Origin of the sequence: Pseudomonas sp. UBA5706 (assembly GCF_002419965.1) — a bacterium.
GTDB lineage: Bacteria > Pseudomonadota > Gammaproteobacteria > Pseudomonadales > Pseudomonadaceae > Aquipseudomonas.
On sequence record NZ_DIHC01000004.1, the window covers coordinates 1 to 54,379 of the forward strand.

General features: G+C 59.1%; 56 protein-coding genes and 3 pseudogenes. 37 read left to right on the forward strand and 22 right to left on the reverse strand.

What is annotated here, in order from left to right; all coding sequences use genetic code 11:
• Positions 1–110: 110 nt before the first annotated feature.
• The 3 genes from B3I26_RS02220 to B3I26_RS02230 all read right to left on the reverse strand — a co-directional run bounded on the left by B3I26_RS02220 (position 111) and on the right by B3I26_RS02230 (position 3,328).
• Positions 111–764: a TetR/AcrR family transcriptional regulator gene (locus tag B3I26_RS02220; RefSeq protein WP_296254683.1), complete on the reverse strand. Its 654-nt coding sequence runs from the start codon at positions 762–764 to the stop codon at positions 111–113.
• Between the two features lie 5 nt (positions 765–769).
• Positions 770–2,113: a CDP-diacylglycerol--serine O-phosphatidyltransferase gene (gene pssA, locus B3I26_RS02225; protein ID WP_296254685.1), complete on the reverse strand. Its 1,344-nt coding sequence runs from the start codon at positions 2,111–2,113 to the stop codon at positions 770–772.
• Between the two features lie 210 nt (positions 2,114–2,323).
• A complete protein-coding gene (locus tag B3I26_RS02230; RefSeq protein WP_296254686.1) occupies positions 2,324–3,328 on the reverse strand; it encodes an NADP-dependent oxidoreductase in 1,005 nt (334 codons plus the stop codon).
• A 243-nt stretch (positions 3,329–3,571) separates the two neighbouring features.
• Between B3I26_RS02230 and B3I26_RS02235 the strand changes: the two genes are divergently transcribed.
• The 4 genes and pseudogenes from B3I26_RS02235 to B3I26_RS28770 all read left to right on the forward strand — a co-directional run bounded on the left by B3I26_RS02235 (position 3,572) and on the right by B3I26_RS28770 (position 7,661).
• Positions 3,572–4,333, forward strand: coding sequence for an SDR family oxidoreductase (locus B3I26_RS02235; protein WP_296254687.1), 762 nt, complete (start codon positions 3,572–3,574; stop codon positions 4,331–4,333).
• A 123-nt stretch (positions 4,334–4,456) separates the two neighbouring features.
• Positions 4,457–5,386, forward strand: coding sequence for a S66 peptidase family protein (locus tag B3I26_RS02240; protein ID WP_296254689.1), 930 nt, complete (start codon positions 4,457–4,459; stop codon positions 5,384–5,386).
• A 1,189-nt stretch (positions 5,387–6,575) separates the two neighbouring features.
• Positions 6,576–6,800 (forward strand): annotated as a pseudogene (locus B3I26_RS28765) (HAMP domain-containing protein); the annotation flags it as partial.
• Positions 6,798–7,661 carry a methyl-accepting chemotaxis protein gene (locus B3I26_RS28770; RefSeq protein WP_409522062.1) on the forward strand — a complete coding sequence of 288 codons (864 nt, stop codon included), beginning with the start codon at positions 6,798–6,800 and terminating at the stop codon, positions 7,659–7,661. The pseudogene B3I26_RS28765 and the gene B3I26_RS28770, both read left to right, overlap by 3 nt.
• A gap of 178 nt (positions 7,662–7,839) precedes the next feature.
• Here B3I26_RS28770 and B3I26_RS02250 read toward each other — a convergent pair whose 3' ends face one another.
• Together B3I26_RS02250 and B3I26_RS02255 are read right to left on the reverse strand one after the other, a co-directional pair.
• Positions 7,840–9,027 (reverse strand): benzoate/H(+) symporter BenE family transporter, encoded by a 1,188-nt coding sequence (locus tag B3I26_RS02250; RefSeq protein ID WP_296254693.1) that lies wholly within the window; start codon positions 9,025–9,027, stop codon positions 7,840–7,842.
• Between the two features lie 223 nt (positions 9,028–9,250).
• Positions 9,251–9,694, reverse strand: coding sequence for a MarR family transcriptional regulator (locus B3I26_RS02255; RefSeq protein WP_296254696.1), 444 nt, complete (start codon positions 9,692–9,694; stop codon positions 9,251–9,253).
• An 81-nt stretch (positions 9,695–9,775) separates the two neighbouring features.
• Here B3I26_RS02255 and B3I26_RS02260 point away from each other — a divergent pair, with 81 nt between their 5' ends.
• The 3 genes from B3I26_RS02260 (at position 9,776) to B3I26_RS02270 (ending at position 12,125) form a co-directional block, all read left to right on the forward strand.
• On the forward strand, positions 9,776–10,942 hold the full coding sequence (locus B3I26_RS02260) for a PLP-dependent aminotransferase family protein (protein WP_296254697.1): 1,167 nt from the start codon (positions 9,776–9,778) through the stop codon (positions 10,940–10,942).
• 46 nt (positions 10,943–10,988) lie between these two features.
• The gene (locus tag B3I26_RS02265) at positions 10,989–11,591 is read left to right on the forward strand and encodes a glutathione S-transferase family protein (RefSeq protein WP_296254699.1); all 603 of its coding nucleotides are present in this window, start codon (positions 10,989–10,991) and stop codon (positions 11,589–11,591) included.
• Positions 11,592–11,738: 147 nt separating this feature from the next.
• Positions 11,739–12,125, forward strand: a complete 387-nt coding sequence (locus tag B3I26_RS02270) for a lysozyme inhibitor LprI family protein (protein WP_296254701.1) — start codon at positions 11,739–11,741, stop codon at positions 12,123–12,125.
• 118 nt (positions 12,126–12,243) lie between these two features.
• On the opposite strand, the gene B3I26_RS02275 is transcribed toward B3I26_RS02270, so the two are convergent.
• The gene (locus B3I26_RS02275; protein WP_296254703.1) at positions 12,244–12,615 is read right to left on the reverse strand and encodes a glutaredoxin domain-containing protein; all 372 of its coding nucleotides are present in this window, start codon (positions 12,613–12,615) and stop codon (positions 12,244–12,246) included.
• Between the two features lie 52 nt (positions 12,616–12,667).
• On the reverse strand, positions 12,668–13,213 hold the full coding sequence (folE, locus tag B3I26_RS02280) for a GTP cyclohydrolase I FolE (protein ID WP_296254705.1): 546 nt from the start codon (positions 13,211–13,213) through the stop codon (positions 12,668–12,670).
• Positions 13,214–13,801: 588 nt separating this feature from the next.
• Between folE and B3I26_RS02285 the strand changes: the two genes are divergently transcribed.
• Positions 13,802–14,119 (forward strand): DUF1654 domain-containing protein, encoded by a 318-nt coding sequence (locus B3I26_RS02285; RefSeq protein WP_296254707.1) that lies wholly within the window; start codon positions 13,802–13,804, stop codon positions 14,117–14,119.
• A gap of 295 nt (positions 14,120–14,414) precedes the next feature.
• Here B3I26_RS02285 and B3I26_RS02290 read toward each other — a convergent pair whose 3' ends face one another.
• Positions 14,415–15,287 (reverse strand): S24 family peptidase, encoded by an 873-nt coding sequence (locus B3I26_RS02290; protein ID WP_296254709.1) that lies wholly within the window; start codon positions 15,285–15,287, stop codon positions 14,415–14,417.
• A 246-nt stretch (positions 15,288–15,533) separates the two neighbouring features.
• Between B3I26_RS02290 and B3I26_RS02295 the strand changes: the two genes are divergently transcribed.
• From B3I26_RS02295 to B3I26_RS02335, 10 genes and pseudogenes are all read left to right on the forward strand, one after another.
• Positions 15,534–16,187 carry a hypothetical protein gene (locus tag B3I26_RS02295; RefSeq protein WP_296254710.1) on the forward strand — a complete coding sequence of 218 codons (654 nt, stop codon included), beginning with the start codon at positions 15,534–15,536 and terminating at the stop codon, positions 16,185–16,187.
• Between the two features lie 338 nt (positions 16,188–16,525).
• The gene (locus B3I26_RS02300; protein ID WP_296254712.1) at positions 16,526–16,732 is read left to right on the forward strand and encodes a Com family DNA-binding transcriptional regulator; all 207 of its coding nucleotides are present in this window, start codon (positions 16,526–16,528) and stop codon (positions 16,730–16,732) included.
• Positions 16,722–17,897: a cellulase family glycosylhydrolase gene (locus tag B3I26_RS02305; RefSeq protein WP_296254714.1), complete on the forward strand. Its 1,176-nt coding sequence runs from the start codon at positions 16,722–16,724 to the stop codon at positions 17,895–17,897. Before B3I26_RS02300 ends, B3I26_RS02305 begins: the two co-directional genes overlap by 11 nt.
• A gap of 191 nt (positions 17,898–18,088) precedes the next feature.
• The gene (locus B3I26_RS02310; RefSeq protein WP_296254716.1) at positions 18,089–18,406 is read left to right on the forward strand and encodes a phage holin, lambda family; all 318 of its coding nucleotides are present in this window, start codon (positions 18,089–18,091) and stop codon (positions 18,404–18,406) included.
• 32 nt (positions 18,407–18,438) lie between these two features.
• Positions 18,439–18,825: a hypothetical protein gene (locus tag B3I26_RS02315; RefSeq protein WP_296254859.1), complete on the forward strand. Its 387-nt coding sequence runs from the start codon at positions 18,439–18,441 to the stop codon at positions 18,823–18,825.
• Positions 18,770–18,973, forward strand: coding sequence for a hypothetical protein (locus B3I26_RS02320; protein ID WP_296254718.1), 204 nt, complete (start codon positions 18,770–18,772; stop codon positions 18,971–18,973). The genes B3I26_RS02315 and B3I26_RS02320 overlap by 56 nt, the downstream gene beginning before the upstream one ends.
• A 127-nt stretch (positions 18,974–19,100) precedes the next feature.
• Positions 19,101–19,559 carry a structural protein P5 gene (locus B3I26_RS02325; protein ID WP_296254720.1) on the forward strand — a complete coding sequence of 153 codons (459 nt, stop codon included), beginning with the start codon at positions 19,101–19,103 and terminating at the stop codon, positions 19,557–19,559.
• A gap of 497 nt (positions 19,560–20,056) precedes the next feature.
• Positions 20,057–20,788 (forward strand): annotated as a pseudogene (locus B3I26_RS28775) (PAS domain-containing protein); the annotation flags it as partial.
• Between the two features lie 69 nt (positions 20,789–20,857).
• Positions 20,858–21,061, forward strand: a pseudogene (locus tag B3I26_RS28780) (methyl-accepting chemotaxis protein); the annotation flags it as partial.
• A gap of 215 nt (positions 21,062–21,276) precedes the next feature.
• Positions 21,277–21,465, forward strand: a complete 189-nt coding sequence (locus tag B3I26_RS02335; protein ID WP_296254724.1) for a hypothetical protein — start codon at positions 21,277–21,279, stop codon at positions 21,463–21,465.
• Positions 21,466–21,648: 183 nt separating this feature from the next.
• Here the strand turns inward: B3I26_RS02335 and B3I26_RS02340 are convergent, their stop codons facing one another.
• The 3 genes from B3I26_RS02340 to B3I26_RS02350 form a co-directional block, all read right to left on the reverse strand.
• Positions 21,649–22,209 (reverse strand): Smr/MutS family protein, encoded by a 561-nt coding sequence (locus B3I26_RS02340; RefSeq protein WP_296254725.1) that lies wholly within the window; start codon positions 22,207–22,209, stop codon positions 21,649–21,651.
• A 93-nt stretch (positions 22,210–22,302) separates the two neighbouring features.
• The gene (locus tag B3I26_RS02345; RefSeq protein ID WP_296254727.1) at positions 22,303–22,623 is read right to left on the reverse strand and encodes a hypothetical protein; all 321 of its coding nucleotides are present in this window, start codon (positions 22,621–22,623) and stop codon (positions 22,303–22,305) included.
• A 234-nt stretch (positions 22,624–22,857) separates the two neighbouring features.
• Positions 22,858–23,481, reverse strand: a complete 624-nt coding sequence (locus B3I26_RS02350) for a cysteine hydrolase family protein (RefSeq protein ID WP_296254728.1) — start codon at positions 23,479–23,481, stop codon at positions 22,858–22,860.
• Positions 23,482–23,721: 240 nt separating this feature from the next.
• On the opposite strand from B3I26_RS02350, the gene prmB reads away from it, so the two are divergent.
• The gene (gene prmB / locus B3I26_RS02355) at positions 23,722–24,630 is read left to right on the forward strand and encodes a 50S ribosomal protein L3 N(5)-glutamine methyltransferase (RefSeq protein ID WP_296254729.1); all 909 of its coding nucleotides are present in this window, start codon (positions 23,722–23,724) and stop codon (positions 24,628–24,630) included.
• Between the two features lie 153 nt (positions 24,631–24,783).
• Here the strand turns inward: prmB and B3I26_RS02360 are convergent, their stop codons facing one another.
• On the reverse strand, positions 24,784–25,584 hold the full coding sequence (locus B3I26_RS02360) for a hypothetical protein (protein WP_296254730.1): 801 nt from the start codon (positions 25,582–25,584) through the stop codon (positions 24,784–24,786).
• 212 nt (positions 25,585–25,796) lie between these two features.
• A complete protein-coding gene (locus B3I26_RS02365; protein WP_296254732.1) occupies positions 25,797–26,792 on the reverse strand; it encodes an alpha/beta hydrolase in 996 nt (331 codons plus the stop codon).
• Between the two features lie 137 nt (positions 26,793–26,929).
• Between B3I26_RS02365 and aroC the strand changes: the two genes are divergently transcribed.
• The 4 genes from aroC to B3I26_RS02385 all read left to right on the forward strand — a co-directional run bounded on the left by aroC (position 26,930) and on the right by B3I26_RS02385 (position 30,925).
• Positions 26,930–28,021, forward strand: a complete 1,092-nt coding sequence (gene aroC, locus B3I26_RS02370) for a chorismate synthase (RefSeq protein WP_296254734.1) — start codon at positions 26,930–26,932, stop codon at positions 28,019–28,021.
• A 37-nt stretch (positions 28,022–28,058) separates the two neighbouring features.
• On the forward strand, positions 28,059–29,207 hold the full coding sequence (locus B3I26_RS02375; RefSeq protein WP_296254736.1) for an MFS transporter: 1,149 nt from the start codon (positions 28,059–28,061) through the stop codon (positions 29,205–29,207).
• A gap of 105 nt (positions 29,208–29,312) precedes the next feature.
• Entirely contained in the window at positions 29,313–29,858 is a 546-nt protein-coding gene (locus B3I26_RS02380) for a 1,2-dihydroxy-3-keto-5-methylthiopentene dioxygenase (protein WP_296254738.1), read from the forward strand.
• A 350-nt stretch (positions 29,859–30,208) separates the two neighbouring features.
• Positions 30,209–30,925 (forward strand): helix-turn-helix transcriptional regulator, encoded by a 717-nt coding sequence (locus B3I26_RS02385; RefSeq protein WP_296254740.1) that lies wholly within the window; start codon positions 30,209–30,211, stop codon positions 30,923–30,925.
• Positions 30,926–31,061: 136 nt separating this feature from the next.
• Here the strand turns inward: B3I26_RS02385 and B3I26_RS02390 are convergent, their stop codons facing one another.
• Positions 31,062–31,340: a DUF3509 domain-containing protein gene (locus tag B3I26_RS02390; protein ID WP_296254741.1), complete on the reverse strand. Its 279-nt coding sequence runs from the start codon at positions 31,338–31,340 to the stop codon at positions 31,062–31,064.
• Between the two features lie 456 nt (positions 31,341–31,796).
• Here B3I26_RS02390 and B3I26_RS02395 point away from each other — a divergent pair, with 456 nt between their 5' ends.
• The 11 genes from B3I26_RS02395 to B3I26_RS02445 all read left to right on the forward strand — a co-directional run bounded on the left by B3I26_RS02395 (position 31,797) and on the right by B3I26_RS02445 (position 42,062).
• On the forward strand, positions 31,797–32,333 hold the full coding sequence (locus tag B3I26_RS02395; protein ID WP_296254744.1) for an ankyrin repeat domain-containing protein: 537 nt from the start codon (positions 31,797–31,799) through the stop codon (positions 32,331–32,333).
• 127 nt (positions 32,334–32,460) lie between these two features.
• A complete protein-coding gene (locus B3I26_RS02400; protein ID WP_296254745.1) occupies positions 32,461–32,985 on the forward strand; it encodes a hypothetical protein in 525 nt (174 codons plus the stop codon).
• 151 nt (positions 32,986–33,136) lie between these two features.
• On the forward strand, positions 33,137–33,328 hold the full coding sequence (locus B3I26_RS02405) for a PLDc N-terminal domain-containing protein (RefSeq protein WP_024688144.1): 192 nt from the start codon (positions 33,137–33,139) through the stop codon (positions 33,326–33,328).
• Between the two features lie 240 nt (positions 33,329–33,568).
• Positions 33,569–33,823 carry a helix-turn-helix transcriptional regulator gene (locus B3I26_RS02410; protein WP_313483866.1) on the forward strand — a complete coding sequence of 85 codons (255 nt, stop codon included), beginning with the start codon at positions 33,569–33,571 and terminating at the stop codon, positions 33,821–33,823.
• Positions 33,820–35,034: a type II toxin-antitoxin system HipA family toxin gene (locus tag B3I26_RS02415; protein WP_296254750.1), complete on the forward strand. Its 1,215-nt coding sequence runs from the start codon at positions 33,820–33,822 to the stop codon at positions 35,032–35,034. The genes B3I26_RS02410 and B3I26_RS02415 overlap by 4 nt, the downstream gene beginning before the upstream one ends.
• Positions 35,035–35,303: 269 nt before the next feature.
• Positions 35,304–37,373, forward strand: coding sequence for an LTA synthase family protein (locus B3I26_RS02420; protein ID WP_296254752.1), 2,070 nt, complete (start codon positions 35,304–35,306; stop codon positions 37,371–37,373).
• Between the two features lie 149 nt (positions 37,374–37,522).
• A complete protein-coding gene (locus B3I26_RS02425) occupies positions 37,523–37,759 on the forward strand; it encodes a hypothetical protein (protein ID WP_296254754.1) in 237 nt (78 codons plus the stop codon).
• A 253-nt stretch (positions 37,760–38,012) separates the two neighbouring features.
• Positions 38,013–38,351, forward strand: a complete 339-nt coding sequence (locus B3I26_RS02430) for a ribonuclease E inhibitor RraB (RefSeq protein WP_296254756.1) — start codon at positions 38,013–38,015, stop codon at positions 38,349–38,351.
• Positions 38,352–38,856: 505 nt separating this feature from the next.
• Positions 38,857–40,266, forward strand: coding sequence for a circularly permuted type 2 ATP-grasp protein (locus B3I26_RS02435; protein ID WP_296254758.1), 1,410 nt, complete (start codon positions 38,857–38,859; stop codon positions 40,264–40,266).
• Between the two features lie 12 nt (positions 40,267–40,278).
• Positions 40,279–41,238, forward strand: coding sequence for an alpha-E domain-containing protein (locus B3I26_RS02440; RefSeq protein WP_296254759.1), 960 nt, complete (start codon positions 40,279–40,281; stop codon positions 41,236–41,238).
• The gene (locus B3I26_RS02445) at positions 41,235–42,062 is read left to right on the forward strand and encodes a transglutaminase family protein (RefSeq protein ID WP_296254760.1); all 828 of its coding nucleotides are present in this window, start codon (positions 41,235–41,237) and stop codon (positions 42,060–42,062) included. Before B3I26_RS02440 ends, B3I26_RS02445 begins: the two co-directional genes overlap by 4 nt.
• 179 nt (positions 42,063–42,241) lie before the next feature.
• On the opposite strand, the gene B3I26_RS02450 is transcribed toward B3I26_RS02445, so the two are convergent.
• Positions 42,242–42,613, reverse strand: a complete 372-nt coding sequence (locus B3I26_RS02450) for a rhodanese-like domain-containing protein (RefSeq protein WP_296254762.1) — start codon at positions 42,611–42,613, stop codon at positions 42,242–42,244.
• A 638-nt stretch (positions 42,614–43,251) separates the two neighbouring features.
• Between B3I26_RS02450 and B3I26_RS02455 the strand changes: the two genes are divergently transcribed.
• The 3 genes from B3I26_RS02455 (at position 43,252) to B3I26_RS02465 (ending at position 47,588) form a co-directional block, all read left to right on the forward strand.
• The gene (locus B3I26_RS02455; RefSeq protein ID WP_296254764.1) at positions 43,252–44,457 is read left to right on the forward strand and encodes an acetyl-CoA C-acetyltransferase; all 1,206 of its coding nucleotides are present in this window, start codon (positions 43,252–43,254) and stop codon (positions 44,455–44,457) included.
• 103 nt (positions 44,458–44,560) lie between these two features.
• Positions 44,561–46,702, forward strand: coding sequence for a 3-hydroxyacyl-CoA dehydrogenase NAD-binding domain-containing protein (locus B3I26_RS02460; RefSeq protein ID WP_296254766.1), 2,142 nt, complete (start codon positions 44,561–44,563; stop codon positions 46,700–46,702).
• Positions 46,703–46,850: 148 nt separating this feature from the next.
• Positions 46,851–47,588, forward strand: coding sequence for an amidotransferase (locus B3I26_RS02465; protein ID WP_296254768.1), 738 nt, complete (start codon positions 46,851–46,853; stop codon positions 47,586–47,588).
• Positions 47,589–47,678: 90 nt separating this feature from the next.
• On the opposite strand, the gene B3I26_RS02470 is transcribed toward B3I26_RS02465, so the two are convergent.
• The 7 genes from B3I26_RS02470 to B3I26_RS02500 all read right to left on the reverse strand — a co-directional run bounded on the left by B3I26_RS02470 (position 47,679) and on the right by B3I26_RS02500 (position 54,118).
• Positions 47,679–48,650 carry a magnesium and cobalt transport protein CorA gene (locus B3I26_RS02470; RefSeq protein WP_296254770.1) on the reverse strand — a complete coding sequence of 324 codons (972 nt, stop codon included), beginning with the start codon at positions 48,648–48,650 and terminating at the stop codon, positions 47,679–47,681.
• Between the two features lie 72 nt (positions 48,651–48,722).
• A complete protein-coding gene (locus B3I26_RS02475; RefSeq protein ID WP_296254772.1) occupies positions 48,723–49,499 on the reverse strand; it encodes a lysophospholipid acyltransferase family protein in 777 nt (258 codons plus the stop codon).
• A gap of 286 nt (positions 49,500–49,785) precedes the next feature.
• Positions 49,786–50,475, reverse strand: a complete 690-nt coding sequence (locus B3I26_RS02480; protein ID WP_296254774.1) for a crotonase/enoyl-CoA hydratase family protein — start codon at positions 50,473–50,475, stop codon at positions 49,786–49,788.
• 147 nt (positions 50,476–50,622) lie between these two features.
• Complete coding sequence (locus B3I26_RS02485; protein ID WP_296254776.1) at positions 50,623–50,916, reverse strand: DUF6388 family protein; 294 nt, start codon at positions 50,914–50,916, stop codon at positions 50,623–50,625.
• Between the two features lie 189 nt (positions 50,917–51,105).
• A complete protein-coding gene (locus B3I26_RS02490; protein ID WP_296254778.1) occupies positions 51,106–52,608 on the reverse strand; it encodes a purine-cytosine permease family protein in 1,503 nt (500 codons plus the stop codon).
• 189 nt (positions 52,609–52,797) lie between these two features.
• Entirely contained in the window at positions 52,798–53,196 is a 399-nt protein-coding gene (locus tag B3I26_RS02495; RefSeq protein ID WP_296254781.1) for a YybH family protein, read from the reverse strand.
• A 442-nt stretch (positions 53,197–53,638) separates the two neighbouring features.
• On the reverse strand, positions 53,639–54,118 hold the full coding sequence (locus B3I26_RS02500) for a helix-turn-helix domain-containing protein (protein ID WP_296254783.1): 480 nt from the start codon (positions 54,116–54,118) through the stop codon (positions 53,639–53,641).
• Positions 54,119–54,379: the final 261 nt, after the last annotated feature.

A 54,379-nucleotide genomic window follows, 5' to 3' on the forward strand; every position in this document is an offset into this window, starting at 1 on the left:
GTGACGCTCTGCGTGGGAATGTCTGCGCTGACGTTCTGCGTCAGGATGGCGGACGCAGAGCGTCCTGCGCGGCGTTACCACGCAGAGCGTGGGAACGATCATCACGATCATCAAACAGGAGGTTGCAGCAACACCATCACCCCCCGCACCACCAGATCCTGAATGAACACCAGCCAGTCCTGCCGCGGCCCCTGGCCGCCCATATCATGTCCGAGAAACGAGGTCAGGGTGTGCAGGTTGGAGTTATAGAAATAGCAGAGCGAAGCGATCATCAAGTAGACGTGCTTGAGGTCGACATCGTGGCGAAACAGGCCCTGTTGCTGACCGGCTTCGATAATCGGGCGAAGCACTCCCACCGCTTCTCCGGACAGCCGCCGCAGCTCGCTGGACTGCTTGGCGTGCTTGCCCTTGTGCAGGTTCTCGATGCTCAGGATCGCGACGAATTCCGGGTGGGTCACGTAGTAGTCCCAAACGAAGGCGACCAGTTGACGCAACGTCGCAACCGGCGTGGATGGGTCCAGTTGCAGCGTGCTTTCGGCCTGGTTGAAGCGCTCGTAGGTGTGCTCCAGCACCTTCACGAACAGCTTCTCCTTGCTGCCAAAGTAGTAGTAGATCATCCGGTCGTTGGACTCGGCTTCGGCCGAGATTTTTTCGATCCGCCCGCCCGAATAGCCGTCGCGGGTAAAGACTTTCGTCGCCGCCTTGAGAATCCGTGCTCGCGTCTCTTCGGCCTGTTGTGCGCGCACACCCGTGTTCTTGCTCATGCTGCTCAGAGAATCCGGTACAGCAAGCGTTCGACGCGCACCCGGCTGACCCGGCGCAGAAAAGTGCGCACGCCAATCGGGTATTCGCTCAGGGTGTCCAGCTCATCGAACTTGCCCACACGCTGGGTGTTGCGCATCAGCAATTCGAGTTCCTCGGCGCGCGGTGTCAGCCAATCGCCTTTGGGGTCATCGATCAACACGGCGTTTTCCAGGTCGAGCTGGAAGGCGCGGGGATTAAGATTGTTGCCGGTGATCAGGGTGTAGCGTTCGTCCGACCACAGGCCCTTGAGGTGAAAGGTGTTATCGCCGTCTTTCCACAGGTGAATGTTCAACGCCTGCTTGGCCACTGCAGTCTGATGCTTTTGCATGAAGCGGCGCAGGCTGATTTCATACAGATAGGGCAGCGCGGAAATGACCTTGAACGGCTCGTCTGGCGGGATGAAGAAGTCGTTGGCGGTCTTGTCGCCGATGATGATGTCGATTTTCACGCCGCGTTTAAGTGCGCGGTTGATCTCGCGTTTGACCACCAGCGGCATGTTGAAATACGGCGTGCACAGCGTCAGTTGATCACGGGTCGCGGCAATCAGATCGCACAGCACCTTGCTCAGGGGGTTCTTGTTGCCGATGCCCAGTAGCGGGATCACCCGCAATTCGCCGTTTTCCCGAACCCCGTCATTCACGTCGTAGCAAGCGCGTTTGAGGCGCTGGCGAAACTGACGGATTTCCCCTCGAATGCTGCGTGAGCTTGGCGGGGAGGGCAGGTCAAGACGATGCACGGCGTCAGAGGGCAGGATTTGCTCCTGCACCAGCCGCTGGAACGAATCGGCCAGCGCCGGGTTTTCCAGCAACTGATAGCGGTCCAGGCGGTATTTGCCGAGCATGTCCAGATACACGTTGTTAATACTGGCGCCGGTGTAGAGCACGCAGTCGTCGATGATGCTGCCTTTAAGGTGCAACACACCGAACAGCTCGCGGGTCTGCACCGGCACGCCGTAGATCGGCACCTCCTGGTCGTGCTCCAGGTTCTGCGCCTGATACCACGCCGAGTTGCCTGCCTGCTTGCCCGCGCCGATCAGCCCGCGCTGGGCGCGGAACCAGTCAACCAGCACCACGACGTCCAGCGCGGGCCGGGCGGCTTTCGCGGCATAGAGGGCGTCAAGGATTTGCTGGCCGGCTTCGTCCTGCTGCAGATACAGCGCGACGATGTAGATGCGCCGGGTCGCCGAAGCGATCTTTTCCAGCAACGCGCGGCGATAATCGGCGGCGCTCGGCAAAATGGTAATCGCTGCACTGGACGATTCGAAACCGCGCAGTGCCGCAAGGGAAGAACGTCGGAAGGGAGCCCGCATAAGCCTCTCAATGGATCGAATCAACAGCGCACGAGCTTACACCAGAGTGCGCTCAGTAGTGCCTTGGGCAGCGTGATCGCAGACTTTGTTCATCAAATTTACAGCGACTCGGCCAGTCGCTGCATGCGCTCCCGGTATCCGTCGGGCTTGCCAATGGTGGCGAAGCCCGAATCGCCGCCGGCAAGTCAGGATGGGCCAGGGCGATGTGCGTTACACCTTCAATAGCAGCTTTCCATGGTTTTCACCCTTGAACAGCATCTGCAAGGTTTCCGGGAACGTCTCAAGGCCCTCGACGATGTGTTCCTTGCTCTTGAGCGTACCTTGAGCGAGCCAGCCAGCCATTTGTGCGCTAGCCCTGGCAAAGTGTTCAGCGTGGTCCATGACCACGAAGCCTTCCATGCGCGCGCGATTGACCAGCAGTGACAGGTAGTTGGCCGGACCTTTGACCGCCTCCTTGTTGTTGTACTGACTTATTGCCCCGCAGATCACCACGCGCGCCTTCGGTGCCAGGCGCGTGAGCACGGCGTCGAGAATATCGCCGCCGACGTTATCGAAAAACACGTCCACGCCTTTTGGGCATTCTCGTTTGAGAGCTGCATGAATGTCTTCGTGCTTGTAATCGATCGCGCCGTCGAAGCCGAATTCGTCGATCAGCGCCTGGCATTTTTCCTTGCCTCCGGCAATGCCGATCACGCGGCAACCCTTGATCCTGGCGATTTGCCCGGCAATGCTGCCCACAGCACCTGCGGCGCCAGAAATGACTACCGTGTCGCCTGCCTTCGGCTGGCCGACCTCCAGCAAGGCGAAATAGGCCGACATGCCGGTCATCCCCAATGCCGCCAGGTACACCGGCAGCGGTAGCAACTTCGGATCGACTGTGTGGAGGCTGTCGGGTTCGCCAACAAAATAGTCCTGGACCCCGAGTACACCTTGAACGTAATCGCCAACGGCGAATGTCGGACTCTGCGATGCGACGACCTTGCCCACCCCGAGTGCACGCATCACCTCGCCCAGTCCTACCGGCGCGATGTAGGACTTGCCTTCGTTCATCCAGCCGCGCATGGCCGGGTCCAGGGACAGGTACTCGCTTTTCACCAGCACTTGCCCGGCTTTGGGCTCGACCACGGGAACGGTCTGAAAGGTAAAGTCATCGCGGCTGGCAGCGCCGTCCGGGCGGCGGGTGAGCAGAAATTGGCGGTTACTCAGAGAGGTCATGGCAGCTTCCTGGTTGACGAGACAAACGCCATTGATAGACGCCCCTTGCGGTTATCGCAAGCAAAGCTGCATGAGCGAATGCGTGTCGATCCATGAGGATGATGCGCGATGTCCAGGGCATCACCACCACCCATGATCTTGTAACCGGGGCCTTGATAATGCTGACTTGCTGACGGCTCGCGTGACTAAACTGCGGCGCAAGGCCACAAGCCTCCCTATAAAAACACAAGACAGGACGACTTCATGAGCATGACTTTTTCCGGGCAGGTTGCCTTGGTGACCGGCGCCGCGGCGGGTATTGGTCGAGCCACCGCGCTGGCGTTTGCCGCGCAGGGCCTGAAAGTGGTGGCAGTGGACCTGGACCGCGACGGCGGGGAAGGGACCGCGCAGTCGATTCGTCAGGCCGGTGGCGAGGCCCTGTTCCTGCGCTGCGACGTCACCAGGGAGGGCGAAGTGCAGCAGATGGTGGGTAAGGCTGTCGAGGCGTTCGGCCGGATCGACTATGCGTTCAACAATGCCGGGATCGAGATCGAGAAGGGCCGTCTGGCCGAGGGCAGCGAGGCCGAATTCGACGCGATCATGGGCGTCAACGTCAAAGGCGTCTGGCTGTGCATGAAGCATCAGTTGCCGGTGATGCTGGCGCAGGGCGGTGGTGCGATCGTCAACACGGCGTCGGTGGCGGGACTGGGCGCCGCGCCGAAAATGAGCATCTATGCGGCCTCCAAGCATGCGGTGATCGGCCTGACCAAGTCGGCCGCCATCGAGTACGCCAAGAAGCACATTCGGGTTAACGCGGTGTGTCCGGCGGTGATCGACACTGATATGTTCCGTCGCGCCCACGAAGCCGATCCGCGCAAGGCCGCGTTCGCCGCGACCCTGCACCCGGTGGGCCGCATCGGCAAGGTCGAGGAGATCGCCAGTGCCGTGCTGTACCTGTGCAGCGATGGCGCAGCGTTCACCACCGGGCACTCGCTGGCGGTGGACGGTGGGGTTACCGCGTTTTGAGCTGACCGGAAGGCTTCATCGACTCAGCGAGCGTGTGTGAAGCACGTGGCTACCGGCCTCTGGCTTCAAAACCGGGACTGCTCTACATTGCGCGTTCATTCGAAAGCCACACGAGTCGTTGAAATGCCTGTGTCCCGACCGACCCTTAACCCTAATGTCCTGTACCCCGGTGACGCCGTGGCGCTGGTATCGCCTGCCAGCCCCGTGGCCCAAGCGCGAGTTGAAGCGGCGGTACGCGAATTGTCGTCCTGGGGGCTGCGGCCCAGGGTCTACCCTCATGCGCTGGACGCTGAGCATTACCTGGCCGGCGGCGACGCTACCCGTGCTGCCGATCTCAACGACGCGCTGGCCGACCCTGACATCCGCGCGGTGCTGTGCACGCGCGGCGGCTACGGCGTTCAGCGAATCCTCGAACACCTGGATTACGATGCGGTGCGCCGCGATCCGAAGCTGGTGGTGGGCTTTTCCGACATCACTGCATTGCACGCGGCACTGTGGTCCCACGCCGGGCTGGTCACGATTCATGGCCCGGTCGCCGCGCAACTGGAGCGCGGTGGTCTGTTCGCCAGCACACTCAAACACGCGCTGATGAGCACGGAACCGTTGGTGGTGGAAGCTGATCGGGAGGAACCGACGTTCCGCGTACGCACCACCGGGGTGGCCCACGGCACTTTGCTCGGCGGCAATCTGAGTATCCTCAGCACATGTGTCGGCACCGCCTTCATGCCCGATTTAAATGGCGCCATATTGTTGATCGAAGAAGTGGGCGAATTGGCCTATCGCGTGGATCGGCTGCTGACCCATCTGGGTAACTGCGGGTTGCTCAAGGGGCTTGCAGGCATTGCCGTCGGACAGTTCATTGAACCGGGGCATGGCAATAATGCCGTCAGGCCCGCCGACGTGTTGAGCGAACGCCTCGGTACGCTGGGTATTCCGGTAGTGGGCGGACTGTCGATCGGGCACGGTGATCGGAACCGGGCGGTGGCGCTGGGCAGTCGCGCCACGCTTGACGCCGACAGTGGGACGCTGACAGTCGCACCTGCCGCGCACTGACTGCCCGAGCGTTACCGGCGCACAAACCTCGCCTCATGCCCTCTTTCGCGCCGTGACGGCGCGTTACCGTTCATCGCATCTTGCGCGCGGTTGAAGCGCGCTTGCCCCCTGCTTTGCTGTTGAAGATCGCGCTCGTGCCGATAACCGTTCTATAAGCGACTTCGGCGTAGCTAATTGCCATTATTGCGGGGTCAAACCCTTGTTTTGCTGCTGACTCATTGCGAACCTGCACGAAAATTGAATGGCCGTGCTGAACACGGCTTCGTCGTGTGCCTTTTAGCCGTGTGGGTCGGGGACTGAATCTATGATTTCGGCCGTGCAATTGCGTGTTGCCAATCTTGGAATGGCAAAGAAACTGGGTATCGGGTTCTTCCTCGTTCTGCTGCTGACGGCCGTGGTTGCCGCGATAGGGGTTTGGTCGCTGCGTTCGATTACGGTGCATTTCGACAGCCTCAAAGAGATGACCGCGCTCAATACCGCCCTTAACCGCGTACGCCTGTTGGAGCAGGACTATGCGCTGCACGGCGACCCCAAGCGGGTCGACGAGCTGCACGCCGGCCTGGACCGGTTGAACGGTCAGGCCGAACAACTCAAGTCAGGTTCGGCAGTCAATCAACAGGTCATGGGCCAGGTCCAACACGCGCTGGCTGCCTACCGCACATCCTTCGATGAGTTCGTCAGTATCAGTCAGAGCAAGGACCTGGCCCTGGAAATGGCCAGTTGGTCGGTGTCCAGCGTGGCCAATAACCTGGATGTATTGCAGGCCGGGCTCGCTGACGACGGGGCGTACACCCTCAAGGATTCGCAAGGGCAACAGGGGGCGGAATTCATCGAGCAGTCCGGTCAGGTCAGTCAGGTCTCAAGGCTGATGATGCAGGCCATGGACGAGGCGCGCGTGCGCCTGGACCAGAGCCGCAAGACCGGCTCGGGCGAGCAGGCCAAGACGGGCAAGATCGAACAGGCCGTGCAGGCCCAGGAACTGGCCGAGCAGATCAAGGGTGTGATCAAGGATCCGGGCTACCTCACCGTGCTGGCCGAAGTTATCGAGCACATCACCAATTTTGGCGACAAGCTCAACGAATACACAGGCCTGCTGGCCGACGAGGCCAGGGTCTCCCAACAACTGGCGGGCAACGCGAAAGCCGTGGTTCAGCAGGTCAACCAGGCCTACGATGCCGAAGACCAATCGATGCTGGCTGAACTGCAGACCAATTCGCTGAAGATCATCGGTTCTTCGATCCTTGCACTGGTCGTCGGCCTGATCGCCGCGTTCGTCATCACCCGTATCATCGTTGCACCGCTGCGCAGCGTGATCGCCATTGCCCAGCGCATCGCTTCCGGCGACCTGAGTGGCCATGTGCTCGTCACCCGCAAGGATGAAATCGGTCAACTGATGCAGGCCATGCAGCAGATGAGTGCGGGATTGAGCAGCATCGTCAGCGGCCTGCAAGCGGGTATTGAGCAATTGGCGACGTCGGCGCATTCGTTGTCGGCGGTCACCGAACAGACCAACCTGGAAGTCAGCACTCAAAAGGAAGAGACCGAGCAGGTGGCCACGGCCATGAACCAGATGACCTCCACCGTGCACGATGTTGCGCGCAATGCCGAAGAAGCGGCGCTGGCCGCGCAGACGGCCGACACCAAGGTCGATAGCGGGCAGGCGGTGGTGCGCCAGAGCATGCAGCGCATTGAGCAACTGGCGACCTCGGCCGGTTCGGCCAGCCACAGCATCGAAAGCCTGAGCGCCGAAATCCAGAACATCGGCAAGGTGCTGAGCGTGATCAACAGCGTCGCCGAGCAGACCAACCTGTTGGCCCTCAATGCGGCCATCGAGGCCGCGCGGGCGGGCGAACAGGGTAGGGGCTTTGCGGTGGTGGCTGACGAAGTACGGGCACTGGCCAAGCGTACTCAACAGTCGACCGAGGAGATCGAACGTTTGGTGACCCGTCTGCAAAGCGGGGCGCAGGCGTCGGTGGCGCAGATTCAAAGCAGCGGCGAGTTGGTCAAGCTGGCGGTCAGTGACGCACTGCAGACAGAAAGCGCACTGGGCAGCATCGCCGCTGCTGTGTCGTTGATTCAGCAGATGAACCAGCAGATCGCCGCCGCCGCCGAGCAACAGAGTTCGGTGGCCGAAGAGATCAACCGCAGCGTCACCAGCATCCGCGCCAGCGCTGATCAGTCAGCCTTGGCCATGCAAGGTAACGCGGCCTCCAGCATCGAGCTGGCCTCGTTGGGAATGGAATTGAAGGGGATGGTAGGGCATTTCAGGCTTTAAGCCATCGCTGGGTTCGGCTGCGCAGCAGGCGTAAAGCCTGATGGGGCGGTGTGCCTATACACCGCGTCTGCTGACGTTGCTGCCGCTTCGCGCCAGATCGCAAGCAAGGTGGAGCACTACCGGTCGCTCCTGTGGCCCTTGGTCAGAAGCGGTTCTCGAGGCGGTCTGTGTTTTGATTTCATTTGCGATAATTCAAAATCAGCAACGTCAGCACCCCGGCCACAATCCCCCAGAACGCCGAGCCGATGGAAAACAGCGTCAGCCCAGAGGCCGTGACCATAAAGGTAATCAACGCCGCTTCACGCTCCCTGGGTTGGCTCATCGCTACCGTCAGGCCGTTGATGATCGAGCCGAACAGCGCCAATGCTGCGATCGACAGCACCAGTTCCTTGGGAAAGGCCGCGAACAGGGCCGCAAGTGTCGCGCCGAACACCCCGGCGATGGCGTAGAAAATGCCGCACCAGAGGGCGGCCGTGTAGCGCTTGTCATGGTCTTCATGGGCGTGTGGGCCGGTACAAATGGCGGCGCTGATCGCGGCCATGGTGATGCCGTGGGCACCGAACGGGGCGGTGATCAGCGAGATCAGTCCCGTGGCGGTAATCAACGGCGAGGCGGGCACCTGATAGTCATCGGCGCGCAAGACGGCGATACCGGGCATGTTCTGCGAGGTCATGGCGACGACGAACAGCGGAATGCCGATACTGACGGTCGCGCCCAGCGAAAACGCCGGCGTGGTCCATACCGGCACCGCGACTTCCAGGTTAAAACCGCTGAAATCGAGCATGCCTAGCGAGGCCGACAGCGCCACGCCCACCAACAGTGTGACGAGCACCGCGTAGCGCGGCGAATAGCGCTTGACGATCAGGTAGGTGAAAAACATGCCCAGTACCAGGCCGGTGCGGTGTTGTGCAGCAACGAAAATCTCGCTGCCGATCTTGAACAGAATGCCCGCCAGCAGCGCTGCCGCCAGCGAGGTAGGAAGACGCTTGACCAGTCTTTCAAAGCTGCCGGTAATGCCGCAGATGAGCACCAGAATTGCGCTGGTGATAAAGGCGCCGATGGCTTCGGGATAGGCCACCTGGCCCAGGCTGGTGATCAGCAACGCTGCTCCCGGCGTCGACCAGGCCACGGTGATGGGTGAGCGATAGCGCAATGACAACCCGATGTTGCAGACCGCCATGCCCATGAACAGCGCCCAGATCCAGGAAGAAATCTGCACCGACGTCAACCCGGCGGCTTGTCCGGCCTGAAAGATCAGGACCAGTGAGCTGGTCACGCCGGTCATCATCGCGATGAACCCGGCGACGATGGCCGAAGGTGCGGAATCGCTCAGCGGGCGCAAGGGCAGGTGAGTCACGTCAGTCATACGGTCGTTCCTTGGAACTGCGGTGTGAAGAGCTGCAAGCCTATACGCAGTCGCGACAGTTCGTTGCGGTACAGCCGCGCGCCCGATAATCGGCACAGTTGCGCATCACGTTTGCTCACGCCCTCAATCGCACAGCTGCCGGCGACGCCGATTTTCGCAGACTCCTGCGCCGGTAAACCGCGCTGCTAGCGCGAATGCGTCAACTCACGCTTGCCATGACCGGTCAACGTGGCCCCAGCGTGTTGCCCAACGCCTGATTCACCGCCAGCCAGCCGTCTACCGCCTCTTGCCCTGCCTCGGTGAACACCCGCTGCAGCAGTTTCACCTGCTCGCGACGCAGCGACTCTTCGAACCTTGCCCCCTCATCCGTCAACTGCAGCAAGCGTTTGCGTTTGTCATCCGCGGGCGCGACGCTGAGCACCAACTCCATCTCCACCAGCTGACGCAACGGCGTATTGAGCGCCTGCTTGCTCACGCCGAGCACGCCAAGCAATTGCTTCACGCTTAGGCCTGGGTACCGAGCGATGAAAAAGGCGATGCGCTGATGCACTCGGCTCAAACCCCGACGGTCGAGCATCTCGTCGGCCTTGGCCGTGAACGCCTGATAGCCGAAAAAGAACGCTTCCATGGCGATTTGCTGGGTCGAAGAATTTTTAAGGTCAAGCATATTGACGTATCCGGCTGCGGCATCGTAATTTCGGTCAAGCAGTTTGACGTATTTCCATTTATTTCCGCCACTGGTGATCTCATGGCTTTTTCTGAACGCGTCACCCGTTTGAAGAGTTCTCTGATTCGCGAAATCCTCGCCGCCGCCCAGCGGCCCGAGATGATGTCCTTCGCCGGTGGCCTGCCCGCCGAGGCCATGTTGCCGCAAAGCGAATGGACCGGCATGCCGCGCAGCATCGGCCAGTACGGCATGAGCGAGGGCGAGCCGCTGTTGCGTGAAGCGCTTGCCGCGCAGGCGCGGGAGCTGGGGATTGCCTGCGACGCGAGTCAGGTCATGATCGTCAGCGGCTCGCAACAGACGCTGGACCTGGCTGCCAAGTTATACCTCGACAAAGGCACCGAAATTCTTCTCGAAGGTCCGACCTACCTGGCAGCGCTGCAGATTTTCCAGCTGTTCGGCGCCGAATGCCTGACCGTGCCGTTGCTGGCCGAAGGACCGGACCTGAACGTGCTGCGTCAACGCCTGGAACAGCACAAGCCGTCTTTCGCCTACCTGATCCCGACCTTCCAGAATCCATCGGCAGTACGCTACAGCGAGGCGGCGCGGGACGCGGTGGCGGCGTTGCTGGACAAGTTCGGCGTGACCCTGATCGAAGATGAGCCCTATCGCGAACTGACCTTCGACGGTGGCAGCGCTCGGCCGATCGTCAGTCGCCTGAAGAAAGCCAGCTGGATCTACACCGGCACCGTGTCCAAAACCCTGATGCCCGGTTTGCGGGTGGGTTACCTGATCGCCTCGCCGGACCTGTTCCCGCACCTGCTCAAGCTCAAGCAAGCGGCTGACCTGCACACCAACCGCGTCGGTCAGTGGCAGGCCTTGCAGTGGATCGGCAGTGAACGCTATCAGCAGCACCTGCTGGAGCTGCGCGGTTTCTATCGCGAGCGCCGCGATCAATTCGAAGCCGCGCTGCAGCGTCATTTCAGTGACCTGGCAGAATGGAACAGCCCCCAGGGCGGCCTGTTCTTCTGGTTGACGCTCAAAGACAAACTCGACACCCGTTCACTGCTGCACACCGCGTTGGCGCAGAATGTCGCGTTCATGCCCGGCGAACCGTTTTTCACTGATCCGGATGCCAACCCCGGTTACCTGCGTCTGAATTTCAGCCACATCGAGCCGCAGCGTCTGGACGAAGGATTGAAGCGCTTGGCAGCGGTTATCAGGGAAGCGCAGAGGGCCCTTGCGGCCTGATACATTACGCACACGCAACAGCTCGGCATTAAGAGGGGAGCAGCAGATGTACAAGGTTTATGGCGATTACAATTCGGGCAACTGCTACAAGATCAAGCTGATGCTCAATTTGCTCGGTGCGCAATACCAATGGGTGCCAGTGGACATTCTCAAGGGTGAGACCGAAACCGAGGCGTTTCTGGCAAAAAATCCCAATGGCAAGATTCCAGTGCTGGAACTCGACGACGGCACGTGCCTCTGGGAGTCGAACGCGATTCTCAATTTTCTGGCTGAAGGCACGCCGTTTCTGCTGACCGAGCCACGCCTGCGTACGCAGATGCTGCAATGGCAATTCTTCGAGCAGTACAGCCACGAACCGAGCATTGCTGTCGCGCGCTTCATTCAGTTTTACCTGGGACTGCCACAAGAACGTCTGGAGGAGTACCAATCCCTGCACAGGCGCGGGTACAAGGCATTGAAGGTCATGGAGCAGCAACTGCTGCGCACACCATTTTTGGTGGGTGAGCGATTTTCCATTGCCGACATCGCGCTGTACGCCTACACCCATGTCGCCCATCAGGGCGGTTTCGACCTGACCCGGTTTCCGGCCATTGAAGGCTGGCTGGCGCGGGTCCAGCAACAGCCGGGCTATGTCGGCATGCTGGATTGACCTGCGGAAAAATAAAAACCGGCCCTGGCAGCAGTGGCCGGTTTTTTTATGTCTGAACACTGTGCCTGGCAGCATCCGGTGTCCTCAGTATTCAAGCTGCGTGCGCTTGGCTCGGTCCGGGCGTTCATCCAGAAAAGGGAATATTCAATGCGCTACATGATGATAGGCCTCGGCATGCTGATGGCCCTGGGGATCGGCTGCTCGGCCCAGGCCGAGGATTGCGATGCCAATCAGGCTGCGATGAATCAATGCGCGAGCAAGCAATTCGCAACGCTGGATGCCGAGTTGAATGAGCAGTACAAGGCGCAGATGTCGTACTTGACCACATCGGATCGCAAGAAAGCGTTGCAGGTTGCACAGAAGCAGTGGATCGCTTTTCGTGATGCCGATTGCAAGTACCAGGTCGGCAAGCGCGAAGATGGTGGCAGTATGTGGCCGCTGGCCCAGGCGCAGTGCATGGCGGAACGAACCAAGGTACGGATCGAGCAACTGAAGGCGTATACCGCGTGCCGTGAGGAGGGCTGCCCGCGCTGACCGCAACGCGCTGTCAGGCAGAACACCATGAGCAGTGAGGACCTGAGCCACCCTGTTTGCGGCGCAAGCGCTTGAATGCCGTCACCGCTGGTCTGTCAGCTGCTAAAAGGGGCAGCAGTCACACTGCCGAAAAGCGCTGATTCAGGTAATCGATGATCACCTTGGACTCATACATCCAGACCGTTTTGTCGGTTCCTTCGATACGCAGGCACGGCACTTTGATCCTGCCGCCCCCGCTGAGCAGGGTCTGGCGGTCTAGCTCGTTGTTCTTCGCGTCGCGCAAGACCACCGGAACATTCAGCCGCCGCAGGGTGCGGCGCGTCTTGACGCAGAACGGGCAGGCGTTGAACTGGTAGAGGGTCAGGTCCTTGCCCGAAGCCTCCACCGCTGCCTGAGCGGCTGGCGTACGTTTCTTCCTGGCGGGACGGGTCAGGAAGTCGCCCAGGATAACCAACTGGCCAACACCGACCCTTAATGCCTTCATCAACATGCTTGAAACCTCGCGGCCGCAACATCGGTTGCGGCGCTTCTGAATGCCCGGATCACTTGATCAGGCTGAGGAACTCGGTACGGGTGGCAGCGTTTTCGCGAAACTCGCCGAGCATTACCGAGGTAATCATCGACGAGTTCTGTTTCTCCACACCGCGCATCATCATGCACATGTGCTTGGCTTCGATCACCACCGCCACGCCCAGCGCGCCGGTGACCTGCTGAACGGCTTCGGCGATCTGACGGCTGAGGTTTTCCTGGATCTGCAGGCGGCGGGCGAACATATCGACGATGCGCGCGACCTTGGACAGCCCCAGCACCTTGCCACGGGGGATGTAGGCGACGTGGGCCTTGCCAATGAACGGCAGCAAGTGGTGTTCGCACAACGAGTACAACTCGATGTCCTTAACCAGCACCATCTCACTGTTGTCGGAGCTGAACAGCGCGCCGTTGGTGACTTCTTCCAGCGTCTGCTGATAGCCGCGGCAAAGATACTGCATGGCTTTGGCCGCACGTTTCGGGGTGTCGAGCAGGCCTTCGCGGGAGACGTCCTCACCGAGTTGACCAAGGATCGCCGTGTAGTTCTGTTCCAGTGTCACAGGGTGTGTTCCGTGTGGGTTTCAGAGGGGTACTGTTTAAGGCTGTACCGAATGTAGACCAATCAGGATCGTGACCCGTTTTTCAAGCTCACTGCATACGGTGCTGGAGTTGTTCCATCGGGTATGAGTGGGCTGAGCATTGCACGCCGTGTCCGAACTGATTGGCAATGTACGCAGGAATCAGGCCCGCCATGCGGCACATGGTAGCGTAGGTGTGCTGGCAGGTGTACTGCCGTCTGCCGCCGATCGCCCGCTATCGACGGCTCGTTCAACGCATTTCTCCCTCAAACCGGCTTGTTGCGGGGCCCGCTGAAGCGAGTTGGCGGGCATTGTCGAATCGACGTTTCCACATTGTTCTTTTGCTTGAACACTGCCCTTGGGCGGCTCCATTCGCCGTCATCAGCGTTGCTGGCCTCTGATGAAAACCCCAGCGGCTGTCGCTTTTATCCCTTCGTTGTACCGATGCGATCACTGAACGCATCACGGGCGTATTGAGCGGGGACGTCGTCGCTGAATTTATTTTTTTGAAAAGATTGCGTATGCTAGCCGAAATAACTGTACATACATACAGATCATAGGGAGTGACTGATGACCGCATTGCAGCGAGAAAAACAAGAGCAAAGGGTTCAGGTATCAGGCGTAGAGCGACTCAATCTGCGCATTGCCTCGATGATCAACCACCCGATCGCCCAGCTTCAGCGATGGGTGACGATCCACCGCCTCGACACTGATGGTGATCGGGAATGGGATGAGGTGATGGGGATGCTTGCAGAGACAGTTGGTCTGCACATGACCTACAACGATGCAGACGGCTCAGTGACAGTGCGGTGGGAGCGTTCAGACGTTGACGAGCAGCCGGAGGAGATCGGTGACGTTTTTGCACATGAGCCACCGGCGCCGTTCTGAACTGCGCAAAGCCCGGCGCCAGGGCCGGGCAAGCATTAAACGCAGGTCCCACCTTTATGGTGCGAGCCGGTCCCGCCGGTGGGATGGGTACCTTTCGGACACGCCGATCCCAACAGCGGACTCGCTGACAGAATCGTGACCAGAACGAGCAGTGATATCTTTTTCATGAAGCCTCCTTGCACCGCGGAATGCGGTAACAGGCTATCGGCTTGGGGCGGGAAGCCTTTAAACCCAGGCAGGGGCAATCCGCCACTGTCCTGCCGGGCCGGGCCCGCGATGGATCGAACAACAAGGACTAGAGCAGGTTGGCGTTCCACACCAGCAGCACCCGAGCCTGGATGTAGGTTTCCTCTGCCCTGATGGTCTGCGGGGGGTGACGAGTGTTATCCGAGATCATGGTGAATTGCTCGTCGCCGACCCATTGCAGTCGTTTGATATAGAGATGGCCATCCCATGAAAACATGTAGACGCCATCCCCCACGAACTCACGAATGCTGATGTCGACCAAGAGCGGATCGCGATGTTTGATCGTCGGCGCCATGGACTGGCCCCACCCGGTCACCATCTTGAGGTGGAAGTGCTCTTTGAACTCGACTCCCATTTCCCGCAGGTGCTGCGGACTGACCCGGACGTCCTGCAGCATTTCAGGGTAGTCGTGGGGGATCTGCCCGCCACCCATCGCCGCACGCACGTCGTAATGTGCAATCCACACCTCACCGCCAACAACGCCTGGCCGATAGTAGTCAACCTCGACTGCACCTGTGCCCTCATCGCTCTCAGCGGCTGCCAACAAGCGCCTGCGGGCATCGTCGGAAAGCCCTTTTCCCTGACGTGCAAGCATCCGACGAACCAGCTCGGCGGCAGGAATGCTAGCGCCGGGGGACAGCGGTTGCTCCGCGCCGTGGGTCAGCCCGGCGATTTCTTTTGCCAGCCGCTTGCTGAATGCCTCAACGGGCACATCCAGCAAGCGTGACAGGACTACAGCAAATTTCGCGTTCAGCGCATTCGTGCCATTCAGGTACATCGCCACGGCCGCTGCCGAGATATCGGCAGCTTCTGCCAGGCGTGCCTGGGTCAGGCCAAGGGCATTCTTTCTGGAAACGAAAAGCGCCTTGGCGGCGTCGCATTCGGTTTTTAGCTCGGCGGATAACGCTTTCTTTCTGCTCATGGGTGGAATTTAACCGGTGGTTAAGTATTGCGCATTAACCGGCGGTATTGTAAACGAGATTACCGCCGGTTAACATTGGCGAGCGACGTGTTGCATAAGCAGGACATGGAGCCAGGTGTAGGAGCTTGGCGCGCAACGCTTAGGCGGTCGCGATGCCACCAGGTAGCTACGCACTGCACCATTAGAAATTTGAAGGCCCTAACGGCCCGGGCCCTGGCAAGTCTCAGGGTTCAAAGGAGAAACGACATGATGTATTCCAGCGTTTTGAGCGCCGTGGTGTCGGCGCTCGCCGCAGATGCTGTGGGCAATACCGCCAAGCAGGCTTGGCAGAATCTGTATAGCCCGCTCAACGAGGGCAGAGCGGACCTGAGGCTGCTGTCCTCCTCGAAGCGCCCCGGTGGCGACCGCAAAGTCGCCGACTGTTGGATTTATGCTCGCTTGCATTCGCAACTGACTCCGCGCCACTGGGGTGCGCTGGTGGCGAAGTTCAGCATGCACAAAGGCAAGAAGGTGCAGGCTATTGGCGAGCTGGTCCCGCTTGTCTGCTCACCTGCGCCGCAGTTGTTTATCTACAAGGCTGTCACAGCCTGGGCGATCCCACCCTTGAAGGGGGCGAAGGTCGCGAGCGAACCCAAGGCAGCACATCGGCCCGGCAAGCCATGCGCGACGTCCACGGGTCTTGGCCGCGAGCAGTACATCAAGCGCTCAACCGACATGATCGTGCTGCCGGATGCGTTCTACGACATCACGACCTGGGATGCTCAGGGCTTGAATCGAACGACTTACTGGCGGTGGAAGAGAGGGATCGAAGCCGCGTTGGACGCGCTGGTGAGGGATGCGTTGAAGTCAGCTGAAGTCATTCTTGTTCATGAGGGAATTTTAATGTCGGTCATTGCTTGACCACTGTTCATCCATACAGTATTGTTTCCCCATGCTGTCATTCCTACGCAAGTAGGACTACCCACTGAGCCTCGCCAGAGAAACCTGTCGGGGCTTTGTCATTTCTGGCTGTTGACGGCGGATAGGTCGAGCGCGCAATGACCCCACGGTATATGTCACACCCTAAAGCCCCGAAATCCGGGGCTTTTTATTTGCGTGAAAAAACAGAGGGCGCCTTTAGCCGGTGAAGTTACACGAAGCGAAGGCGTCGAATGGCCAGCCCGCCTGCAAATCAGTCCACGCCCGCTCTGCTCATGCGAGCGGGGCGCCGCTTGGAAGCACATTAAAAGGCTTTGAAAATGCTGAAAGATTGCCGATGTGGAAAGTGCAAAAGACTTCTTGCCCGAATCGGCGAGATGACCGAGCTCCAGATCAAATGCGCCCGGTGCGGGACATTGAATCATGTGCGGGCCACGAGCCCCGAGCTATCGCCGTTGAGCGACAGCGGTACCGCGTCCGTTACGCGGTTAACTCAATCGACTCAAGGTGCACAAAATGTCCAATAGCAGCTCAGCAATTGCCCAGCTCACCAACATCCCTCTGGTAGGGATCAACCTGGGCTCCGTTGCCAACGCCGGCCAGATCCTTCCGGGCTCCGCCGGCACTCATTACCAGTGGCCGACCGAAGACATCATTAACCATTGGGTGCGTGACCTCGGCGTACGACTTATCCGGTTCCCCTTCGAACTGCAGCGTGCCATTAACCTATCGTCCACGGACGGCCTGCCGGGCCAAGGCGCCAGCCTGAACCCGGACTTCACGGAAAATTGGCGAAAGATGCTCAAGTTGATTGACGCCGCCTCCAACGGCGAAGCCAGGATCATTCCCGATCCGCATCACTACATGCGCCTGCATCGCTATGAAACCGACAACAACGGGCAATTGACCGGCAGCCTTTATCCTGCGGAAAAAGCCGGTAATCAATCGGGCTGGAAGGTGACCGAGCAAGTCCTGATCCGAGACGGTAACGCTGTTGGCGGCGGTTCCTGGAGTGCGGTGCATCTGGCCAACTTCCACCAAAAACTGGTTGTTGCCTGCGACGATCCGATGGTTTTGGGTTGGGGCCTGGGTAACGAGCCTTACTCCTCCACCAACAATGCCTGCGACAAGGATTACATCACGCTGCCTAACCTGGAAACGCTGTACATCAACACCATGAATACGGTGCTCCAGGCCCTTCGCAACAGTTCCAAGAAGCCGGTGTTCATCTGCGGTCTGGAATATGCAAGTGCTCAGCGATGGTCCAGCGTCTCGGCGAACCTGCAGTCGAAGATCGTTGATCCGGCGAATGCCATCGTCTGGGAGGCCCATGGTTATGCCGACGTTAACGGCGACTCGAGCGGTAGATACGAAGGCGATAACACGCAGATATCGCCCACTGCATTGCGTGATGACATCATCGGGCCATTCCTCACCTACGCGAAGGCCAACAAAATGGCCGCGTTCATTGGTGAGACGGGTATTCCGCCAACCGATGCCGGACGTACTGCATTGAAAAATCTGCTGGATAGAGCGAAGGCTGAAAAGATTCCTCTTACCCTCTGGGTTGCCGGGCCTGGCACCGATGGGGAAAAGATGAGCCTGGAGGCAAGCAACCATGCGGCCACCGTCACCATGGTCCGGCCGTACTTTGCTGAGCGCATCGCACAGTGGAGTTACGCGCAGGCGTAACGCTACCAATAGCTTTGTGCAATACGAGGGCCCCGCACGTCGCGGGGCTTTTCCTTTTCTCCGCAATGAGCTGTGCAGAACGTTCCTGCTGGACCGTTCTGTGACAGCGTCAACCCCATTCCGAGCCTCGGCACCAGCCGGGGCTTTTCATTCTCCGATCCCGAAAGGGTGGACTATCGGATGTCGACGATATGCCTGAAAAATCACCTGAATTTTGGGCGCAGGTCTGGCTTTTACTTTCGAATCCGCTCTGGCAAGGAGCGATCATGGCCGCAACCATCTCTTTGCTCCGTGTGCTGTACGACGGCAAGGAGCAGAACAGGCGGCGTGTGCTGCTTGAAGCGCTTATCTGCGGCGCACTCAGTCTGTCAGCCAGTAGCGTCATTGAATGGATGGCCTGGCCATCGAGCTTATCCGTCGCTGCCGGCGGCGCCATCGGCTTCATCGGCGTCACGGCCATCCGGCAACTGATCATAAGATTTCTTGGACGCAAGGCGGACTCGGCATGAGTGTTGAATCAGTCATTCGACCAGTGTCACTGCTGCGCAGTGTCGCCGTTGCAGTGGCAGTTGCCACGGTCATGGCCCTGCTTATGGCCATCCAGCAGATCAGGATGGAAAGGCTGCAGGGCAATCTTGCCGCCGAGCGCGTTGCCAGGCAGGCCGCGCTCGACGCCAGCCTGCAAAGCCAGGCAACCATCACGACGCTGCGCGCTGAAGCAAAACGTAACGCCGACTATCAGGCTGACCTGAACAAGCGGCTCAAGGCCAGTGACCAGAAAGCCCTGCGGGCGAGGAGAGACTTTGAACAACTCAAGCGTACCCGCAAGCCTGTTCGTGATTGGGCTGCTCAGCCTTTGCCTGACGGCTTGCGTGGCAAGACCGCCCGCGGCGTTAACGACAACGACCGTCCAACTCGAGCCCCCTGACTGGGTACCGTGCGAGCGCATCAACGCTGCAGACGAGGATTTGATGTCGAACGGCGACCTTTGGGCGTTGAAAGATCGGGCAATCAATCTGCTCGACACCTGCGCTGATCAGGTCGACGCGCAAATACTGCGCAGCAAGCGCAAGTGATTCGGCGCCTGAACCGGCCCGTCGATTCACGTGCCTCCAACCGTCGGTAAAGCGCCAGGAAGGGAGGGTGCCCTGCTGTTCGCCAATGCCCCGACTGGTTCGGTTTTTTTATTTCTGGAGAAGCATGATGCCGACAATCCCCCGCGGGGTGCGCAACAACAACCCCGGTAATATTGAGTACGACCCACGCAATCAGTGGCAAGGGCAACTGGCGCCAGATTCGGCGCTTGAAGAACGATTTGCTCGTTTCGACACCGCCGAGAATGGCATCCGTGCGTTGGCGAAGCTGATTTTGGCGTACCGAAGCAAGGCCGGAATACCGCACGCAGGAGACGCCGGAGTCGACACGATCCGCGAGGTGATCAGCCGCTGGGCGCCAGGCGTGGAAAACGATACCGAGGCTTACATCAACGCATTGGCCGCAGGCGTCGGTGCCCAGCCCGATCAGCCGATTGACATCGCTGACCGCAAAACGCTGATCGCCCTGACGACGGGCATTATCCTGCATGAGAATGGCACCGTTCCTTATGCGCCATCGATCATTTACGCGGGCGTGCAGCGGGCGCTGACGTCACTACTGCTTTGAAGCCGCTTCCCGAGGCGTTGTGCTGGCACGACCGCAATGATCTGGCTGCCATTTGCGCCGGGTTGCGAGGGCCTGCCGCACGGCTAACCGCAGTGCACATGGTCCTTGTACACGTGATAAAGGCTGTACAGTTTTCTTCGTAGATGACGATATAAGAGACAAGGCGCCATGGATGCGGCCCGTTTTCGGTTTAAGAGTTCGTCATCATGTCTACTTTTTTCTCGCTGCGCCGTGATCGGCGAGCATTGCATCAGCTTATAAATGCCATTACCGATGGTCACGTGCCCCAGGTTGACGGGTGCGCGCAAGCGCAGGCTGTCCTTCATGCCTGGAGCGTTGTGGAAACATCCAATCGGGAAGCAAAGGCCCGTATCAGCGAACTTGAGCAAGCGCTCGCATCCGCTCGCGAGTCGCTACGCGAATCAGCGCTTTACGCCTCTGCTCATGACGTGAGGTTCGACCTGGTGAACAGGGCGTCCAGCGAGGGGCTTTGGGACATGGAGGTGGTGGCGGGGGATCCCGTCAACCCAAAGAACCGGTTCTGGTGGTCACAGCAGTTTCGCATTCTCCTGGGCTTTAACGATGAACGTGATTTTCCCAACGTTCTGGCCAGTTGGGCGGATCGTCTTCATCCGCAGGACAAGCAAGCGACCCTTGACGCGTTTGCCCGGCATCTCAATGACAAATCGGGTCATACCCCCTATAAGGTCAAGAATCGGCTCGCCATGAAGGATGGTTCATATCGATGGTTCTACGCGCAGGGCGAGACACTTCGTGATGAACAGGGCAGGCCGGTGCGTGTAGCGGGATCCTTGCGAGATATCCATATCGAATTGGAGCGCGACCGTGCGCATGACGTCATCATCACCCGATTCGAGCTGGCCCGCGAAATGCTCTCCGATGGCCTGTGGGACATGGAGGTCATCGCGGGGGATCCTGTGAACCCGAAAAATCCGTTCTGGTGGTCGCCGCAATTTCGCCGGCTGCTGGGATTTGAAACGCAGCAGGAGTTCCCGGACGTTCTCGACAGTTGGGCTTCCAGACTGCATCCAGATGACAAGGAACGCAGCCTTACCGCGTTTGGCAATCATCTGAATGACCGGTCCGGGAAGACGCCTTTCGACCTGGAGTACCGGTTGAAGATGAAAACCGGCGAGTACCGCTGGTTCAGGGCTCGCGGCCAGACTCGGCGAGACGCCCACGGTGCGCCACTCCGGGTGGTCGGCGCACTGGTGGATGTGCACCTGCAGCACGAGCAGCAAGCGTTGCGGGCAGCGGAAGGGGAGCATCAGCGCACGCTGGAAGCCAGCATTGCCCAACTCTCGCAGATCGTCAGTACGATCCAGAGTATTGCCAGCCAGACCAATCTTCTGGCACTGAACGCGGCTATTGAAGCCGCACGCGCTGGCGAAGCCGGGCGAGGGTTCGCAGTGGTCGCCGATGAAGTTCGTAAACTGGCAACCCGTACCACCGAGGCGACCGAGCAGGCGGCGGGAATGATAGCCCGGTAAGGCTGGCCGTTTAGCCGGCCTCTGGTGCGCCAGACGCCGCTCTGTTGAAACAAAGCCTTCTTACAGCAGCGTCGTTTCAATCTGACAGTATCAATCCTGATACCTGGCGGTTACCAATTGACGACGCGGTTTGCCCAAGTGGTGCTGTCAGATTTCGCAGGGGGTGAACGCCTGTCGTTGAACCCATTTTCAAGAGAGTGAAGTGTATGTTGAGTCGTATAGCGAAAGTCGCGATGGTCGTCGCAGTCCTGTCGGCCATGTCCGGCTGCTGGCCTTTCTGGGGCCCTGGCGGTGGTGGTCACGGCGGCGGCCATGGAGGCGGTGGCGGTGGTCATTACGAGGGTGGAGGCCCGGGCGGTGGCGGTGGACAAGGCGGCGGCCCCGGCCCTCGCTGATCCCGGGTACACCGGTGTGCCATGGCACGGCCTGTCAGCGGTGGGGCTTTTGCTACCCCGCCGGCACGCCGTGTCGCTGCAGAGCAGCGCGCTTTCTAGCGCGATGGCGCGCAGGCATTGTTGTGACATACGGGTCTGAACAGCCCGACACGTTTTAATGCGCGGTTACTCGACGCGGCCACTCTACTCGTCACGCCCCTCCATCATCGTCCTCTTGAGCATCACGTATACGGCCCCGGCGCCGCCATGTTTGGCCAGGCACGAAGTAAAGCCCAGTACCTGCTGATGCTGACGCAGCCAGGTGTTGACGTGGCTTTTGATCATCGGGCGCTTACCGTCCAGCCGTACCGCCTTGCCATGGGTGATACGCACGCAGCGGATTTCCAGTTTGGTGGCTTGCGCCAGGAATTCCCACATGGTCTCCCGCGCCAGTTCCACGCTCATGCCATGCAGATCGAGGCTGCCTTCAAAGCTGATCTGGCCCAGTTTGAGCTTGCGCATCTGGCCTTCCTGAACGCCATCTCGTGCCCAGGACAACGTGTCTTCCGGTCCGACGTCGATTACGAACTGATCGGACAGGCCATCCACTGTAATGGTCGCATCCGAGCGCACGGTCGCAGCCTGCCGCAGTTTGGCCAGGTTCTTACGATCGGGTTTGGGTTTACCTACGTCGGCGTGTTCAGTCTTGATCGGCCTAACGCCGCCAAGCTCACTTCTGAACAGGGAAAAGTCGTCGTCTTGCATGTTGGTCTCCGCGAAGGGCGCCAGTTTAACCCTGTCACGCCGTCAGCGGCGCGACTAAACGATCAAATGGCGATGCAAGACGCGGGGGAAGGGTCAGTCGTGCTTTTTCATCAAATGCGGAGACATGTTCAGTTCGCCAGCGCGGCGGCGGCGACGACGGCTGCGGCGCCATAGCCAGACACCGAAGTACAGTAAAAACAGGCCAAGGACGATGATGACAACGGCGCCTGCCGGGCTTGCATTGAGCTCGCCCAACGCAGCCGGGTGACCGATCAGGCTGGCCACGCCAGCCATGGCAAGCAGCACACCTGCCGTGGCAAGAATTGCAGAGATTGCAGCGCTAAAGCGCATCCGCCAGTTGCTCTGGCCTTTGGGGCGCAAGCGACGGGCATCGAAACCATCGGATATCTTCATTCCGACTTCCTCTATGGGTATCGGCGCTCTGACCCGCTTACGCCCCGGGTGGTTCCCGTCTGGTCAGCGCTCGAAGGCAAACACGAGTGTTTAACGGATAGGCGGTAATGTGAGACGGTTCACATAACCGGAGATTGCATGTGTACTCTTTTTCTTCAGGAACTGCCGGAAAACGACATGCGAGGCATGGTCAAGACTTGGTGGTGCCAGGTTCAGTTCCTGATGAGTCGGTCGTCAGATCAGATCTTTGGTCAGGGCTAGCTTGGCGAAGTTGTCGTTCATGATCGCCATTTCGGCCTGCTGCACCCGTTCTGCCTTGATCACACCGGTCGGGATTGGAAGATCGCGAGTGGCGCAGGCGTCTTCGACCAGGGTACAACGGAAGCCGTAGTCCTTGGCCGCGCGCACGGTGGTGCTGACGCTGGAATGGCTCATGAACCCGCAGACCACCAGATCCAGACGTCCCAACTTCTCAAGCAACATGTGCATTTCCTGGCTTTTGTCTGTGCTGACAGTCCCCTTCATCGCATTCGGCAACGTTTTTTCGATGATGATCTCGTCGGTCAGAGGCAGCAGCTCCGGCACGAATTTCCCGCGCTCTCCTTGAGGGTCGAACATGCCGCCTACGGTTCCCAGGTGACGGACGTGGATGATCGGCGATTTGGCGAGGCGGGCGGCGTCGACCAGTTTTACGATGTTATCAATCGCTTCCTGAACCCCGGTCAGAGCCAGCGGGCCGCTCAAGTATTCTTTCTGGGCGTCGATGATGATGAGGGTGGCATTACTCAAAGTGGCCGCTGCGTACTCACGGTTACTGAGTTGAAACATGGTCTTTGGATCGGTGTTTGGAACAGACATCTGGGGCTCCTTCGAGTGGGGCTTTTGCCACATTGTCCACTGGCTGAACGATTCTGTGAATCTCAATGCTCACAGGTACCGTTTTTTAACGGGCTTGAAGCCGTCGAGCAGGTCGCGGTTGCTGTCATATTGCCTGCAAAATCGATGAAAGGTTGTGGAAAGTTTTGCTGTCGGGCGCAGGCATCGTTTGTTGGCTGGATGACTGCTAGAATCGCCCGTCGTTTTTTCAAGGAGTCTGCCGTGATCACTTCCCGCCTGCGCACCCTGCGCGATCATATCCGTTGGGCCGTCAGCCGTTTTCATGGGGAAGACCTGTTCTACGGGCACGGCACCGACAATGCCTGGGACGAGGCCCGGCAGCTGGTATTGGGTGCCCTGCACCTGCCTTGGGAAATTTCAGACAGCTATATGGACTGCAACCTCGAAGACGACGAACTGGTCAACGTACAGCGTCTGATCAAGCGCCGTATCGAGGAGCGTGTTCCGACTGCTTATCTGCTTGGGGAAGCCTGGTTCTGCGGCATGTCGTTCATCGTCGACGAGCGTGTGCTCATCCCGCGCTCGCCGATCGGTGAGCTGATCGAGCAGCGTTTCGAACCTTGGCTGGCAACCGAGCCAGCACGCATTCTTGATCTGTGCACAGGCTCGGGCTGCATCGGCATTGCCTGCGCCGAAGTGTTTCCCCAAGCCGAGGTGGCGCTGGCGGACCTTTCTTTCCAGGCACTGGAAGTGGCCAATCGGAACATCGAGCGTCATGGCCTGGACGAGCGCGTATACACCGTGCAAGGCGATGGTTTTGACGGCCTGCCGGGGCAGCGCTTCGACTTGATCGTGTCCAACCCACCTTACGTCGACGCCGAAGATTTCGCCGACATGCCCGATGAGTACCAGCATGAACCCGAAATAGCGCTGGCCTGTGGTGACGACGGGCTGAACCTGGTGCGTCGCATGCTGGCTCAGGCCGCTGATCATCTGACCGAGAAGGCATTGCTGATCGTCGAAGTGGGCAATAGCCAGGTGCACCTCGAAGCGCTCTACCCGGAAGTAAACTTCGCCTGGCTGGAATTCCAGCGTGGCGGGCACGGGGTGTTCATGCTGACGGCCGAGCAATGTCGGACGCATCAGGCACTATTTGCTGCACGCGTTTGATCCTCGAACCGTTACCGCCTTTCAGCCAGCCCTCGGCGACTGACGACCGCATTCGCCAGTGTCGCGACGCTTTAAAGGCTGCTACAGGTCTTGCGGCGTGCCTGGTGTGTACGCGCTCGTATCACAGGCCAGAGACGCTTGAGGGTGCGTACGCTAGCGGTGCGTCGCAATCCAGATCAACAGTCCGGCCTGAAATACTGCGAAGGTCACCAGGCAAGCGATGGTAAAGCGCAATCCGCTGTCATCGCGGCGGTACTTGCCGATCTTGTGTTCGGCTTTCTTGATCGTGACTTCCTGTTCCTGAATCTTCTGCTCGGCCTGTTGCAACATCTGCGCAGCGTCGAGAATCTCGACGATTTGCACCTTGTCAGTGTTCCAGGTGTTGTTCAGGTTGCCGACCTTGGCCTCCTTCACAGTGCCCTTAAGGTGCTGAGGGTCGGCGTAGGCCACCTCCAGACCTTGGGTCTTGAGGAAGTGGTCGCGGCGCATGCGGGTATCTTCGTTAAGCGCATCCTTGTTGGCCAGCGCAATGCCCTCGATGCGATATTCGGACCAGCGTTTCTGCGCCCAATGAATGCCCTGGGCGAGCATAAAGCGGCCTAGCCCGCGATTCCACGGTTCGATCTGCAGGCCCGACTCGGGGCCTACCCGAACCGCACGATTGGCATGGTCGACCCATATATCCAGGTTGTTCTGCTCTTTGCGGGTCTTTTGCCCGGGCAGATGGTAGCTCAGGCGCAACAGGCTGAAGTCCTTGCTATGGCGCTCCGCGCGACCGAACTCGACAAAGCGTAGAGGCCGCCCACCGGTAGCACGATCCATCGGCAGTGGCGACAGTCGCAGCATCGAAAACTGGTCGGCCTGCACGTCCTCCCACAATACCGGCGCAGCGGCTTCACTCTCTTTGCCTTCTGCGGGGGCGAGCGCTTCGGCTTCCATCGTTGCTTGTGTCATCACGGCGATCCTGTTCTCGACATTGCTCGGCAAACACAATGCCAGCATCCCGCTATCGGCCATTTTCCTAGGATCTGAAGGGGGAATCGCGGAACAGTCGATTGACGGCGCCGGGCGGCACGACTGGCTCAGACGCTTCGCTAGCGCTCAAAATCTGCTGACTGACGCGCCGAAACCTTCGGTAAGGGCGCGTAGCTCAAAGAGACGTATGCCTAGGCCGCGGGCACCGAAGCAATGAATTTGAGAATGCGATCGGACAGCTCGCTGGCCAGCGGCAACTGCGGGTCCTTATAGGATGCCAACTGGCGCTTCAAGTCCATCGGTACGATACGCAGCACATGGTTCATGCCGTCGATGATCGCCAATTGCGAGTCCGGTTTGGCCTGATGCAGCAATTCTGCGTCGCCCACCCCGACCTGCATGTCATTGCGGCCCTGGAGGATAAGCGTCGCAATCTTCAGTTTGCCGAACGCTGCAGCCGGATTCTGCCGAAAAAGCGAGATCAGGTACGGCTGCACGCTTGGACGAAACACCACTTGCAGCGGTTCAGGCACATTGTCATCGGTCTTGCCGGCTTTTATCTCTTCGATCAGTTCCTCGCTGCGCGCCAGCAATGGCGGTGGGAGGCGATCTTGCAGCTGTCCGCGCACGACCTGGTCCACCGGGCGCCCCGTGCCTGCAACGGAGATCAACGCCGTGGCGCCTGCGCGCTCTGCGGCCAGCGAGGCGACCAGTGCCCCCTCGCTGTGGCCCATGAGAATCAACTGTCCCAATCGAGGGTCAGCCTTGAGCTTTTGGCTCCAGGCGACCGCGTCGTCGACGTATTTCTCGATGCTGAGGTTCCGTTCGTCCGGCGTCGCAGGCCGACTGGCAGCCACGCCACGCTTGTCGTAACGCACGCTGGCAATGTTGTGTTTGGCCAGGATCAGCGCTAGGCGCTTCATGCTGTCGTTGCGTCCGCCATCAGGATTATTACCGTCGCGATCGGTAGGGCCGGAGCCGGCGATGATCAGCACCACCGGTACGGGTGACGTCGATTTGGGCAGCAACAGTGTGCCGAACAGCTCGCCCGTTCCGGTATCCAGGGAGATGGGGCGCTGCAGGACAACGGGGGTACCCGCGTTAGCGAGGGTGGAAAGCAGGGTGAGGGTCAAGGCGATTACTCGCAGCGGCAGCAAGCCGCAAATCAGGGACATACTACGTAGCATCGCAAGGCCATCATCAATAAAGTGTGAAATTGGACGCAGCCAATCGAATAAGGTTCGCGCGTGATATAGCCGTTTACCCTGCGTATACTGCCGCGCTGTGTTTTTAGTCTTTTGGTCGATTTCTCGGAGCCTCCCGCATGTCCGGCAATACCTTCGGCAAGCTGTTCTCTGTCACCACCGCCGGCGAAAGCCATGGTCCGGCCCTGGTCGCCATCGTCGATGGCTGCCCACCGGGTGTCGAGCTGTCGCTGGAAGACCTGCAGCGTGACCTGGATCGCCGCAAGCCCGGCACCAGCCGCCACACCACTCAGCGTCAGGAAGCCGACGAAGTCGAGATCCTGTCCGGCGTGTTCGAAGGCAAGACCACCGGCGCGTCCATCGGCTTGCTGATCCGCAACACCGACCAGAAGTCCAAGGACTATTCGCAGATCAAGGATCTGTTCCGTCCGGCCCACGCCGACTACACCTACCACCACAAATACGGCATTCGCGATTACCGCGGCGGTGGCCGCAGTTCGGCTCGTGAAACCGCCATGCGTGTCGCAGCGGGCGCCATTGCCAAGAAATACCTGCTCAGCCAAGGCATCACCGTGCGCGGCTACATGAGTCAATTGGGGCCGATCCAGATCCCGTTCAAGACCTGGGAGTCGGTCGAGCAGAACGCCTTTTTCTGCCCCGACCCGGACAAAGTGCCCGAGCTTGAGGCCTACATGGATCAGCTGCGTCGCGATCAGGACTCGGTTGGTGCCAAGATCACTGTCGTGGCCGACGGGGTGATGCCAGGGCTGGGCGAGCCGATTTTCGACCGTCTGGATGCCGAGCTGGCGCATGCGCTGATGAGTATCAATGCGGTCAAAGGTATCGAGATCGGCGCCGGTTTCGCCAGCGTCGCCCAGCGCGGCACCGAGCACCGCGACGAGATGACCCCTGAAGGGTTCGTCACGAATAACGCTGGCGGTGTTCTCGGTGGTATCTCCTCGGGCCAGCCAATCGTCGCGCACCTGGCGCTCAAGGCAACGTCGAGCATCACTACCCCGGGCCGCTCCATCGATATCGATGGCAATCCGGTCGAAGTGATCACCAAGGGTCGTCACGACCCGTGTGTGGGCATTCGCGCTACCCCGATCGCTGAAGCCATGATGGCGATCGTGCTGCTCGATCATCTGCTGCGTCATCGCGGACAAAACCTGGACGTGCAGGTCAACACCCCGGTTCTGGGTCAGCTGTAATGCCACCATCGGGTAATGCCGACGCGGTCGTTTGACCGTGGCGGCGCTTCCCTACTGGCGACTGTCCAGCTTCTATCTTTTCTATTTCGCCTTGCTCGGCTCAACCGCGCCGTTTCTGGCGCTGTACTTCAATTATCTGGGGTTTCCCAGCGCACGTATCGGCGAACTGGTGGCGATTCCCATGCTGATGCGTTGTGTTGCCCCTAATGTCTGGGGCTGGCTAGGCGACTACACCGGTCGGCGCCTGGCCATCGTGCGCTTCGGCGCCGTTTGCACGCTGGCCTGCTTTTCACTGATTCTCGTCGACAAGTCCTACGCCTGGCTGGCGATGGTCATGGCGTTGCATGCGTTTTTCTGGCACGCGGTGCTGCCGCAGTTCGAGGTCATCACCCTTGCGCATTTGCAGGGCCAGACCGCGCGTTACAGCCAGATCCGGCTATGGGGTTCAATTGGCTTCATCCTCACGGTAGTCGGGCTGGGCCGTCTGTTCGAATGGTTCAGCCTGGATCTGTACCCGCAGGCACTGCTGGTGATCATGGCCGGAATCGTCGCCAGCAGCTGGTGGGTGCCCAATGCGCAGCCTTCGCTCTCACCGCAGCGGCTGGCAGGCGAGGGCTTTTTGAAGCAGCTATTTAGCCCCGGAGTGCTGGCCTTCTTCATATGCGTGGCCCTGATGCAATTGAGCCATGGCCCTTACTATACGTTTCTCACCCTGCACCTGGAGCACCTCGGTTACAGCCGCGGCATCATCGGCATGCTGTGGGCGGTGGGGGTGGTCGCCGAGGTGCTGATGTTCCTGGCGATGAGCCGGATCCTGCAGCGTTTCGGCGTACGTCATGTGCTGATGGCCAGTTTTGTCCTGGCTGCGCTGCGCTGGGTCTTGCTCGGCAGTTTCGCCGATCATCTGGCGATCCTGATATTCGCCCAGCTTTTACATGCCGCGACTTTCGGCAGTTTCCATGCCGCCGCCATTCATTTCCTTCAACGCAGTTTCGGTCCGCACCAGCAAGGACAGGGGCAAGCGCTGTATGCAGCCTTGTCCGGTACGGGCGGCGCGCTGGGCGCATTGTATTCCGGGTACAGCTGGAGCGCGCTGGGTGCGGGCTGGACGTTCGCTATCGCCAGCCTGGCTGCGCTGACTGCCGTGATTTTGGCGGCCAGGTGCATGCAGGATGAGCGCGCATGAACCGCGCCCGCCAGTGCGCGTAAACCCTGATGATGCTGGCTGCTTGAATCATCCCGCGTCTGGCCAATCACTGTGTTGGCGAGCACTTGAACCGAGGAACCCCCTATGAGCATTCTCTTCGTCTACCACGTGTCTTCTGCGCAGTTACCGACCAAGGTCCTGACCCACTTCGAAGACATTGCCTCCACGCTCGCCGAGCAGGGCATTGGCTTTGAACGCATGTCAGCGGTTGTTCCGGTAACCGCCGGTGCCCCTCACGACGAAGTGCTAAGCGCGTACCGCGAGCAGCTCGATGGCCTGATGACCGAGCGCGGCCATGTCGCAGCCGATGTCATCAGCGTCGATGCCCATCACCCGCACAAGGATCCACTGCGTGGCGAGCTTCTCGACGAGCATCAATACGGTGCGGACCAGGTGCGTTTTTTCGTCGCCGGTCGGGCTCTTTATTCGCTGCACATCGGTGATTTCATCTATGCCGTTCAGTGCGAGAAGAACGATCTGATTTCCGTCCCGGCCGGTACACGGCAATGGTTCGACATCGGCGAGCACCCGCGCGTGATCGCGATTCGACTGTTCAGCAGCGCTGAAGGGCAGGCGCCGCAGCCAACTGGCGAGTCATTCGCCAGTCGGTTTCCCGGTCTGGACGACTGACGCGCGCGCCACGTGACTTCTGTCGCTTGATCGTTGCATGGTTTTTGCCCTCGGCCGCGGTCATCGCCTTCGGCCGTTTTTGTTTCCAAATCATCAAAAATGTAAGCAGGTTTTGGTTGTTTTGTGGGAAGTGGCCTGTTTATCGGTCAGGCATGCCTGTTTGTTTTCGCCCTTATGTTTAACCCGTTCGGACTGTGTAACCCTTAGCCCGTCGGAGCCTGACGGCCATTGGATCCGCCTTGCTCATGAATTTTCGTGCAGGGCTTTGTGTATCCAGCGGCTGTAGTCAACTTAAAAACTCTAAAGAGCACCCAGGGACGACACAGGACGTTTTTTGAACGGAGGGGAAGATGAAAAACGTACAAACAGGGACGCTGAGTCCGTTGATAGAGCAAATGGTCAGCAGCATCACCGAACAGGATGGCAGTGCGGCAATTGCTAACGCGCTGGACTGGCTCAGGATCGAATGCCGCTGTGCGCGGGCGATGCTTTACCAGTATCGCGACGGCATGCTGCTCAGTTGCATCACATCCAATGTCGACGACTACTGGAAGCAGCTCTATGGCCAGGGGCGGCTGATGATCGAAGACCCGGTCATTCGCTGCTTCCGCCACAACCTGGGCTTCCTCGATTGGGAGGAGGCGTTCCACACTTACCCACCCTCGTCAGCCTACATGGCGGCCGTCGAGGACTGCGATTTGCTGCCCGCGCTGTCCTACGGTTACACCAGCGAGACCCGTGTCAACCGGGGCGTCGTTACCGTTTGCTCGCTCAACGGTATGGAACGGCCGCTCAGCCATAACGACCGCTATCTACTGACGAGCCTGGTGCCAATGTTGCACGTTGCAGGCAATGGGCGTCAGTTTCAAACCCGCGCCCTGACCGGCAAGGAGCTGGAAATTCTCAAGTGGGCCAGAGAGGGCAAGACGGCCTGGGAAATCGCGTTGATCAAGGAGGTTTCCGAGGCCACGGTCAAACATCACTTCAAAAGCATCTACGCCAAGCTGGGCGTGACCAATCGGGCTCAGGCAGTCGGCGAAGCGTTGTGCCGCGGGATCATCCGATAACTTCGATAACCCTGCACATCATGCACTGGCGGCGCCCGTCGTCACGGCAGAAGCTGAACGCAAAAAAAACCGCGATGGCCTTGGTGTGCTATCGCGGAGTCTATAAAGGGATGCTTCGGTACTGCAGGTCGACCTGTTACCGGGTGTGGTAAGTCGGCAAATCGAAACGGTGTTGGCTTTGCAGCATCGAAATCGCGGGCAACTCACTGGCCTGAGCTGCCAGGTCACGGCGGATCGCGCTGATGACCCATTCAAGTTGAACAGGTGTGTGAAGTTGAGCGTACGAAATGGAGCGGCGGATCTGTTTGCCTTCCCCGTTACGCAGCGACAGCAGGACGCCACCGTCCGGACGAGGCTGGGTGTTGACTTCGAATTCGGAAAATACGGAAGCGAATTTCTCTTGGATGAAAGTCATGTCTAGCGGCTCCATTGCTCAGTGATTACAAGCTTGGTAGGACTAGTGCAGTGACTGTGCCAGTGTTTGAATCTAAATAAAAACCTTATAAATCAGCAAGTTATAAGATTGGCTTATTTTTGCATTCGTGCATTTTGCAAGAAAGCCTTTTAGGCGTCCTGCATTTTGCGGGAGCTGGGAGAGCAGAGAGGGGTAAAATGAAGGGGCATTGAAATCTCAGACCCCAATCTTGGTGATTCATTTCAAGCGGCTGAATGGTTTTTTCGCCATAGATGATCGTGGTGTTTTCTATCAACCTCATCGAAAAGGCGTTCTGGCCGGGCGTTGCTAAAACTGAGATTGTCAGCGGTACCTAACGGGAACTTGATCTCATGCTCGTGGCTCTGAGATTTTCCCGCAGCAAAATGATTGATCACGTGTGCCTGCGTCTATGTGCGGCGCTACAGGAGAAAGCTGATGTCTGACACTTCGAAAACCCCGGATAACGCGACCCGCATGTCGGACGATGAAGCGCTTGAATTTGCCGAACAGGTCTTCAACTGCGCCCGGGCTGGAGACGCACAGATGCTCGATCGCTTGCTGGAAAAGGGTCTGACTCCCAACTTGCGCAATCACAAAGGCGACACGTTGCTGATGTTGGCCAGCTATCACTGTCATCAGGACGCCGTGAAGGTATTGCTCAAGTACAAGGCGGACCCGGAGCTGCGTAACGATAATGGCCAGAGCCCGATCGCCGGAGCGGCGTTCAAGGGCGATCTGGACGTGGTGCGCATCCTGGTAGAGGGCGGGGCAGATGTTGAAGGCGCGTCGGCCGACGGACGCACTGCGCTGATGATGGCGGCGATGTTCAACCGTACTGCGATCGTCGATTACCTCATTTCCAAGGGCGCCAACCCGAATGTTCAAGACGCCAAGGGCGTGACGCCGCTGATGGCGGCACAAACCATGGGCGCCACTGATACCGCCGAGCAATTGACCCGTTTAGGCGTATAGCGCTCCAGGTGCACGCACTCTGGGGCAGTAACGTGCGAGGGTGGTGCCCGGTCGGGCTGTAAGCCATAGAGGCGCGAAGGATTTCCGGCTATCCTTCGCGCCTGTTTTTTCCCCGGATCACAACCCCATGAAAGCCTCACTCATCGAATTCATCAGCAAGATCAGCTCCGGCTGCATGAGCGACGAGGAAATCGAACAGATTGCCGACGAAGCTGCACAAGCCTACTCCGCCCCGGCAATCTTTCTGACTGCCAACCCCGACATCAATTACGACGACAGCTTTCCGATCCCGCTAGGCGAGTGGGTAGTCGTTGGTAGCCTGCCGGAAACAGTGATGTTTCAGGCCGATAGCTATATGGACCTGTTCGCCGAAATCACGGCTTCGTTCGGGCCGCAGGTGACCTTCAATATCAAGGCCAGGCAATTGGCCAAGGTCGAGCCGTTGATCGCCTTGAACCGGATCCAGATTCAGCTCGCCAGTATGAACAAGGAAATGGGCGGCTACGTGCTGATGAACCTCAGCGAGCCGATGGATGACGAATTGCAGACGGTGCTGGTGTATGGAAACGACCAGCAACGGGTGATGGAGTTGGGCGTTGAGCTGGGCATCCTGATCGAGCCTGCCTTGCAGGCGTTGAAGGCTCAGTCGTAGCAGCCTGGTTTGCTGGCAGCAACGCGTATACGAACGCTAACGCTGGGAAGCCGCGCAGCGTACTGGAGCGTGCAAATATGCTGCCGGCGACGGAACCCTCTTCAAGCCTTGCCACTCCTAACTGGGCAAGCCTTCAATAAGGAGCGACACCATGGGTTCCACCTTTAATGGTCTGGTTGGACTGATCATTCTGGCCCTCGATATCTGGGCCATCATTAACGTCTTGAAGAGCGGTGCCGAAACCGGGATGAAGATCCTTTGGGTGCTGCTGATCGTATTGCTGCCTGTTCTGGGCTTGATCATTTGGGCCATCGCCGGTCCGCGAGGCAACGTCCGTATCTGAACCATCGGCTGCACGACCATAAGCGCCTGATTGGCTTGCCGCCCATCAGGCGTTTTTCATGGTGCGCATGCACGCGTATAGGCAAGGCTGCGGGGGCCTGCCTGCCTTCGCGAGACGTTGGCCATATGTCACGTTTACGTAACTTAGTAGCGCAGATGTTATCTCTGCATAACTTTTTATTGCGAAGCATGAATGTCACGTATAAATTCCATCTTCTATTGAATGTTATGCAGGTATAACATGGTGGACGCCCTTCTACTGATCGAAAGGTTCGGCAAGCAGATCGCCGATATGCGCAAGACTCGCGGTTTGACATTGATACAGTTGGCTGCTCAATCGGGCCTTACCCGGCAAAAGCTCGCAGAAATCGAGAAGGGTAGCCCGAGCGTCTCGATGAATTTCTACGCCAGGGCGCTGGCTGCGCTGGACGTCGAAATCAAGGTGGTGCCTGCCAGGCGACCTGCCTTTGAAGAACTGCGGGAAGTCTTCAAATGACGCCTCTGGATCGTGTACGCATCCTTACACCCCAAGGAGAAAGCGGTGAGCTGTCGGCGAACGAGTCCGGTGATTACCTTTTCCGCTACGGCCTTGATGCGAATCCTCAATCGCAGATCAGCCTGACCATGCCGCTGCGCGATCCGGCCTATCACGCCAGAAGCCTGCATCCGGTGTTTCAGATGAATCTGCCGGAAGGTTATGTCCTTGAGCAATTGCGCAACCGGCTCGCCAAAACTACCCCGCTGAACCCGATGCTGTTAATGGCACTGACCGGAAGCGGTTCGCCCGTCGGACGCGTGGCGGTCCAGTCCGCAAGGATCGATGAACTGCTGGGCGGCGAGCCTCACCGAACAGGCCGCAGCCTGGCGCAGATCCTCAGTTGGGACGGCGCGCACGATCTGTTTGCCGAACTGGTGGACCGCTACATTCTGCGCACGGGTATTTCCGGCGTTCAGCCCAAGGTTATCGTGCCCGAAGCCGCTTTTACCGCCGATCCCAAGGCCACGTTGCTAATGCCCGAACTGATCGTAAAGTCTGGACGCGCCGATTTTCCGGGTCTTGCGATCAATGAGTATATTTGCATGGACGCAGCACGCAGGGCGGGTATGCCGGTCCCCGATTTTTATCTTTCCGATGATCGTCAGTTATTCGTCATGCGCCGCTTCGACCGCGAGCCTGATCAACGCCCGATCGGCTTCGAGGACATGGCGGTATTGATGGGGTTGGGGACCGAGCAGAAGTACGATTCAGCTTACGAAAAGATCGCGCGTGCCATCGGGCTGTTCTGTGCCCCGGGGCATATTGCAACGTCGCTGCAGCAGTTCTTTGACATCGTGGCCCTGAGCTGCATGGTCGGGAACGGCGATGCCCATTTGAAAAACTTCGGGCTGCTCTACCGCGATCCGCTGGGGAACGATGCGCACCTCGCCCCGGCCTACGACATCGTCAACACCACGGCCTATATTGAAGAGGACTCCTTGGCCCTGACGCTCGCCGGGTCGAAGAGCCTGTTCGGGTCGCGGCTGGGCATCCTTGAGTTGGCGAGCGCGTGCAACATCCGCAAGCCTGTGCCTCGCCTGGAGCGGCTGATCGACGCCGTATACCAGTCGCTAAAGGCCAACGCGCACTTGGCTGATCAGGCACCGAAGGTTTTCGCGGCGATCGACTATGCCGTCGGCCTGTACGCCCAGACCTTCACCCGCCCGTAGGTGCAACAGGCTTTGTAAGAAAATATGAGCAGCCCGGAAAAACAACGGAATTTTCACTGTTTTTCAGGAAAATCCGCAGTATTTCAGCTCGCAGGTCGAGCCGATCTTGCGCCGTTGCACGACGTCTCTCATGAAGATTGAGCCGCATCGGTGGTAAACACCGGGCGATCACGTAATATTTGCCCCCCGCGACCCGCACCATCTTTCAGATGCCACCGGGCGCACAGGCTTTTCGAACTTAAACCTGAATCCAACGGATCCTACAACACATGGCCAAACCGGACGCCCCGGCGCGCGCGCCGCTACCTACCGTCAAATCGCACCTGGCTTATACGCTGCTCAGCGGGCTGGCGCTGATGGTTCTGTACACCCTGCTGCGCGTAGCTCTGCTGGTATACAACCGTGAAGGGATCGGCGCCACGCCGGCCTCGACGTTCATCGAGGCATTCGGCAACGGCCTGCGTTTCGACTTGCGGCTGGTGGTCTACATCCTGATCCCGTTGCTGCTGGCGCTGTTCAGCGCCCGATTGTTGGCCGCTCGCGGCGTGTTTCGGGTCTGGTTGACGCTGGTCGCCAGCCTGACCACGTTCTTCGGCCTGATGGAAATGGATTTCTACCGCGAATTCCACCAGCGCCTCAACGGGCTGGTCTTCCAGTACGTCAAGGAAGACCCGAAAACCGTATTGAGCATGATCTGGTACGGCTATCCTGTGGTGCGTTATCTGCTGGCATGGGCCTTGCTGACCTGGCTGCTGAGTCTGGTCTTCAAGGGCATCGACCGCCTGACCCGTGCCCGTGGCGGCCTCAATATCGGCAGTTCCAGCAACCGCGCCATTGCGCCGTGGTACACCCGCATCGCCGTATTCGTTCTGTGTCTGGCGGTCGCGGTGATTGCTGCTCGTGGCACGTTGCGCCAGGGCCCGCCATTGCGCTGGGGTGACGCCTACACCACCGAATCGAATTTCGCCAACACATTGGGCCTCAACGGCACGCTGACCCTGATCGCTGCTGCCAAGAGCCGGCTGTCCGAAGACCGTGACAACATCTGGAAGGCCACGCTGCCACAGCCTGAAGCCCAACAGACTGTGCGCGACATGCTGCTGACCGCCAACGACAAACTCGTGGATCCTGCTAGCGCAGCCGTGCGCCGCGATTTCACCCCGCCTGAGAGCAACACGCTGCCCATCAAGAACGTTGTGGTGATCCTGATGGAGAGCTTCGCCGGCCACTCGGTCGGTGCGCTTGGCGATGAGTCAAACATTACTCCGTACTTCGACAAACTGTCGGAAGAGGGCCTGTTGTTCGACCACTTTTTCTCCAACGGAACGCACACCCACCAGGGTATGTTCGCCACCATGGCCTGCTTCCCGAATTTGCCGGGTTTCGAATACCTCATGCAGACCCCGGAAGGCAGCCACAAGCTGTCTGGCTTGCCGCAGCTGTTGAGCGCGCGCAAGTATGATGATGTGTATGTCTACAACGGTGATTTTGCCTGGGACAACCAATCAGGGTTCTTCAGCAACCAAGGCATGACCAACTTCATCGGCCGTAACGACTTCGTCGATCCAGTGTTCTCCGATCCGACGTGGGGCGTGTCCGACCAGGACATGTTCGATCGGGGCGCCGAGGAACTCAAAGCCCGTCAAGCCAAGGGCAAGCCGTTCTACGCTCTGCTACAGACCTTGTCCAACCACACGCCATACGCATTGCCGGCCAACCTGCCGGTAGAGCGCGTGACCGGGCACGGTACGCTGGACGAGCACCTGACGGCGATGCGTTATTCCGATTGGGCGCTGGGTCAGTTCTTCGAGAAGGCGAAAAAAGAGCCTTACTACAAGGACACGCTCTTCATCGTGGTCGGTGACCATGGTTTCGGGAACAACGAGCAGATCACTGAAATGGACCTGGGCCGCTTCAATGTGCCGATGCTGATGATTGCACCAGGCCTGCAGGACAAGTTTGGCAAGCGCAGCAGCATCGTCGGTACCCAGATCGACATCGTGCCGACCATCATGGGCCGTCTGGGGGGCCAGACCGTGCATCAATGCTGGGGTCGTGACCTGCTGAACCTGCCCGCCGGAGACCTGGGCTTCGGCGTGATCAAGCCTTCGGGGAGCGAACAGACCGTCGCACTGGTGACCGGTAACCGCATCCTGATCGAACCAAAGGAAATGGAACCCAAGGTGTACAGCTACGAGCTGGGTACCAAACCGCATGCCGAAGTGATGCAGAATGCGCCGGACGTCGCTGAGTTGCGCAAGAAGCTAGACAGCTTCCTGCAGACCGCGACCAAGAGCCTGCTGGACAACACGGCCGGCGTTAAAGACGCCAAGCCGTAAGCTGCATGCTGTTTTAAAAAAGAGGCCCTCGTGGCCTCTTTTTTTTGCGCCAAAACAGCGTCGACTCCCATTAGAAACGTTGAACGAATGCCAAAAAAACGCAGTCCGATTTTGGTAGGCCGGCGTGCGGCCTGACTGAGGAGACATTGATGAAAGTCTGGACTATTTCGTTTCAGGATAAAGATGGCGTGCAGCAGACCCACGATCTTGAAGCCGAGCAGCGTCCCAGTGACGAGGAGGCCGCCCAGCACCTGCGTCACGCCCTGTTTCCGGTCACCGAGGACCTGGATCTGAACGATCTGGACGGGCGAACGGCCGATCCCACCGTTAAGACGCTCAAAGAGCAAAACGCGGTGCAGATCATTTCCATCGTGCAAGCCCCGTGAAACAGCGCGTGCAATCAGCGCCAGTTGCCAATTGGCAACGTGCCAGTAATGGGCGTAATCTCCAAGCGAGGCCGGTGAAGCATCCACCTGAGCCCGCTCATGTACGGATGCCTGATTTGTAAAAGCAGCATCGGCCTTCTCAGCGACATGCTTGAGTCCCGGGTGGCGGATGATCCGCCGCTCGACCCCTCTGTACCGGAGGGCGTTTCGGGATCGTTGAAACTCTATCTATCGTTGCATAGGAGGACGTTTCATGAGCACGACCTATCAGGAAGACATCAGCAGTCACGTACTGCGCCGCATGAAAGAAGGCGGTTTCGACTTCGCAAGCATCCACCCCATCGAGTTCTACGCAGTCTTCCCGGATGAGGAGCGGGCGCGTCAGGCAGCGGAAAAATTTCGTGGTGAATCTCTTAACACTCAGCTCAACGCCCGTGAGGACGGCGCGTGGCATCTGCAATTGAGCAAATTGATGTACGCCACCTACGATGGCATTGGCGACTTCGAACAGGATTTCCAGACCGCCATCCTTGGCTTCGACGGCGAGGTTGAGGGGTGGGGGGTCAAACAGGAGATCAAGCGGCTTCACTGATCATGATTGCATCTGCCATGACGCCCGGCCTCGCTGCCGGGCGTTTTCATGAAAGTTAGCCCGCAGGGCTTAACGGCAGCAATGCGATCTGCCCGCTGCCGGGATGACCTTGCGTCCTCAAGACTCGCGCAGAACTGCGCGGGACAGCCAAAAGCCGAGCAAAAAAAAGCCGCTTCATGTGAGCGGCCTAAAGGGAATTTCGTGAACAAGTCCGGTGACGCATCCAGGGTCGCTTAGGGAGTCGAAGCCAGCCTGGTTTGCGTCGATGGGGCGATTATCGGCAAACACTGCCTGGTCGGGAAATCAACTCTCGCTATGCCGCCGATAGATTTTCCAGCGATGCAACGCTTCTCTTTGAAGCGCGTGAGAAACGCTGGAGGCGCATCTTGCACAGGAACGGTGCGTGATCAACTGTCCGCTTAATCAAGCAGTTGATTTTCAAGCGTTTATGCCACTGGCACGAGCCTTGCGAAGCCATGGTGTCCATGGTGACAAGGAGTACGGCATGATCCGCACCTTTTATGATGAAATGTACGAGGCGGGAGGGGCTGTCCGCCCACATTATCGGGAATTTGCCCGTTGGCTGGGCGAGGCGCCACCTGAGTTGCTGGCTCAGCGTCGGCGTGAGGCCGACCTTCTGTTTCATCGTGCCGGGATTACCTTCACCTTGTACGGTGACGAGCAGGGCACCGAGCGTCTGATCCCTTTCGATACGATCCCACGCAGCATCCCCGCCAGTGAGTGGCGCGTGGTCGAGCGCGGCTGCATTCAGCGCGTCAAGGCCTTGAACATGTTCCTGGCCGACCTCTACCACGATCAGCGCATCATCAAGGCCGGGATTCTCCCCGCCGAACAGGTGCTGGCCAACGAGCAATACCAACTGGCGATGCAGGGGTTGAATCTTCACCGCGACCTGTATTCACACATTTCCGGGGTCGATCTTGTTCGCGATGGCGACGGCACCTATTACGTCCTCGAAGACAACCTGCGTACGCCAAGCGGCGTGAGCTATATGCTCGAAGACCGCAAGATGATGATGCGCCTGTTTCCCGAACTGTTCGCCGCGCAACGGATTGCCCCGGTCGATCACTATCCGAATCTGTTGCTCGACACCCTGAAAAGCTCCAGCCCCCTGGATAACCCCAGCGTGGTGGTCCTTACGCCTGGCCGCTTCAACAGTGCGTTTTTCGAACACGCGTTTCTGGCTCGGGAAATGGGCGTCGAACTGGTCGAAGGGGCTGATCTGTTCGTACGCGACGACCGGGTGTTCATGCGCACCACCGATGGCCCGAAAGCGGTGGACGTCATTTATCGTCGCCTGGACGATGCCTTCCTCGATCCGCTGGCGTTCAACCCCGACTCGATGCTCGGCGTTCCGGGCCTGCTAGCGTCTTACCGCTCAGGCAATGTGGTACTGGCCAATGCTATCGGTACCGGTGTCGCCGACGACAAATCGGTGTACCCGTTCGTGACCGACATGATCCGCTTCTACCTCGATGAGGAGCCGATCCTGAAGAACGTGCCAACCTGGCAGTGTCGCAAGCCCGAGGAACTGTCCCATGTGCTGGCCAACCTTGGCGAACTGGTGGTCAAGGAGACCCAAGGCTCCGGCGGCTACGGCATGCTGGTGGGCCCGGCGGCGACGGCAGCGGAAATCGAAGCCTTTCGTGCTCGACTCAAAGCCAAGCCGCACGCGTACATCGCTCAACCCACCTTGTCTTTATCGACCTGTCCGACGTTCGTCGAAAACGGCATCGCCCCACGGCACATCGATCTGCGCCCGTTCGTTTTGTCTGGCCGCGAAACCCGCGTGGTGCCCGGCGGACTGACCCGGGTCGCCCTGCGCGAAGGGTCGCTGGTGGTCAACTCGTCGCAGGGTGGCGGAACCAAGGATACCTGGGTGGTCGAGGATTAAGGATGCCTGCCAATGCTAAGTAGAACTGCCTCGGATTTATATTGGATGTCGCGGTACCTGGAGCGGGCGGAAAACCTCGCGCGGATGCTGGATGTCAGTTACTCGCTGTCCCTTATGCCGCAGGACGGACGCGGGGACGGCCTTACTGAAATCGCCATGCCCCTGCTGATTACCGGAACCCTGGACGATTATCTGGAGCGTCATGGGGAGCTGCACGCTGAGCGCTTGCTGGATTTTTTCGCGCTGGACGCTGCCAATCCGGCCAGCATCTTCAGCTGCCTGGCTGCTGCGCGAGCCGGCGCCCACGCGGTGCGTGGGCGTATTACTGCGGATATGTGGGAAAACATCAACGCCACGTACCTGGAAATTCGCGGAATTGCCGAACAAGGCCTTAGCCGATATGGCATGAGCCGCTTCTGCGAGTGGGTCAAGGAACGTTCACACCTGTTCCGCGGTGCGACCTACGGCACCATCATGCGCAACGACGCCTTCCGTTTCATCCGTCTGGGGACCTTTATCGAGCGTGCCGACAACACCTTGCGTATGCTCGATGCGCGTTACGAAATGCTCGAACTGCGCGGCCCTTCAGCCAATGCAGCGGCGGACAGTTCGGCGGCCGGTTATTACCAGTGGAGCGCCTTGCTGCGCGCGCTGTCCTCGTTCGAGGCCTATACCGAGGTCTATCGCGATGCGCCGGGTGCCCGTCAGGTCGCTGAGCTGCTGCTGTTGCGCGCGGATATTCCGCGATCGTTGCGCGCCTGCCTTGAAGAGCTGGACATGATTCTGGCCAGTCTTGCAGGTGCAAATGGACGTCCCGCGCAGCGACTGGCCGCCGAACTCGATGCACGCTTGCGCTACACCGGTATCGACGAAATCCTTGGCGAAGGCCTGCACGAGTGGTTGAACGAATTCATTCCGCTGCTGGCCCAACTGGGCAACGTCATTCACACTTCTTACCTGGAGGCTGCATGAGACTCTCAATTAGCCACGAGACCACTTATCACTATGACGATCAGGTCCGCGCCAGCATCCAGTATTTGCGTCTGACCCCTCACGATAGCGAGCGCCAGCATGTGCTCAGTTGGCAATTGTCACTGCCGCGCCCGGTGCGTGCGCAAGTCGATCCGTTCGGTAATATCCTGCATGTACTGACCCTGGATGAACCTCACGAGTCCATCGTTATCGGTGCGCGAGGTCAGGTAGAAATCGACGAAAAGCGTGAAGCGGAGCACGAAAGCCAGTCGGCTTTGCCATTTTTGCGTTTTACACGCCTGACCGAGGCCGACGATGCCATTCGCGCCTTCGCCGCCAAACAGACCCGCAAGCGCACCGATCGCATCGCACTGATCGATCTGATGCACGGGTTGAATCAGCATATCGTCTACACACCAGGCTCCACTGCAGTCGACACCCGCGCGACGCAGGCTTTTGCCAATGGGGCAGGGGTCTGCCAGGACCACACCCACGTATTCCTGGCTTGCGCCCGCAGCCTTGGCGTGCCGGCGCGCTACGTCTCGGGCTACCTCTACAGTGAAAGCAGCGAACACCTGGCCAGCCATGCCTGGGCCGAGGCATGGATTGACGACGCCTGGTACAGCTTCGATGTAACCAATCAGTTGTCAGTCCCGCAGCGTCACCTGAAGCTGGCGGTAGGTCTGGATTATCTGGACGCCTGCCCGGTGCGCGGTATGCGTCGTGGTGGGGGTTGCGAGCAGATGCACGCCAAGGTGGTCGTTTCGGATTCGGCACCTGTGGCAATGCCCGGCGTGCAGACGCAGGTGCAGCGGCAGTCGTGAGCGGGTGCAGACAGAGGGCTTGATGGCGGTGGCGCTGCGAGTGGGCATACTGGTCACTCTTGCGCTGCTGCGTGGATCACCGCGGTACGGCTATCCAATCGCACTGCTGTCGCGTCATGCCGCAAATGCGGTGAGCACTCGGACCGCTGAACGCGTTGTAGCCTCACCCCCGCCCGTATTCATTGCGCTGGATCGTCGGCCACGTCATAAAGCGCGTTGTGCAATTCCTCGTAAGTGCCACCGTTGATGATGCTGTTGTAGCCAGCTTTCATCAGCTTTTCCTGCGCCTTGCTGGCGCGTGAATCACTGGAACTGAAAACCACCATCACAAGATTTCGATCGGTCATGACTTGCTTGAGCTGGGGCACCAGCCGCCTGTCATCGACACGCACGGCATTAAGCACCGTACCGGCTTCATAGTCACTCTGGCTGCGCACATCGATTGCAAGCTTGCCATCTCTGATGGCAGCAACGGCTTCTGCCTGTTCGACAGGTCCTGCATGAGCGCTTTCGCTGAAAATCAGTGCAAGAATCATCAACCACCGACGCATGCGCTTAACCCCCCCGTTTCATTGATGCAAAGAGGTTGGCACAAATACGCCCGCTCGCCCGGGTGATTTGAAGTCTCAACCGAACAAACGAGTCAGGTTCGGTAGAATCAGCAGCAGGGTAGTGGCGAAAACGATCAACCCGGCTTGACGTACTTTTGAATGTTTAAACATGGCGTAATGGCCTTTTCTTGTTATTCCTAAGCAACAAAAGCTCGCCTGCTTCGTGGAAAGAGGAAGCGGCAGCTGGCAGAGGTGAAAACCAAGTGAGCAGGTGTCCCGAAAATGAATCGCAGACAGCGGCGCCGCAAGTAATAGTTGTAAGGCGCTCCTGCTATAGACATAACCTTAGAGGCCAGCTGCACCCTTGCTTAGATCGGTTTGATATGAGTAATTCGATTTGGTTAGCGCAAACAGACATAAGCCTATCAGCGGGCAGTAAACACTCGCCTTCTAGACACCTCTAGCCAGACATTTCGGCGTGCGACGGTTAACGACCGTTCGTCTGAGTCCGAAAATTCCTACGAAGCATTAATCGCCTTCACAGTTCGCGAGGTGATGAGTAAACGCATTGAATCCATCTCCATCGCCGTTATGCTGTCGGCACAACAAAAACATCCAGTTGGCAAGCGAGTAACACGATGACCGAGGCGTTTATTTTCGATGCATTGCGCACACCCCGGGGCAAGGGTAAGGCGGGTGGTGCGCTGCACAGTGTCAAGCCGGTAGATCTAGTCGCAGGGCTGCTTAGGGAACTCCAGCTGCGCAACCACCTGGACACCGCTCAGGTCGATGACATTGTTCTCGGGTGCGTGACACCCATTGGCGATCAGGGCGCCAACATTGCCAAAACCGCAGCGTTGGTAGCCGACTGGGCGATCAGTGTGGCGGGAGTCCAGATCAATCGTTTCTGTGCATCGGGCCTGGAGGCGGTGAATCTAGGCGCAATGAAGGTCCGTTCCGGGTTCGAGGAGCTGATCGTGGTCGGGGGTGTGGAGTCGATGTCGCGGGTCCCCATGGGCAGCGATGGCGGCGCCTGGGTGTTGGATCCGCTGACCCAGTTGCACACTCACTTCACCCCGCAAGGTATCGGCGCCGACCTGATCGCGACGATCGAAGGCTTCAGCCGTGACGATGTCGATCGCTTTGCCCTGCAGTCCCAGGAAAAAGCCGCCCACGCCCGACAGACCGGTGCCTTTAATCGTTCGCTCATTCCCGTGCGAGATCAGAATGGTCTGCTGTTGCTGGACCACGATGAATTCATTCGCGCCGACTCGACGCTCTCGGGTCTGGGCCAGCTCAAGCCCAGCTTCCAGAGCATCGGCCAGATGGGCTATGACGCGACGGCGCTGCGCGTGTACAGCCATGTGGAGCGTATCGAACACGTGCATACCGCTGGCAACAGTTCGGGCATCGTCGATGGTGCCGCCTTGATGCTGCTGGGCTCTGCGCACAAAGGGCAGGCCCTGAACCTGCAACCTCGTGCACGCATTGTGGCAACTGCGGTGACCAGCACCGATCCGACCATCATGCTCACCGGGCCTGCTCCCGCGACCCGCAAGGCACTGGCCCGCGCCGGGTTGAAAGTCCATGACATCGATCTGTTCGAAGTCAACGAAGCGTTTGCCTCGGTGGTGCTCAAGTTCATCAGGGACATGAACGTCGACCCGGAAAAGGTCAACGTCAACGGTGGCTCGATTGCCCTGGGCCACCCCCTTGGCGCGACCGGTTGCATGATGCTCGGCACATTGCTCGACGAGCTGGAGGCGCGACAGCAGCGCTATGGCCTGGCGACCCTGTGTGTGGGGGGCGGGATGGGGATTGCAACAATAATCGAACGGCTTTGAGTCGACAGGGGGGCGATGAGTCACCGGCCCCTGCAGCCGTGCGGCCGCAGCAAGCCTTTTTCCGCCCGCCTCACATAAAAACAGTTTCAGGAAGAACGATCGCATGATTGACCCCATCCATTATGAAATCGGCCCCGACCGGATTGTCACGCTGACACTGGACCTGCCCGGGCAGCAGGCCAACACGATGAACGCCCTGTATCGGCAGGCGATGACGCAGACCTTGACGCGGTTACAGGCGGACAAGGACAGCATTTCAGGTGTGATCATTCGTTCTGCGAAGAAAACCTTTTTTGCCGGAGGCGATCTGAACGAGCTGATTCAGGTGGACAGGTCCCGCGCCCAGTGGTTTTACCAGATGACCCTGGACCTCAAGGCACAACTGCGTGCGCTAGAGACCTTCGGCAAACCGGTGGTCGCTGCTATTAATGGCGCAGCCCTGGGGGGCGGCTGGGAGCTGTGCCTGGCCTGTCATCAACGCATTGCCCTTGATGAAAAACATGTTCGTCTCGGCTTGCCCGAAGTCACCCTGGGGTTGCTCCCCGGTGGCGGCGGTACGGTGCGACTGGTGCGCATGCTCGGTTTGGAAAAGGCTTTGCCATTGCTCATGGACGGCAGGATCCTGACTGCACAACAGGCACTCAAGGCTGGCCTGGTCGATCAGCTCGCCAGCGATGCCGAGGATCTGCTGATCAGGGCCCGCAACTGGATTTTGGCCAACCCGTCGCCGAACAAGGCTTGGGACCTGCCGGGGTTTCAGATTCCGAGTGGTTCGACGTCCGACCCGAGCGTCGCGCGAATGCTGGCGCTCGCCCCGTCGATGCTGCGCAGCAAAACCCAAGGCTGTTACCCCGCACCAGAGAAAATCCTGGCGGCAGCCGTCGAAGGCGCGCAGGTGGATTTTCACACCGCCGAGCAAATCGAGGCGCGGTATTTCACCGAGCTTGCCATCGGCCAGGTCGCCAAGAACATGATCGGCACCTGGTTCCAGCTTAATGAGCTCAACGGGGGCCAGTCGCGGCCCAAGGCGCCGCCGGTCTATCACATGCGCAAGGTGGGTATTCTTGGCGCCGGGATGATGGGGGGCGGCATCGCGTATGTCACAGCCTTGGCCGGGATCGATGTAGTGCTCAAGGACGTCAACTTTGCCACCGCGCAAAAGGGTAAGGATCATGCTGTGCGTCTGTTGGATAAACAGGTTGCCAGCGGTCGCATCGAACCTGAACGGCGGAACGCCGTGCTGGGCCGGATCAAACCCACCGGTCGTGACAGCGATCTGGAAGGCTGCGACCTGATTATCGAGGCGGTGTTCGAGGATCGTGAACTCAAGGCCCAGGTCAGCGCGGCCGCGGAGCAGGTCGTGGTGCCTTATGCGGTGATTGCGTCGAACACCTCAACCCTGCCGATCACCGACCTGGCCACGGCGATCAGTCGCCAGGAGCGTTTCGTCGGTATGCATTTCTTCAGCCCGGTGGACAAGATGCGCCTGGTGGAAATCATCAAGGGTGCGCGCACCAACGACATGACGCTGGCTCGGGCGTTCGATTTCGTGCAGCAGATCAACAAGACGCCAATCGTGGTCAACGACGCCCGAGGTTTCTTTACCTCGCGGGTGTTCGCCACATTCACCAACGAAGGGATCGCCATGCTGGGCGAGGGCGTTTCGGCGGTGATGATCGAGACCGAAGCGCGCAAGGCCGGAATGCCGGTGGGGCCGCTGGCGGTGTCGGACGAAGTGTCGCTGAGTCTTATGAGTCAAATCCGGCAGCAGGCGCGCCAGGCGCTGGCGAAGCAGGGCGATACGCTTAGCGAGCATCCGGCCACTGCCGTGCTCGACCTGTTGCTCAACGAATACAAGCGTGGAGGGAAGGCCGCTGGCGGCGGTTTCTATGATTATCCGCAGGGCGCGCCGAAACGCCTGTGGCCGGAGCTCAAGGCGCGATTCGAAAATCCCGAGTCGCAACTGGCGGGGCAAGAGATTCGCGACCGCCTGCTGTTCATCCAGGCCATCGAAACCGTGCGTTGCGTCGAAGAGGGCGTGTTGCGATCGACCACCGACGCCAACGTCGGCTCGATCTTCGGGATTGGCTTTCCGGTATGGACGGGCGGCGCGCTGCAGTTCATCAATCAGTATGGGTTGAAGGATTTCATCGTTCGCGCCCGCGATCTCGCCGAGCGGTATGGCAAACGTTTTGAGCCGCCGGCGCTGCTGCTGGACAAGGCACTCAACGGCACGTTGTTCTGATCGTTCGGCGCAGCGCTGACGACTTGGCAACGCTACAGCGTCGGTTCAGGTCGGGGCAGGTCTGTCAGGTAAACGGCCCTTGCCTTGCCCCGGCCATCAAGGCAGGCTTGGCCATGTGCATCTTCGCCTTGTCGCTTCAGGTATTTTTATGTCGTTACGCATCTGCATTCTCGAAACCGACGTTCTTCGCCCGGAACTGGTCGATCAATACACCGGTTATGGGCGGATGTTCGAGTCGCTGTTCTCGCGCCAGCCCATCGCCGCCGAATTCGTCGTCTATAACGTGATGCAAGGCAAATACCCGCCCGCCGATGAGCATTTCGATGCGTATCTGGTCACCGGTTCGAAGGCTGACTCCTTTGGCACCGATCCGTGGATCGAGACGCTCAAGACGTACCTGCTCGAGCGCTACCAGCAAGGCGATAAGTTGCTGGGCGTGTGTTTTGGTCACCAGCTTCTGGCACTGCTACTCGGCGGTAAGACCGAGCGGGCAGCACAGGGCTGGGGCGTAGGTATCCACCACTACGAACTGGCTGCGGCCCAGCCGTGGATGACTCCGGTCATGGACAAGCTGACGCTGCTGATCAGCCACCAGGATCAGGTCACGGCGTTGCCCGAGGGCGCCACGGTGATTGCCTCCAGCGAGTTCTGTCAGTTCGCGGCGTATCACATCAATGATCAGGTACTGTGTTTCCAGGGCCACCCGGAATTCATCCACGATTACTCGCGTACGTTGCTGGATATTCGCCAGCAATCACTGGGCGAGCAGGTTTACAGCAAGGGTATTGCCAGCCTGGAACAAGACCATCACGGCACCACGGTGGCGGAATGGATGATGCGGTTCGTAGCGAACAAACCTCAGTCGCATGAGGCAGACCGCAGCTAAGTAGCCTGCGGCAGCACGGCTTGTCGGCGGGAGCGATCATAAGAAGCGCCGCCGCCGACAAGCCGTGTTGCTACAAAAGCCGTGCGCGGCCTACAACCAGCCCGAGCGCTTAAAGCTGGCGAACAGAATCCCGCAGCCGCCCAGAATCACCCCCAGCACGGCGTAATAGCCGTAATGCCAGCTCAGCTCTGGCATGTTCTGGAAGTTCATCCCATAAATACCGGCGATCGCTGTCGGGAATGCCAGAATCGCCGCCCAGGCGGCGAATTTGCGCTGTGTCAGGCTCTGGCGCGAAGACTCCAGCAGCAGACTGATTTCAATTGTCTGACTGGCGATGTCGCGCAGGTTCGCCAGGTCTTCCATCTGCCGCTTCACGTGAATCTCCACATCGCGGAAGTAGGGGCGCATGTTCTTGTCGATGAACGGAAAGCTGAGCTTCTGCAGCTCTTCACCGATCTCAACCATTGGCGCTACATAACGGCGCAAGCGCAGCAGGTCGCGGCGCAGACTGTGAATACGATGAATATCGGCTTCGTTGAGGTCTTTCCTCAACACACTGTGCTCCAGCTCCTCAAGCTCGCCATGAATAGCTTCGGTGACGGGTTGATAGTTTTCGGTGACGAAATCCAGCAGCGCATACAGCACGAAATCTTCGCCGTGCTCGAGCAGTAAGGGGCGCGCTTCGCAGCGTTGGCGCACCAGCCCATACGATTTGGAGTGCCCGTTGCGTGAGGTGATGATGTAGCCATTGCCCGCAAAAATGTGCGTCTCGATGAAAATCAGCTTGCCGTTTTCGCGGATTGGCGCGTAGGTCACGATGAACAGGGCATCGCCAAAGGTTTCGAGCTTGGGTCGGCTGTGAGTTTCCAGCGCGTCCTCAATGGCCAGCTCATGCAGGCAGAATTGCTTTTGCAGCGACGCCAGCTCCTCGGCACTCGGCTGCTCCAGGCCAATCCAGACAAAATGCCCAGGCTTTGCGGCCCAGGCCGCCCCTTCGTCGAGGGTGATATCGGTGACTTTCTTCCCGGCACTGTAAACGGCAGCAGCAACAACTCGGCCCATGGTGATCTGCTTCTTTCTGGAGGAGGGACTGGTGCGCAGCTTAGCGCGGTCTTACTTCAGAGTGGGCCGATCTCAGCGAGTTCGAGGGTTTTGTGCAAGCTGTTCAGCAGCGGTTTGGTTGGGGGTCGCCGTCGGGCGCAACTGCGTGTCCATCTGCTCGATGCAGGTTTGCATCTGGCCATGGCACAGGGCGATCAGACCGGGGATGTCGTGGCTGGTCTTGCCCGTCGTGGGAATGGCCGGCAGGGCGCGAATCATCACCTGGCCGCTGTCCCACCCATTCAGGCACATGTCGCGCGCATAGGTGCTTACGCACACCGGCACGATCGGCACGCCTGCCTCGATGGCCATCTGGAAAGCGCCCCGCTTGAACGGCAGCAGACCATTGCCCAGGTTGCGCGTACCTTCGGGGAAGACCCAGATCGAGGTGTCCTTGTGCTGCAGGGTGTCGGTGGTTTGGCGAATCGAGCGCCGCGCCCGCAGCGGGTTGCCGCGATCGATCAGTACATTGCCCGCCAGCCAGAACAGCTGACCGAACAATGGCACCCATCTCAGGCTCTTCTTGCCGATGCAGACGGTGCGGGGCGGCACGATGTTGCCGAGGATGAACAGGTCGTAGTTGGATTGATGGTTGGCGATGATCACGCAAGGTCGCGCTCGCTGGAAATGCGTACCCATTTCGGCCTTTAGGCGCAGACGCAAAATCCACATGGCTGGCAATGCGTACAAGCGGGCGCACAACCGGCTGTTGTCGGGGTTGAACGGGCGACAGATACCCAGTGCCAGGCCGAGCGCGCCAGCGACTATGAAATGCACCCCCATCAGCAACATACGCAGGACAAACAGCATGCAGACCACTCTGGCAACAAAAGGTGGCGCAGTGTACGGATGTGCACTCAAACCGGCAATTGTCAGGAAGACGGATGGCAAATCTCGATTTTAAGAAGATGTTTCAGCGCTGGGGCGCCGGCTCATCGACCGCAGCGGCCTAAAGGCGCCCCGGTCAGGACGCCGGATCATGACAAGGCGTTGGCCATGACAGGCATCGCACGACGCCTGATCGCTGGAGCAGCACGGCTTGCCAGCGCAAGCGATTATCGTGCGCTACTGTCCGCAGGCCAGACGCCGGTGTGGGTCAAAACTGATGCTGCCGATCCAGTTCGATGGCCTTGTCCAGCGCCTCCAGAAACGCCCGGCGTACCTTGAGCTTGGTCTGGCTGTGAGCCTTCATGTTGATCTTCTTCAACTGCAGGGCCACGGTACGGGCTGCGTCAGTGAGCTCTTCCGGGGCGACGATTCTGTCCAGGAACCCGGCTTGCAATGCGCCTTTGGGGTCGTACATTTCGCCATTGATCACCGAGCGACCGAATGCGCTATTGCTCAGGCGGTCACGGGCCAGCTCGATGCCGGCACTGTGCATGGTCATGCCGATTTGCACTTCGTTCAGGCCGATGCTGTACGTGCCTTCGACGCCGATGCGGTAGTCCCCCGACAACAGCAAGAACGCACCCTTGGCTACGGCGTGGCCGCCGCAGGCGATGACGATTGGGAAGGGGTGTGACAGCATGCGCCGCGCCAGGGTCGAACCGGCTTCGACCAGATCCAGCGCCGCTTGCGGGCTTGAGGTCATGATCTTTAGGTCATAGCCGCCGGAGAGAATGCCGGGTTGACCGGTTATGATTACCACCGCCCGATCCTTTTCTGCCTGGTCCAGCGCGGCATTGAAGGCAGCGACGACTTCATTGCTGATGGCATTGACCTTGCCATTGCTCAGGGTCAGCGTGGCGATGCCGTCCTCCAGCTGATACGCGACCAAATCATTCATGGGAGCTGTCCTTCTTGTTTTGAGATGGCGCAGACGTTACTCACCCCACGGGGCAAGGTAAAGCGCAAAGGATGACTGATGAGTCAAGGTTTCGGGCCGCATGCAGGGCAATAAAGGGCGGCCCGAGGGGAAGGAGCAGGGCGGGTGTTATTCCTCGACCGCGTTCAATTCGCAGTACTCATGCCAATTCATGTCCAGCGCTTCGGCCGCTTCCTTGTGTATGGCCACGCGCACCGCCTTGATCTCTTCTTCGGACCTGCTGCTGAACCTCAAGGCCAGTTCCCAGGTTGCGATGTTCAAGGCATCGGCTTCATCTTCGAACGCCCATAGGGTCTGCTTTTGCTGGTCTTCGTGACTTAGGCCCTGAATTTCTTGCTGCAACGTCGGATTGGTCACGATGTACTTGGGCAGGGCATCTACGATCCAGTCTTCTTTATTCATCTGAGGTAGATCTCCTGTGGTTCGAGCTGACGTGTTGAATGGTAAGGATTAGCACGTGAAGCTCGATTGTGCGGGATGTCCGCCGCTCATGCCAGACGCAGATGGGCCGTCCGTCGTGCTGAAATCTGGCTGCTTCAAAATGCAAAGGGCCCACTTGCGGCGGGCCCTTCATCTGAAGCACCGGGCGTGTCAGTCAATGGCCATGGGCTCTTTGAGGTTGCGATGGGCACTGTCGCCCAGTAGTGGGTGCGGGCCGTAAGCGCCATACACACCGATCGGCTCCGGGAATGTGCGCAGCAGAGTGATGTACAGCAATGCTGCCAGGCCAAGGGTGATCGGCAGGCTGACGTCGATACCGCCCGCCAGATTGCCCAGCGGCCCCACGAACTGCCCCGGCAGATTGACGAAGCACAGGCCTACCGCCGCGCTCGGGATCCACGCTCCCAGGCCGCGCCAGTTCCAGCCATGTTCGAACCAGTAATGGCCGCCGCTCTGACCCCGCGTGAAGACTTGCAGATCCGCCGGATGGTAGAAGCCGCGACGGATGATCAGCCCGAGCACCATGATCACGATCCAGGGCGTGGTGCAGGTCACGATCAGCACGGCGAAGGTCGACACGCTCTGTACCAGGTTGAAAGCGAAACGGCCGATGAAGATAAAGGCAATGGCGGCCAGGCCGATCAGAATCGTGGCTTGGGCACGATTGAGCAGGCGCGGGAACATGCTCGACATGTCCAGGCCCGTACCGTAGAGCGATGTGGTCCCGGTGGACATGCCGCCAATGATCGCGATCAGGCATACCGGCAGGAAGAACCAGCTCGGGGACACGGCCAGCAAGCCCCCCACGTAGTTGTTATCGGCAATGTACTGCGGTGCCTGGGTGGCGACGATAGTGGCCGTGCACAGGCCGAACAGAAAGGGAATGAGCGTGCACACTTGCGCCAGAAACACCGAAGCCATGATGCGTTTTTTCGAGGTGTGGCGCGCAATGTAGCGCGACCAGTCCCCGAGGAACGCGCCGAATGAGACCGGGTTGCTCATCGCCAGCAATGCCGCGCCGATGAAGGCGGCCCAAAAGCCTTCACTGCCTTGATTCACGGTCCCGGCGAAGCTCGCATCGAAACTGCCGTTGAAGGCGAGGATACCCAGCAGGAACAGGAGGCTGGAGGCAAAGACTGCCACCTTGTTGACCCATAGCATGAAGCGAAAGCCATAAATGCACACCACCAGCACCAGCGCCGCGAACACCCCATAAGCGATCGCCAGGCTCAGGTCGTTTTCAGGTAACCCGACCATGCGTTTGGCACCGCCGATCAGGGCATCGCCCGAACTCCACACTGAAAGCGAAAAGAACGCGATGGCGGTCAGCAGCGACAGGAACGATCCGACGATCCGTCCATGAACGCCGAAATGCGCGCCGGAGGACACGGCATTGTTGGTGCCGTTGAGCGCTCCAAACAGCCCCATGGGCGCGAGTATGACCGAGCCCAGAACGATGCCAAGGACGATCGACCAGAGCCCCGCCTGGAAAGACAGCCCGAATAGCACCGGAAAGCTGCCGAGCACCGCCGTGGCAAAGGTATTGGCGCCTCCGAACGTCAGGCGAAACAGATCCAAGGGCGACGCGTCGCGTTGATCGTCCGGAATCTGTTCGACACCGAAGCTCTCGATACGGGTAGTGGGATGTGACATGAGGGTTTCCTGCGCGCGGTCGTGTTGTTATGAGGCCAGCATTGAGTGCAAGCCTGTATTGTTCGGCTGGAGCCAGTCCGGCCGTTGCGTGGGCAGTGGTCGGGAAGCCGACCGCAAGTGATGGACATCGTTGTTGTTATGGCGAATGCACTGGATCGGCGGGCTCTTCGACCCGCGTGGCGCGACCGTCTATTCGGGCTGCGCCGACAAATGCTCGTGACACGCCAGCCAGCGACGACCGTCGTGACGAAAGACGATGGTTTCCCGCTCCCTGAATTGACTTTCTTCGGTGCCGAATCGCACGCGGGTGGCGACATCGTGCATGAAGATCGCCACATCGCCCTGCAGGCTGATGTGGACGTTGCTTGACTGGCAGTCGAGCACGGCAAACCCGTCCGCCTGCCAGCCTGCCCACACATCGCGATAAGCGGCGCGGGACAACAGCGGGGTGGGTAGGGTGTAGAACAGGAACGTGGCGTCGTCACTGAACGCCGCGAAATAGGCGTCGGTGTCGTTGCTGGCGAACGCGGTGATCAACTGGTTGGCGGCTTGCTGGACGTGTTCGATGAGGTGCGCAGTGGAAGTCATGGCCGTCTCGTTGTTGTGATTCTGGCGATGGGGCTCGACTTTAAGCAGCTCTTACATCTCTTAACATCGTTGCCGGCAAATACTTAGTTCAGGAATTTCGGAAGTAAGGGCGGGGAGCTTGCGATGAAATGAGCGTGGCAAACAGCCCACGATGGAGCGTTTGCTTGCGATAAAGATAGGAGAATCCTCGCTCTTTTGCATTTGCTGGCATGGCGCGGTGGAACCGGGCGCTGGACTGGGGCCTGACCCGCAAGGTCCGGACACGACGTCGTAGTGACGCTGACCTTGCTTTCGCGGACCGCACGTGAACCACTCGGCGCTGGCCGTTTCAGTCGACCCCTGATCCGCATCGCAGGTGCCCTCGAACACTCTTTCCCGAACCTTCCCCGTATGGCGCAAAGCGTCTGTCAGGGGAAGGAGCTTTCAGCGCAGCAGTGCAGGTTCAGTGGGTTTCGAGACCGGCTTTCTGCACCTTTGCCAGGGCCAGTGCCACGAACGTGTCGGCGTCGCCCTGGAGAACCCGCAGATGATCCTCGACGTGGTCAGCGTCATTCTGCTGCTCCTTGGAGTCGATCAAGCGTGTGACTTCACACAGCGCGCTGGCGGTGACCCAAAGGCTCTGGCGCAATTGACCGATGATTTTCACCACGCTTTCAGCGCTGTCGTGATCCTCCTCCAGCCGGTCCATCGACGGCAGTATTGGCATTTCCATCCGTTTGCTTGAGTCGCTACCTGTCACCACGTGACCGATATCGACGCCAACCGCCGCCACTCGATGTAGATAATCTGCTCGCGGCAGCCGTTGCCCGCTCTCGTAATGACCTTGAGCATTAGCCTCAACCCCCCCAATGGCACCAAGGGCACTCTGGGTGAGTTTCAGGCGTTTCCTTTCTTGTTTCAGGCGTTTGCCAATACCGTTCATCAACCTACTCCTGCGAAATTCGCGCCCCTGCTTAGACAGGACGCGTAATGGGGGCTGGAATACGGGCTGGGTGATCTACTTTTTTAGAACAAGCCTCGTACTGAGCTGCCACGCCGATTGAGCACAGCAACGGGTAGACAGTAGCTGTTCGTTTGACTGGATGGGCAGCTTTCCGATGGTCTGTGACAATCCTTCGAAACGGACTACAAAAAACGGCAATAAATCATTCGTTTGGATTTGTAGAATATTCATATGGGTGTG

What these genes read in the sequence shown, in the direction of transcription:
- B3I26_RS02220 (WP_296254683.1), bottom strand. Translation starts at nt 764, where the DNA reads ATGAGCAAGAACACGGGTGTGCGCGCACAACAGGCCGAAGAGACGCGA.
- pssA (WP_296254685.1), bottom strand. Translation starts at nt 2,113, where the DNA reads ATGCGGGCTCCCTTCCGACGTTCTTCCCTTGCGGCACTGCGCGGTTTC.
- B3I26_RS02230 (WP_296254686.1), bottom strand. Translation starts at nt 3,328, where the DNA reads ATGACCTCTCTGAGTAACCGCCAATTTCTGCTCACCCGCCGCCCGGAC.
- B3I26_RS02235 (WP_296254687.1), top strand. Translation starts at nt 3,572, where the DNA reads ATGAGCATGACTTTTTCCGGGCAGGTTGCCTTGGTGACCGGCGCCGCG.
- B3I26_RS02240 (WP_296254689.1), top strand. Translation starts at nt 4,457, where the DNA reads ATGCCTGTGTCCCGACCGACCCTTAACCCTAATGTCCTGTACCCCGGT.
- B3I26_RS28770 (WP_409522062.1), top strand. Translation starts at nt 6,798, where the DNA reads ATGAGTGCGGGATTGAGCAGCATCGTCAGCGGCCTGCAAGCGGGTATT.
- B3I26_RS02250 (WP_296254693.1), bottom strand. Translation starts at nt 9,027, where the DNA reads ATGACTGACGTGACTCACCTGCCCTTGCGCCCGCTGAGCGATTCCGCA.
- B3I26_RS02255 (WP_296254696.1), bottom strand. Translation starts at nt 9,694, where the DNA reads ATGCTTGACCTTAAAAATTCTTCGACCCAGCAAATCGCCATGGAAGCG.
- B3I26_RS02260 (WP_296254697.1), top strand. Translation starts at nt 9,776, where the DNA reads ATGGCTTTTTCTGAACGCGTCACCCGTTTGAAGAGTTCTCTGATTCGC.
- B3I26_RS02265 (WP_296254699.1), top strand. Translation starts at nt 10,989, where the DNA reads ATGTACAAGGTTTATGGCGATTACAATTCGGGCAACTGCTACAAGATC.
- B3I26_RS02270 (WP_296254701.1), top strand. Translation starts at nt 11,739, where the DNA reads ATGCGCTACATGATGATAGGCCTCGGCATGCTGATGGCCCTGGGGATC.
- B3I26_RS02275 (WP_296254703.1), bottom strand. Translation starts at nt 12,615, where the DNA reads ATGTTGATGAAGGCATTAAGGGTCGGTGTTGGCCAGTTGGTTATCCTG.
- B3I26_RS02285 (WP_296254707.1), top strand. Translation starts at nt 13,802, where the DNA reads ATGACCGCATTGCAGCGAGAAAAACAAGAGCAAAGGGTTCAGGTATCA.
- B3I26_RS02290 (WP_296254709.1), bottom strand. Translation starts at nt 15,287, where the DNA reads ATGAGCAGAAAGAAAGCGTTATCCGCCGAGCTAAAAACCGAATGCGAC.
- B3I26_RS02295 (WP_296254710.1), top strand. Translation starts at nt 15,534, where the DNA reads ATGATGTATTCCAGCGTTTTGAGCGCCGTGGTGTCGGCGCTCGCCGCA.
- B3I26_RS02300 (WP_296254712.1), top strand. Translation starts at nt 16,526, where the DNA reads ATGCTGAAAGATTGCCGATGTGGAAAGTGCAAAAGACTTCTTGCCCGA.
- B3I26_RS02305 (WP_296254714.1), top strand. Translation starts at nt 16,722, where the DNA reads ATGTCCAATAGCAGCTCAGCAATTGCCCAGCTCACCAACATCCCTCTG.
- B3I26_RS02310 (WP_296254716.1), top strand. Translation starts at nt 18,089, where the DNA reads ATGCCTGAAAAATCACCTGAATTTTGGGCGCAGGTCTGGCTTTTACTT.
- B3I26_RS02325 (WP_296254720.1), top strand. Translation starts at nt 19,101, where the DNA reads ATGCCGACAATCCCCCGCGGGGTGCGCAACAACAACCCCGGTAATATT.
- B3I26_RS02335 (WP_296254724.1), top strand. Translation starts at nt 21,277, where the DNA reads ATGTTGAGTCGTATAGCGAAAGTCGCGATGGTCGTCGCAGTCCTGTCG.
- B3I26_RS02340 (WP_296254725.1), bottom strand. Translation starts at nt 22,209, where the DNA reads ATGCAAGACGACGACTTTTCCCTGTTCAGAAGTGAGCTTGGCGGCGTT.
- B3I26_RS02345 (WP_296254727.1), bottom strand. Translation starts at nt 22,623, where the DNA reads ATGAAGATATCCGATGGTTTCGATGCCCGTCGCTTGCGCCCCAAAGGC.
- B3I26_RS02350 (WP_296254728.1), bottom strand. Translation starts at nt 23,481, where the DNA reads ATGTCTGTTCCAAACACCGATCCAAAGACCATGTTTCAACTCAGTAAC.
- B3I26_RS02360 (WP_296254730.1), bottom strand. Translation starts at nt 25,584, where the DNA reads ATGACACAAGCAACGATGGAAGCCGAAGCGCTCGCCCCCGCAGAAGGC.
- B3I26_RS02365 (WP_296254732.1), bottom strand. Translation starts at nt 26,792, where the DNA reads ATGCTACGTAGTATGTCCCTGATTTGCGGCTTGCTGCCGCTGCGAGTA.
- aroC (WP_296254734.1), top strand. Translation starts at nt 26,930, where the DNA reads ATGTCCGGCAATACCTTCGGCAAGCTGTTCTCTGTCACCACCGCCGGC.
- B3I26_RS02380 (WP_296254738.1), top strand. Translation starts at nt 29,313, where the DNA reads ATGAGCATTCTCTTCGTCTACCACGTGTCTTCTGCGCAGTTACCGACC.
- B3I26_RS02385 (WP_296254740.1), top strand. Translation starts at nt 30,209, where the DNA reads ATGAAAAACGTACAAACAGGGACGCTGAGTCCGTTGATAGAGCAAATG.
- B3I26_RS02390 (WP_296254741.1), bottom strand. Translation starts at nt 31,340, where the DNA reads ATGACTTTCATCCAAGAGAAATTCGCTTCCGTATTTTCCGAATTCGAA.
- B3I26_RS02395 (WP_296254744.1), top strand. Translation starts at nt 31,797, where the DNA reads ATGTCTGACACTTCGAAAACCCCGGATAACGCGACCCGCATGTCGGAC.
- B3I26_RS02400 (WP_296254745.1), top strand. Translation starts at nt 32,461, where the DNA reads ATGAAAGCCTCACTCATCGAATTCATCAGCAAGATCAGCTCCGGCTGC.
- B3I26_RS02405 (WP_024688144.1), top strand. Translation starts at nt 33,137, where the DNA reads ATGGGTTCCACCTTTAATGGTCTGGTTGGACTGATCATTCTGGCCCTC.
- B3I26_RS02410 (WP_313483866.1), top strand. Translation starts at nt 33,569, where the DNA reads ATGGTGGACGCCCTTCTACTGATCGAAAGGTTCGGCAAGCAGATCGCC.
- B3I26_RS02415 (WP_296254750.1), top strand. Translation starts at nt 33,820, where the DNA reads ATGACGCCTCTGGATCGTGTACGCATCCTTACACCCCAAGGAGAAAGC.
- B3I26_RS02420 (WP_296254752.1), top strand. Translation starts at nt 35,304, where the DNA reads ATGGCCAAACCGGACGCCCCGGCGCGCGCGCCGCTACCTACCGTCAAA.
- B3I26_RS02425 (WP_296254754.1), top strand. Translation starts at nt 37,523, where the DNA reads ATGAAAGTCTGGACTATTTCGTTTCAGGATAAAGATGGCGTGCAGCAG.
- B3I26_RS02430 (WP_296254756.1), top strand. Translation starts at nt 38,013, where the DNA reads ATGAGCACGACCTATCAGGAAGACATCAGCAGTCACGTACTGCGCCGC.
- B3I26_RS02435 (WP_296254758.1), top strand. Translation starts at nt 38,857, where the DNA reads ATGATCCGCACCTTTTATGATGAAATGTACGAGGCGGGAGGGGCTGTC.
- B3I26_RS02440 (WP_296254759.1), top strand. Translation starts at nt 40,279, where the DNA reads ATGCTAAGTAGAACTGCCTCGGATTTATATTGGATGTCGCGGTACCTG.
- B3I26_RS02445 (WP_296254760.1), top strand. Translation starts at nt 41,235, where the DNA reads ATGAGACTCTCAATTAGCCACGAGACCACTTATCACTATGACGATCAG.
- B3I26_RS02450 (WP_296254762.1), bottom strand. Translation starts at nt 42,613, where the DNA reads ATGCGTCGGTGGTTGATGATTCTTGCACTGATTTTCAGCGAAAGCGCT.
- B3I26_RS02455 (WP_296254764.1), top strand. Translation starts at nt 43,252, where the DNA reads ATGACCGAGGCGTTTATTTTCGATGCATTGCGCACACCCCGGGGCAAG.
- B3I26_RS02460 (WP_296254766.1), top strand. Translation starts at nt 44,561, where the DNA reads ATGATTGACCCCATCCATTATGAAATCGGCCCCGACCGGATTGTCACG.
- B3I26_RS02465 (WP_296254768.1), top strand. Translation starts at nt 46,851, where the DNA reads ATGTCGTTACGCATCTGCATTCTCGAAACCGACGTTCTTCGCCCGGAA.
- B3I26_RS02470 (WP_296254770.1), bottom strand. Translation starts at nt 48,650, where the DNA reads ATGGGCCGAGTTGTTGCTGCTGCCGTTTACAGTGCCGGGAAGAAAGTC.
- B3I26_RS02475 (WP_296254772.1), bottom strand. Translation starts at nt 49,499, where the DNA reads ATGCTGTTTGTCCTGCGTATGTTGCTGATGGGGGTGCATTTCATAGTC.
- B3I26_RS02480 (WP_296254774.1), bottom strand. Translation starts at nt 50,475, where the DNA reads ATGAATGATTTGGTCGCGTATCAGCTGGAGGACGGCATCGCCACGCTG.
- B3I26_RS02485 (WP_296254776.1), bottom strand. Translation starts at nt 50,916, where the DNA reads ATGAATAAAGAAGACTGGATCGTAGATGCCCTGCCCAAGTACATCGTG.
- B3I26_RS02490 (WP_296254778.1), bottom strand. Translation starts at nt 52,608, where the DNA reads ATGTCACATCCCACTACCCGTATCGAGAGCTTCGGTGTCGAACAGATT.
- B3I26_RS02495 (WP_296254781.1), bottom strand. Translation starts at nt 53,196, where the DNA reads ATGACTTCCACTGCGCACCTCATCGAACACGTCCAGCAAGCCGCCAAC.
- B3I26_RS02500 (WP_296254783.1), bottom strand. Translation starts at nt 54,118, where the DNA reads ATGAACGGTATTGGCAAACGCCTGAAACAAGAAAGGAAACGCCTGAAA.